This is a genomic window from Candidatus Limnocylindrales bacterium (assembly GCA_035626395.1).
Lineage (GTDB): Bacteria > Desulfobacterota > Binatia > UBA1149 > CAITLU01 > DASPNH01.
This window is the reverse complement of sequence record DASPNR010000032.1, coordinates 1-50603: the sequence shown is the minus strand read 5'-3', so window position 1 is coordinate 50603 and position 50603 is coordinate 1. Positions and strand designations below refer to the sequence as shown.

Below are 50603 nucleotides of genomic sequence, written 5' to 3'. Positions count from 1 at the left end.
AATCAACCAGATTTGCCATTCTTCCCCACGCGATCGCGGGCGTCACCGGCCGCCGCCCGCTAACCTGCAATGCAGGCGGCAAATGCAGCAGCAAGATCCGCGAGCCACGATGCACCGGTTTTGCTCCCGCCGCGCCCGGTCATGCTGCCGCCGGCGTCTTCACCCTCCCACGCACCCTTTGGCCGCGACGCATCCCGGCCCTGAAAGCAACTCATCATTCAAGCCATTGAAATCGGCAGGTTCCTTGTCTCTCCGTTGACTCGGCGCCTCGCGGACGACCGCTATTCCGCCTCGGTGTCCATTCGCAGCGGCCGCGGCAGCCAGACCCACGACCGCGTGCTGCGGCTGCTGCCCCTGTTCAACGATCACCAATCCGCCGCCAGCTACGCCGTGGCGCAGGGTCTCGCCTGGGTCCACGGCCGCGGAGCCTAGCTCCAGAAGTGAGCGTTAAAACCGTGGCCGCACCGCTCGACGAAACAGCGCTGGAGCGCGAAGGCGCGCGCGCCGCCAACCAGGGCGCCAGCTGGCAGTCGAATCCGTACTTGCGGCGCGAGAACATGCCGGAGGCGACCGGCGAGAGCGTGCACGATTGGTCGCGCAAGCACGATGCCTGGCAACGGGGATTCGAAGGACATGGGACCGGCGCCGACGCGCCGCGCGACCGGTTCGATCAGGCCTGACGCCGGCAGGTCCCGCGCGACGCCGACGGGCGGAAAGCCGGTGTCTGCAAGGCGCCGCAGCGACATGGCCTGCCCGGAGGGACTCGAACCCCCGACCTGCTGCTTAGAAGGCAGGGCGCTTTACCCAGCGAATCAAGTACTTAGGTGGTATTTGTCTAACTCTGGCCGCTGATCCGGGCCCAGCATTTCCGCGGGTTTCCCGAGGGCAGTTAGACAGCTCAGCGGGTGGGTTTTACGCGCTTCACGCGCTTGCCTTCGACGTAGTGCTCGGTCGTCGAAAGCTGGTCGTGCCCGAGCAGATCCTTCGCGGATTCGATGCCCTGGGCCACGGTCTTGTCCACGCCGGCGCGGCCGCGAAGGTCGTGGATGTTGAGGTCTTCGATGCCGGCCGCCGCACAGGCTCGCACCCAGGCCGAGCGGATGCCGGCGTAGGTGTAGCCCGTGCCGCGCTCGTTCTTCAGGATGAAGCCGATGCGTGCGTCCCGCGGCGCGCACCGGTTGAGGGCTGCCCGCAGCGCCGGAGTCACCTCGATCAGCAGGCGCTTGCCGGGCTGGCCCTTGCGGCGCTTCCCCTGCTCGACGTACAGGCCCTCGGCCGTCACGTCCTGCCAGCGCATCTTGATGACGTCGCTGATGCGCTGGCCGGTGAGCAGCGCCAGGTCGATCATGTTGACCAGGCCCTTGCCGTTGCGCACGGCCTTGGCGTCGTCGCCTTCGCCGCGCACCAGCGCCGCTCGCTTCAGCGCCGCCAGCTCGGCGTCGGTGACGACCCGCTTGCGGCCCGGGGTGCTCATGCCCGGAATGTCATCGATGGGGTTCCAGCCCTCGCGCAGGCCCTTGCGCGCGGCGTAGGCCAGCACCTGGCGCAGCATGTCGCGGTACTGGTTGTGCGTGCGCGGCGTCGCCCGGAAGCTGCCCAGCACCTCGTCGCAGTCGGCCGTCGTGATGCTCGCCGGCGTGAACTCGGCCAGCTTGCGCGCCAGGACGATCTCCATGCGTTCCTTGTTCCGCACCGTCTCGGCTGACCAGGTGGGCCGCTTCTCGTCCATCCAGCGTCCGATGACGGCCGGCATGCGGTCAGACGTCGCCTCGCGCTCGGAAAGCGCCGCCAGGGCCCGATACATGGCCGGCAGCCCGTCCTTCTCGGCGCAGAGGCGGTGCCATTTCCTGGCCAGGTCGACGAACCAGTAGGCGCCGTGCTTCAGGTACACGCGCCGCGGCAGATCACGCTTCATGCTCTCACCCTCGGTCGGGCAGCTTTCAGGTCGTTGGCTGGCTTGGTGGCGCCGGCGCAGACGGCTTCGTAGTGTGCCCGCTCGAGGATCACGGCCCCGGTGACGGTGGACCGACGGGCACGGAAGAAGCCCTGCCGGTGGAGTTCCTGCAACTGCTTCGCCGGCTGGACGTAGCCGCCACACACCGCGGCGATCTCGTCGGGCGACAGCAGGAGGTCGGCCATGGATTCCGTCACGGTTCGCGGCGCTTGTTCCGCGCGTCCCAGGTCCACTGCCACACCGGTTCGCCCGGCGCGGCATCCGGGGGCAGCACCAGGCAGCGCAGCGTCTTTCCGCGGACGCCGATGACCTGGTAGCGGCGGCCGGTCGGCGTGACCAGCTCGGTGCCGGGCTCTGGAATGTCGCCGTGGCTGACGCGCAGCTTCACGTCGGCCCAGGGCGGGGCGGAGGGGCGCGGCACGGCCATCACGCCACCTTCCCCCGCCCCGTGAACCAGTCCAGCGCGGCCCAGATCTCCGGCACCTCGTACCAGGTCTCGATCTCGCGCCGGCACGCCCGGTCGCGGAAGAACGACGGCCCGAGGTGGCTGTGGAACTCCATGAAGACGCGGCCGCCGCTGGCCAGGGGCAGGCGCCAGACGCGTGGCAGGTAGCAGGCGCGGCACATCAGAACAGCTCCAGCGTCCCGGCGCGCGCCCGGCGCGTGGCCTGCGCGTTCGCTCGGTGGTGGTCGTGGTCGTAGGCCAGGTGATGCCGCTGACACGCCGCGAGTAGGTTGGACGGGTCGACGTGCTCTGGCGTGTGGTCCAGGTGCATCACGGTCAGCACGATCACCAGCGGCTTCGGCTCGTCCGGGTTCGCCTCGTAGCTCTCCGCGGCGAACTGGCGCGCCTCGGCGAAGGTCCAGCGGTCAGCGCTCGGCCACCGCAGACCCTGGCCGGCGAGATCGTGCATGGCGTTGCCGTGCGCTGGCACCCACACCCAGCGCGGCGCGGCCTCGATCGCCGTCAGGCCACGGCGGAATGCGCTGGCGACCTTGGCCCAGTGCCCGACCGCGTACTGGCAGGCGGTGCAGCGCTGGCCGCGCTCAACCCACTCGCAGCGCCAGCCGGCGCGCTCGCGGATCGCCGCGGCGATGGCCGGCCAGTCCTTCGGGTAGCGGGCGGCGTTCTCGGGGCGGATGGGCATCAGACCTCCTCCAGCGCTCGCTGCGCGCCTCGTGCATGCTCCGGCGCCGGCATGTCCTGCGGCTGCAGCTGCAGCACCACGAGGCCGCCCTTCGTGAGCCCGACGCGGCGGAAGCCTGCCCGCAGGTAGCACCTGCCGGGGTCGCGCTTGCGGCGCACCTTCGCCGGGTCGACGAACGTCACCAAGCCGTTGATCGGTGGCACTGGCCAGCGCGCCAGCGTGGCGGCCACCGCCTGGCGGATCAGCAACGACGACAGGGCCGCCCCCTCGTTTCGAAACAGGCAGTTCAGCCATGCATTCGGCCAGTCGTGGTCGACGAACTCGGCGCGCTGGTCCAGGGTCACCCAGACGGCGCGCCGGCAGGAAGTGCGCAGGACGATGCAAGCGCCCGGCGGCACGAACTGGGCCGCGCCCACGGCCTGCCGGTTGTAGTGACGGTCGGCAATCTCACGCGCGGCCGGCTCGGCGCGGAAGCTGGTGTGCCAGAGCATCAGCACTCCTCCCGCCCAATCCCGCCGCAGTGCGATCTGTCGCGCAGCAAGTAGCCCAGAAGGCATGGCACCTGGCCGATCGCCAAGGCCACCAGCGCAGCGCGGTACTTGCCGTCGAGGACCGCCTCGATACCCACGCAAGCGAACAGCGATGCCAGCGCGATGAGGCCCACGCGGACCACGATGCGCACAGGTTCGAACGACCACAGCCAGCGGGCCGGCGCGAAGTAGTCGCGGACGGCCTGCGCGAAGAACGCGGCGAGGGCGGACGCGTGGGCCTTGAGGCGGCGGGCCTGGCGCATGGCGGGCATCACCAGCCCTCCCGAAGTGCTGCGATCCAGCTTGCGTATTCGGCGTCTGCTGCGTCGAGCGCCCGCAGGTACTCAACCTCCATCGGATTGTCATCGACGGGGCAGAAAAGCCAGCGGTCGTCCGCCTCCTCAAGCGTCTTGCAGCCGGCGTAGCTGGCCTCGTTTGCCTCTTCGTAGCTGTCACACACCGCCACAAGCTCGCCGGCCTTCGTGGTCACGACGTGGCACCCGATGTAGCCGCGCGCCAGCAGGTCACGCTTGATCCTGAAGTAGTTGTCCGTGTCGGCCATCACCCCTCCTTCTCGCCTGGAGTGGGGCGAGGGCGCGCCTTGAACATCCTGCAATCGAACGGCACCGGAGCGCGGCAGAACGACGTGACGCCTTCGCCGCAGGCCATGCAGTAACGAAGCGCCGGCTCAGGTGCAGGTGCGGAAGGGGTGGCGCGAGCGGCTTGCCAGGCGTCCCGGGCGGCCACCATCGCATCCATTCCGCGCATCACCAGCCGCCAGCGCTGGCCGTACTCCCGAGCGCAGAACGCCTCGAAAGCCTCGCGCTCGCTAGCCGACTCAGCGCTCTGTGTGTCTCCTGCCGGGACGCACACATCCGGTGTTGGCACAGCCGGTGTGGCGCCAGGGGCGGGCGGGAGGGGCATCCAGTGCGTTGGCTGAACCCCGGCGCTGCGATAAGACGGCGCACCAAACGAGCGCGCGCAACGGAAGTAGCGGAACTCGTTGTCCATGAAGCCGGCGTCGTGTCCCATGTTGTCGGGGCCGTCGTGGTCCTCCTCGTGCCAGCAGCCTTCCGCGACATAGCCGGACTCTTCGTCCTCGCACGGCGCGCGGCCAAGGATGATGTTGGTTCCGTCGCGCGGCGCCGTCTCGATCGGCAACCACGCACCCATACCGCCTGCTGCGGATGTGTCGTTACTCACGGCTGTTCTCCTTCGGGGGCTGGGTGAGGGCTGCGCGGGCGGCTTCGATCGCAGCGCGCACAGCCGTGTATTCCACGGGCGCTGGCGCTACGCCGCGGCCGCGATAGGCGTCGTATGCCGCGATGATCTTTTGCAGCGCCTCCCGCTCCTCCACCCGCCCGCCTGCGGGCTCTGCGCGAGCTACCTTCAGCATCGCCAGCAGTCCGGCCTTCTCGGCGCTCATCTGCTCGCGCGGCGTGGGGTTCGGCTTGAACCGGGCTTTGTCGCGGATGCGTAGCTGCTCCTGAAAGCCGCGCTGGAAGGCGTCGAGCATTTCGGACGTCGGCTCGGCGGACGGCAGGGCTGCCGGCTCTGCGCGAGCTACCTGTGGGGCTGCGTAGAGGGGGAACTGGAACAGGCCCTCCGGCTTCACGCGGTACGGCATGTAGTAGGCCTTGCCCTCAAGGTGTGCCGGAATCTGCCGCTCCGAGATGTAGAACAGCGGCTCGGCCGGCTCTGCGCGAGTAGCGGCGAGGGCAGCGCGGATCAGGTTGCTGACTTCATGCTGGGCTTCCTCGGTCGTCAAGTCGCCGTCCAGCAGACTCACAAGCACATTGCGCAGCGTGAACCGAGACTCGTCCTTTCCGCACGCCCAGCCCGCGATGTCCTGATCGGTCAGCGGCACTACCCCTTTGCTCTCCTGTGGCACTTGCGGCGGCAGGGCATCGAAGTCACAGAACGCCATCTGGTCAGTGCCGATCAGATCGCACTTGCGCATCTTGACGATGCGGCCGTCTGGAAGCTGGACCGGAAGGAGGTGCCGGCCTGCGCTCTCCTGTGGAGCCTGTGGGGTGGCGTACAGCGGGCGGAATTGATAGGCCACGCGACCGTCGCTGACAAGCTCGCGCGGTTCATCGTCGGCCAGCGGTGCGCACTCCTTCCATTCGGTCCATCGGCCGCCCAGGTTCACCCGGCTCTGCCACGCTGCCGGCGTCTCGGCCTGTGGTGCCTCCTGGGGTGCTGGCGCGTATTTGGCGCGGACCATCAGGTGCCCCACGAGGCGATAGATGCCAGGCCTGATGTCGTACTCAGCGCCGGACGGCAGGGCGATCTTTGCGGGCAGGCCAGCCAGTTCGCGGCAAAGGTCAATCTCAGCTTCGGTTGGCTCGGGCGCCTCCTGTGCTGGCGGGGTGGCGTCCAGCAAGCGAAGGCACTCCTTCAGGATCGCTCGGCATCCGGTGTGGTCGTCATCCAGCGAGGCATCATGGGCTTCGGCGATCCGTTCGCGCATGTCGTGGCCGAGCGGTGCCTTGGGCGCCTCCTGTGCTGGTGCGGGGTGGGTGGCGAGCGCCTGGAGCCGTTGTTCGGCCGCTTTCGCCCGGCCGGCCCAGTCGTGGATCGCGTCCTTCCAGGCCTCGTGCAGCGTGCATTGCTGAACCAGCTTCTCGCCTCGCCAGCGGCAGTTGCACGTCGTCAGCACCTCAGCCGGCACCCCCTCCTGTGCCCCGCCCTCTGTTTTGGGCGCGTCCTGCGGACCAGGCTGTCGGTCCTGCGGACCCGAGCCGCAAGCGTCTCGGCCCTTCGGGCTTCCATCCTTCGCGCGGCGTGCAGCGTCCTGTGCGCTTGACCAGTCCCGTGCGAATGCACGAAGCCGGTCAGGGTGCCCCAAGAGGCTCAAGCCGTAGCTCTCTTGGAACTGGCGCAGGACCGAATCAATCCAGGCATCGGTGAGCGGCTCAGACATTGCCTTTCTCCTTCGCGCGTACAGCGGCAATGCCGCACATTCCGAATTCGTCGCAGTCATGCGGGCGCATGCACACGCCGCCTCGCGCAATGCACGGGTACTCTGAGGAAGCGATCGGGCCGTGGAAGTGCGCGTCAGGGATCGTCGGAGCTTGCGACAGAGAGCCCGGCGGCGACGAAGGAGCCGAGACGCCCAGGTCTTGGGCTGCGGTTGATGCTGCGGGGGATGCGATCACCAGCGGCTTCCACGCGCCTGACTTCTTGCGCACCTCCTCGATCATGTGGTCGAAGATGATTTCGCCAGACACGGTGCCGTCCTGGAGCACCAGCACCCAGGCGATGACTTTCTGCACACACATTGCTGTAGCAGCAGGAGGGGCGAGAGCGGCGCGGATGGCGGTTTCGAGGGCGGAACGGCGGCGGAGAAATTCCCCGTGTTCATCCATGAATGAGCCCGTGATGCGGTTGTACTCGTCTGCCAGCCGCATCAGCTCCTGCACTTGATCGATCGGCTCTACCGGCTCTACTACTGGAGGGGATGCGGAGAGGGCGGCGCGGGCCATTTCAAGCACTTCCAGCCGTTCGCGGTCAGTGGTTCGATCGAGCATTCCGTAGCCGTTGGCTGGTGGATTTGCCGCCATGTACTCCACGGCTGCCTCCAGCGCTTCACGAAGGCTCGGCACTGCTGGTGCTGGCTGTGCTTTGTCGGTGGTCATTGCTTGCTCCCGATGCGAGCGTCAGTCGGCCGTCGAGTGGGCTGCCGCATCGAGTGCGGCCGCAATCTGCCGATCGCACTCGGCCGCCTTCGCCTCGGCCGCCTCAGCCTCGCGGGCCGCAGCCGCAGCCGCACGCCACCGGCCCTCGCGGCGCCGCGCCTTCTCCTGCTGCCGCCAGAAGTGAGCGGCATTGCGCCACATGGCGCGGTCGGCGGCGGTCATCGCTGCGCCCTTGATGCAGCGAGCAGGTGCGGCGCCCATGTCAGTGCGCCCCGGCTGCCGCGGCCCGGTTGCGCTCCACCCACTCGTCCGTGGCGTCGGCGGTCTTCGCCTTGCGCCCGCGCCGCCCACGCGTGACCGGTGGCGTGTCGTCTTCGGCCACCGCGGACTCGCTGTCCGCGTCCTGGTCGAAGCCGTGGCCGGTGTCGTCGCCATCACCTGGGCCGTCGTCGTCTTCGCCGACCTGGTCGAACAGAGGGTGATCGCGCTCGAAGGCTTCGGTGGTGCCGTCGATGACTTCACCCGGCACCGGCCCGACCTGGCTGAACTCGATCTCGGTGCCTTCAAGGTCGCACAGCTCGCCGACCAGTTCCTTCGTGATCTCACGGTTCGAGCCGACCGACCACTCGATGACGCTGCCGCCGCCCTGCTTGGCCTCGGCCGTCACCTTGTCGATGTGGCAGGTGTAGAGCTCCAGGGCCGACGATTCGTCGATGCCGTGGTCGATGGTCAGCGTGTAGCCGGTTAGCTTCAGCTCCGGCAGCTTGCGCACCTGGTCAACACCCTGCACGCGCAGCATCGTCGGGATCTGCGGCACGCCTTCGATCATCTCCTGCGTGTCGTCGCGCGGCGGCACGCGCAGGGAGGCGTCGCGCAGACCCGGCGCCAGCATGTCGAGCAGTTCGCCCGGGCCTTCGAGGCGCAGGCGCAGCGACACGGCCTGCTTCAGGTCAGGGCCATGCTGTTCCTTGCGCGGCGTGACCTTGGTGAGCTTGGCCCGGGTGCCGGGCGGGAGGTCGAAGCGGATCATTGGATCTCCAGGTGGTGCGGCCGGGCCGCGGTGGATGAGGGTGGGGCGGCCCGGAAGCAATCCGGGCTATGGGCGTCCGTTGTGCTCAGGAGGTAGAGAGCCGCCTTCACCGCGCGCGCGGCCGCCCCGTGTTGATCAGTGCGCCCGCCCGGGCGCGGTGTTGGCGAGGTCCGCCGGGTCGGCGTCGGCGCGGACGCTGTCCATGACGGCCGCGAGAACGCCGCGCTTGAACGTGCAGGCAGCGCACTGGCGCTCCTGGCCGGCCGGGCGCCTGGCCAGGGCCTCGGCGCGGCGCTGGCGCATCACGTTGGGGCGGCGCAGCTGGAGGGCGTCGCGGAGGGCGGTGGTCATGCTGCTTTCCTTTCCAGGCGCGCGACGGCCTCGGCCACCTCGGCCTCGAAGGCCTGCAGCTCGGCGATCAAGCGCGCGATGTACGCGTCATCCCGGGGGATGCGCTGGACGTAGAGGCGCAGGTGTGGCGCCTGGCGTGGGTCGTAGCTGCTGAAGTACCAGTAGCTCCGGCCGGTGCAGGCCATGCCGCCCTGGACCTGGGGCATGTGCTCCAGCGGCATGCCTTCGAGCAGCGTCTGCACATGCACCGCCTCCGAGTGCGGCGATTTCATTTCCAGGCCGCCATCGGCGCCGATCAGGCCGTCCGGGCTCGCCGCGATGAACGGGTACCGCGGGTGCACGTGGAAGCCGCCGGGCATCACGACCAGGCCGGTCTCCAGCTCGAAGGCCTCCTTCTGGAACGGCTCGACCTCCTGACCCCACGTCAGCGACCGGCTGCTGATCTCGTGCCGGGCAGCCTGCGCCGTGCGCTCGAAGACCAGCTCGGCGAGATAGCGCTTGCGCTCCGACGTCGGCTGGCCGGTGCGCGTGCGCGAGATCACGTCGCCGAACCGGCTGGCCGTGATCCGGCCGGCCCTGGCGGCGAACCACTCGGCGGTCCGCTGCTCGATGGTCACGGCGCGACACCCTTGGCGACTCGCTCGTCCGTCTCGGCGCCGATGGCCTTGATGCGGTCGCGCTCTTCGATGCCGATGGCGGCCCGGTCGCCCTTCGACAGCGCCTCCCAGGCCACGCGGAAGCCCTCGGTGCCTTCCTTGAAGGCGGTGTGCTCCAGCGTCTCGATGATCTTGACGTGCGCGGGCGTGCGCTCCGGGCGGGTCTGTTCCGCGGCGGCCTTGGCCACGGTGGCAGGCGGCGCATTGCGCGGCAGCGCGTGCGGGCCGGCGGCGCTGGCCGGCACCATCTCCTCGATCTCGTCGGGCGTGTAGACGCCGAGGATCACGTCTGGCGCGTGCAGGCGGCCCCAGCGCTTCGCGGCCAGGTAGGCAATCTGCTGGCGCGGGTCGGCTACCCAGTTCGGCGAATTGCGCACCGGCCCGACCTGGGCCATGCTGACCTCCAGCACGCGCGGTTCGCGCTCGCCGCGAAGGGTGGCGAACACGCGCACGCCGCGATCGGCGCTGCGGTCTTCCTTCCCGTTGACGCTGGTCCAGTCGCCGAACCACTCGAAGTCCAGCCGGGTCGCCAGCAGCGGCGAGTTGTTCAGTGCCGCGATGATGAGTTGCGCCTCGTAGCCGAGCGCGCCGTTCACCAGGTGCGTCTTCTGCGCCACCGCGTTGTGGTCCATGCCCCAGCGCATGGCCTGGCCGATGATGGCAGCGCAGTCGCCGACGTTGCCCTGCAGGTGCTTCGGGACGGTGATGCGGCTGGAGGCCATCACCTCGGCAAGCCGCATCACCTTGTCGAGCGTGTCGTGGGTCAGCATGTCGCGCACGCTGAAGGGCTGTCGTTCCAGCAGGCGCTGCAGCTCAGCCTGGCCGTTGGGCAGTGCTTGTGCCTCGGCGTGCGTGGTGGTCGTGATCTCGCCCGTGGCGCGATCGACGGCTTCGGTGGCGGTGGTCATGGGGTGGTTCTCCTGGGATGCCGAGACAAGGCCGGCGTGGTGGGGAATCAGTAGGGGATGTCTTCGTCGGCGAACGGGCCGCCTTCGAGCGGCGCGCCGTCCTTCTCGGTCGCGACAGCGATGGCCATGCGGCCATTGACGATGGCCAGCGCCAGCAGCCTGTCCAGCGCGTCGCGCGTCGCCTCGGGCAGCGCGTCGAACGTGGCGACGATGGCCTGCATCGACTTCAGCAGCAGCGGCGCCGCGTCGCGCACCTGACGCTCGGCCGCCTCCGCGGCTTCCTGCTCGCGCCGGCGGGTCGCGGCAGCCTCAGCCTCGGCCCGCTCCGCTTCTGCGCGCTGGGCGGCTATCCGGGCGGCTTCCTCGGCCTGCTGGCGCTGCAGCTCGGCGCGCTCGGCGGCCAGGCGCTGTTCCTCGGCCTCGCGAGCCGCACGTGCCTGGCGATCGGCCTCAGCCCGGCGGGCAGCAGCCTCGTCGTCGAGACGCTTGCGCTCCGCAGCGGCGACAGCATCCAGTCGGGCCTGCTCCTCGCGCAAGGCGCGCTCGCGGGCCTCGATCTCAGCCCGGGCCTTGGCCAGCTTCTCGGCCTCGGCGCGCTGCTCAGCGGCGATGCGCTCGCGCTCGGCCTGCTCGCGGGCGGCGGCCTCGGCGCGCAGGCGCTCCAGTTCCGCGCGCTCGGCCGCGACGCGGGCCGCTTCGACCTCCTGCTCCTGGCGCTGCACGAGCACGCGGCGCATACCGGCCAGGGTCTGCTCCCACAAGGCGACAGCCTGGTCGTAGAACTCCTCGAACTGTTCGCGCTTCGGCTGGCCGAAGTTCTGGATGCGGTGGTCGATCTCACGCTGCACGTCGGCGGCGGTCTTCGCCATCATGGCGTCCTGCAGGCCCTCGCGGATGCCCTCCAGGCGGTCCTGGATGGCGGCAAGGCGGACCGCCTCGGCCTCGGCCTTCGCCTGGCGCTCGCGCTCGCGGCGCGCCTCGTCGGCCTTGATCTGCGCGTCGATCGGCAGTTCCAGCGCCTCGATCTCGGCCGTCAGCCGCTTGGCCTCGGAGTCGATCGCCTTGCCGAACGCCAGGGCAGGGGCCTTGAATTCCTGGCGCTTGCGGTCCAGGGATGTGCGCAATTGCACCAGCTCCTGCCGCGCGGCGCGAGCGGCCTTATCGCCTGCCGTGGTGGTGCAGTCGAACTTCGCGCCGGCGTAGCGGGCCTTCAGCTCGGCCAGCGCCGCCGCCGTGCGGTCGTAACGGACGATCGCCTTCCCGTCGCGGACTTCAGCGCGGTCGACGACTTCGGACGCGACCTCGGTGGGCCGCTCTTTCGTTTCGGTGGTCACTTCGATCCCTTCGTGAGTACCGCGCGAAGTGCGCGGGTGAGGATGGCCAGCAGGCCCGGCGCGTGGTGGTGCTCGACGGCGCGAAAGCGCTCGTCCGGGAACGCGTCCGCCATTGAGGCGTGGATCCGCGGCATGCCGTGCAGGGCGCCGATGACGATGCGGCGCGCGGCGGGGCTGGGATTGCGGCGGTTCACCACGGCTTCTCGACCTTGCCCTGGTCCGCCAGGCTCTTGACGTGGAAGAGGTTCGACAGCATCGACTCCATCTGCGCGGCGAGCTGCACTCGCAGGCCATCCTTGAGGGCGCCAGTCACGTTGGCGACGGACTGCTTCATGCCCTCGGTGAAGTCCTTGGCGCAGATCTGCGTCATCAGGTACTCGGCACGGGTCACCGAGTTGTAGTCGGATGTGGAGGCCGCGCCGGTCCGCTTGTCGACGCTCTGGCTCCAGTAGGCGCCGACGGTCTTTTCGAGCTCGGCGCGGATAGACGTCTTCGGTCCGCTGGGCTCGCCCCACGCCGTGACGCGCTGGTACTCGCGGTTGAAGCCGTCACGCACCGCCTCGTCGATGGCGTCGGCGATCTGCTTCTCGGCGCGCTCGACGAAGATCGCGTCGAGGCGACGCTTCACTTCCTTGGCCACCAAGCCGTCGAGGTCGTCGGCGCCTTGGATGAATTCGTCCGCAGCCTTCTGGACGACGGCGGCCTTCAGGTCTTCTTCGTTGAAGCTCAGCATGTGGGTTCCTTGGTTGAACGTCAGGGCAGCGCCTGGAATCCGTTGGGAAAGAGCGTCGACAGCAGGTAGCCCAGCACCGCGCCGACGATGGTCGCGACCAGCACCAGCGGGTCGGCCTCCATCTCGGCGATGCCGTCCTCGTAGCTGATCGGCTCGTGCGCGGCGCCCTCAGTGGCGCAGCTGTCGTCGAGCACCGAGACCGGGAAGCGGCTGTGCTCGACCAATGGCGCGAAATCGGAGCGGCCGGCGGCCGACTCGATGGGCTGCGGAGCGGGCCACGTGCTCACGACGGGCTCCAAACCGCGTCGTCGACCACGATGCCGACCGCGCCGTCGACCGTGATACCGATGCGCACGCCGTCGTCGAGATACTCCTGCGCCGCCTCGGCTGTGTGCTGCCACATCTCCGCGCTCTGCTCGGCCCAGCGCAGTTCGCGCTCCAGCTGCCCGATGCGCTCGGCCTGCTCGGCGACGTGCTCGCGAAGATGGTCCAACTCGCATCGCTCGAGCCGGCGGCGGATGCTGACGATGGCCGGGTTCAGCAGGAACCGCGGCGCTGTCGCCTGGTGGATCGTCGCGGCCAGGGCGACGGCGCTTTCGATGGTGCCGAACATCGTCAGAACTCCGTGGTCAGTTCGCCGCTGGGCGTGATGCGCATGACGTCGACCTGCAGGCCGTCGTCGCGGAGATCGGCAGCCCATTCGTAGGCACTCTTCGCGGTGCTGGCGTAGACGTCGACCCGCTCCATCAGCGTCCCGGGGTCGACGACGACAGCGAAGCGCGCGCAGCTGGGTGCGCCGACGACGCGGCCGGGTGTGGGCGTGCGCTGGCCAGCCATCACAGCGCCACCGCTTCCGGATCGCCGCCGGACTGCTCGACCAGCTGCCGGGCGCGCTGCAGGATCTGCTCACCGTGCGCCTCGCGGTACAGCTCCAGCAGCAGCTGACGCGCGCGCATCACGTGCTGCGCGCGGCCGGCGATCATCAGCGCGGCCAGCTCCCAGGGCTGCAGGTCGTCACCGGCGGCGAACCGGCGTTCGAGGCGCTGGATGTTCTGCGGCTCGTAGCCGGCGCGGCGCGGGAGGACGTCGGTGACCTTGGCCAGCCAGTCGGCGAACTGCGCAGGCGTGGCGTCGCATTCGTCGGTCGCCTGATCGAGGGCGCGGTCGCGGGTGTAGACCTCGTCGAAGTCGTCGGTGCGGGGGTCGAGGGGGTGGGCGAGGTAGGGGCCGAGGTCGCGGTCGAGGCGGGCGACTGGGGCTCGGGTGGCGAGGGCGGCCTGCATTCAGTCTCTCCGTGCGTCGTGTTGGAGAGAATGCTAGGGGTGCCTAGCGACACTGTCAATAGGTGTGCCTAGCAAAAGTGCGACACTTGCACTACGCGCCCATCCCGGGCACGAAAAAGCCGCCCCGGTGGGCGGCTGGAGGTCAGAGATGGATCAGGTTCTACAGCAGCTCACGCTGCCCGCTGGCACCGTGGTGGCGGTGCGCGGCATGCCATTCAGACTGCCGGCCGCCACGACGGTCGAAGGGCTCCCGGCGAATCTAGAGATTGCGCTGCAGCCAGGACTCGCAGTCTCCGCCGAAGCCGGCCCAAGCGCTCCCGTTCACGACCGGATTGACCAGTAGCTTGTCATTGGTGTCCATGTGGGCGCCGATGGCCTGTGCGATCTGGTAGGCCGACTTGTTGCTCACGACGAGCCAGGTTGACGTGAGGCAGTGCCACCAGTCGCTGCCAACGTTCTTGATGGCCTCAAACAGGTCGTTGTAGTTCTGACCCGGCCTGTTCAGGTCGTAAGAGATCACGTAGACGGCCATGTCGGCGCCTCCCTTGGTACTGCCCGGAAGCGCCGGGCGCGCTCATCGTGCGCGGCAGAGCTTGACCTCCGCGCGCGTCTTCTCTTTGTGCTGCTGGACAGGCAGCCACTGCAGGTTGCCCAACTCATCGCGGCCGCCGCACACCAGCGCCTCGATGTGATCGACCTGCCAGCCTGGACACGGGCCGCGCGTGGCACCGGTGCTGGGGCAGGGCTGCTGGCGCATGAACTCGGCGCGGATGGTTGGGGAGCGCGCGCTGGCGAGTGCGCTCAAGGCGAGCAGCAGTACCGCCGCAGCGACATCGAGGCGCATCGGTCAATCCATCTGCGACAGCACGCGATAGGTGATGCCCGTGTTGTCGGCCTTCAGCACCTCGAACCGGGCGCCCTTGTAGCCGATGACTGGATCCGTGCCCACGTCGTATTGCAGCTGCTGCGAGAACGCGGGCCGCGCCATGTCGTTCAGGAACTCGCGGTAGAGGATGCTGACCGCGTTGCCCGTACGCCCCGTGTAGATCAACTCGCGTTTGAACCCGGCAGTCGCCGACTCCTGCACCGGGGCGCGGACGATCCCATCCGCATGCAGTTCTACCCGGGTGACCTCTCCTGATCCCGGCACGGCCCATTCGAGGATCGGCCCTCCGCCCGACCGGTGAAACTTCAGGTTCGCGACCACCGCCTCGGAGTGCGACACCTTGCCGCCGGTCACCCATGCAACCGATTGGCGGCCGAAGTTGAAATAGGTCGCACCGAAGCGATCTCTCAAGTTGGCCTTGTAAGTGCCGGGCGGGATGTTGATCTCGTATCGCCAAACCGTTGGGTCTGGGACGTAGGTTTCGGCGATCCTGAGGCCGTTCGGCAACTGCACCGCGTCGATGACCGACAGGCGCGCGGAGCTGACCATGGACGAGCCGACGGTCGCTGTTCCGACCACCCCAACGGCCGGCAGCTTCGACTCCTCGAGCTGCGCCGTCACGGTCTGGAAGCCCATTTCGGCCGCCGGATTAACCCGCCGTGACGCGCAACCCATCAGGGAGCCGGTGGCCAGCGCAGCCAAGAACATCACGGTAATGGTCTTCATTCAGATTTCCCTACCTTGGTTGAATGGCGAGCGCTGCGCCCTGGCTCAACTCGTGAGCGACCCTACTGCAACCATGAGCCACATCCGCAACCAACGAAGGGGAGGGATCATGGAAATAGAACGCTGGGCTCTGGGCACAACCGCTGCCGCAACCGCGCGCCACGAACATGGCGTGGCCATCATCGAGGCGCGCGGCATGGTGTGCAACCACGTGCTCGCCGCGCTCAATGCACGCACGGCGGCCTGGGTCCAATTGCACCGACTCGCTGGCTTCGTTCAGGTGCTGGACTGGCCTGTGCTGCTCACCGCCAATGGCGCCGGCGAAGTCGCCGCCGGGCTGCGCGGTGCGTCCGCGCACGATGCCGGCCCCGTGCCAGGCGCGCTGCTGGTGCCAGGCGCCCGCATTCAGTGGGCCGCCAAGCACTGCCGCCAACTCAGCGAGCATGGGTTGCTCCGCGCCGCTTTCCAGGATCTCCCGTCGGCGCGGCGCTGGGTTCAGGTGCTGGCACCGGCGCTGCACTGGCCTGAAGGTGCGGACGCTCCTGGATCAGCCCCACCAGCCGAACGAAGAACTCGCGCTTCGTCGACCCGTCGAGAAACGTCTCCGGCAGCCCGTCGAAGAGCAGGGCCAGGCTCGTTGCCTCGCGCGTCAGCGCAGTGAGAGCCCCGGACGCTGCCGGCATCTCTGCAGGCGGAGCATTCTCGACCGCGTAGACCATGGTCTCTTCTGCGACCTGCTGAGCCTCGTCGCCTGGCTCTGGGTCGGTCCAGTTCGGTGCGCCGGTACCCGAGCCCAGCCAGTCGCGGTCGCAACCAAGGAATTCAGCGGCCAGGCGCGCGGTGTCGGCTTTGAGCGAATGAGTCTTGCCGTTGAACCAGTCGGCAACGGAAGCACTGCTTACCTTGGCCGCCCTCGCTAATGCGGCCTTCTTGGGGTTCCCCCGGCGCCTCATTGCGAGTTCGAGGCGTGATTTCAGACTCATGTTAGGTGAGCCTACAGGGATAAATACTAGGCACCCCTTGCGCCTATCGCTAGGCAGCCCTAGCATAGGCGCCTATGCAAGACGACCTCATCAAGCAGCTCGGCGGCCCGACGGCCGTGGCGCGCATGACCGGTGTGAAGGTTCCTACCGTCATCGGATGGAAGGGCCGAATCCCGGACAACCACTGCCCCGCCATCGAGTTGGCCGCAGGGTTCGCCGAGTGGCCGTGCGAACGCCTGCGGCCGGACGTCACCTGGGGTCGCACGCCTGATCCAGACTGGCCGCATCCCAACGGTCGGCCCTTCAACGACCACGCTCGCGCCGCGATGGCGCGACAGACGTCGCCGGTTGTGGCCGACCACCCAACGGCCGGCACGGGCCTGACCTTCAGCCGCTTCGACAAGCCGGACGGCCGTCAGGAGCGCGCGCGATCCGAGCGGGGCGCGAGCCGGGGAGGGCGCCGTGAGTAACGCCACCACGTCAACCCCCGAACCCACCCCCGCGAGGGCTGCGTAATGGCCGGCCGCATCGGGCCCGGCGTGGCCGCCGAATCGGCGCGCGAGGAGGTGAGCCATGTCGCATGACGTGGGTGCCGCCATCGCACGCGCCGAGGCCGACATCCAGGCGCGGCTGCAGGCGCTGGAGACCGAACTGGGCACCGAGGTGTCCGCCCTCTGTCTGTACGACCGGGACATCACCGCGATCGGTGATCGACGGAGGCAGCTGTTGCGCAGCGTGTCGATCGGGGTCGGGGCTGAGCAGCCGGTAGTCCGGTGTGCTACTTCCGCTGCGGCACAGGAGCCCGGCCATGGGTGACCGCATCGTGCACTGGACCGAGGTGCCCATCGAGCCCGGCTCGCCGCCGGTGCGCTACGTCGAACGCTCCACGGCGCCGGCCATGAGCTGGACCGTGATCGGCGCCGAGGGTGCCGGCTCAGTGCCTGGTGCCCCGGGAGCCGGCTGCGGCCACGATCGCAGCTTGCAGGTCGGCGACCAGCTTCTGTGCGCGCGGGATGTCGATGGCGGCCTGAGCCCAACCGAAGAACGGCAGGTGCACGCCGATGCCGACGATCGAGTCGCCGTGGCCGACCTGCAGCAGCGGACTGCCGCCCACCGAGTACAGCGGCTCGCCGTTCATCGCCTCGCCCGACGCCTGTGCATGCGCCTGGCTCAAGCGGCGGAACAGCTCGCGCAGTTCCTGCGGCGCATAGGTGCCTGAGATGGCCAACGTCACCTCGCCGTCCCTGCTCTCGATGTTTTCCATGGTCATGGGCGCCCTCTCGTGGGCTGGTGGTTGGGGAATCACCAGTGTGCATCCGCGGGCAGGGCGCCCGCCCGTTGTCTCCAGCCTCGCCCCGCGGGTGACGGAAACCCACCCGGCGCGCCATTCCTCCCTTGGCGCGCGCGAGGCTTTCAACCCGGCCAAGCCCAAGCGGCTTGGCCGGGCCTTTCTTCATCGGAACCGCAGCACGGAAGGACGTGCCGGCGCCAGCCGAGAGCAAGCCGTGTATGCGCAGGCAGCAGAGCGCGGCAAGGCCCATTCGGGCCGCACAGCCGGTGTCGAGTCCGGCCGGTTCCACCCCCTTCACTTCCGTGGCCTCACGCCCAGCCTGGCCAGTTGCGCCAGCAGCAGCGCCGCCACTGCGTCGCGCAGCAGCGCGCGCACCTTTGACTGGCTCCAGGCCAGGTCGCGATTCGTCGGGTCCATTCGTCCTCCTCGTGTCTTTGCCGGCGCGCCTGACCACCAGGCTGCCCGCGTAGCCGACTCCCTGCGATGCGCGGGTAGTACCGGTCGGACGCGCCGCCAAAAACATCTGTTCCTCAACCGCACGCACTTCGATGGGAGTCGGGATATGCATGCATCAACTTTCGAGGCCGTTCTACGTGTACGGCAACCTGGTCCGGCGATTGAATCTTTCGATTCCGCGCCCATTCAACGTGAAATGCCACTTCTGAAAGACCTCGGGCCGGCCCAATGGGTGCCGGAATCCGAAGTCGCGAAGTGGAGGAGCTATCGCGAGGCTGTGGTGTGGTGTTGGCTGAACCAGCGCCACTACGTCGGCATGAATGAGACCGCGCGCCGCACGCTGTTCGCGAACCACGCCGGCATGCACGCGCCGCACGCGTCCCGCTGCTTCAAGCCGGACAGCAAGTCCCCGATGGACCTACCTCAGCGCTGCATTCGTTCCTTCGAGACCTTCACCGGCTGGCGCGGCGTGCGGCAGTGGCAGCTGAAGGACGCGGAGTTGACCGCGATGGAGCAAGTGATCGAGCAGCGGAGGGCGGCGGCGTGAAGCAGAAGACGCTTTCGCAGGTCCTCTCCGAGGCCGCGCGTGACAGTGGATTGGACGATCGTGAGATCGCCGAATTCGTCCAGGTCTCGCAGGGCTACTTCTCGCGCTTCATGCGGCGCCTGACCGAGCAGTGGGCCATCCGCATGGTGCTGTTCATGATGGCAACCAGAAGCGTAGAGCCGTTGCGATGGATGGCGCACCGGCTCGGCTACGACTTGGCGCGGGCTCGAATGCCTGCGGCCGAGGTGGCGCAGCTGCAGGCACGGCTTGCGGAGCTTCAGCGCGAGGGAAGGGCGGCAGCGTGAAGCTCCTGTTCCTGCCCCCGAAGCCGTTGCTGACGAAGAAGGGCACGCCACGCAAGCGTGGACCGCGCAGGTCGCCTGGTCGCGTGTTCCTCGAGGACGGCAGCGAGCTGGAAGGGCTTGCCACCGTCAGCATCGCCAGCGAGCCGCTGGCGTTCGACGTCACCACCATCAATGACCTCAGGGCAGGCCGGCGGGCGGAAAAGCCGGCCGGTCACGCGGTCACACACCTGACGCTGGAGTTCGTCAATCCGCAGGTCGAGATCGTCGACCAGGTTCCAGCGCCGCAGAAGGCCGCCAAGCGCCGCTGAATCGCGGCCCGGACAAACCACCATGCCCACACCCACATCACCGGCAATGCCTGCTGCAAACGCCCATGCAGCGGCCCAGCTTGTGCCCGAGCCGACCCCGGCGAGCAACCAGCGCGCCCGACAGGTTGCGGCGTGCTACGGCGAGTGCTGCCCGAAGCGCGGCCGGTGCGTGGTGTATCGGGGCGTCGAACTGCCAGGGGCCGACTGGTTCGTCCTGACATGCCGCACGCCCGAGGGCGCGTTCCCGCTGTTCGAGGACGTCGCGCAGCCCTTGCCGCGCGCTTTGGATGCCGACAGTGAGGGTGGGGAGATCTGACCATGGCGACTGCAGCCCTTCACGTGCTCCACACCGCTGCGCTGCGCCTGCGAGAGGCGGCCGACCGGTTCATCGTCGCGTTCGAGCAAGCGGCGCACGAGGCTGCTGCGGCGCCCGAACCGCCCAGCACGCCCAGGCCATCCCTGCCGCGCGGGCGGGGACGTGAAGCGGGCGTCGTGACCCTGGAGGTGCTGCAGCTGGCCAGCCGATCAGGCGGCATCACCGCCGCCGATGTCGTGGCCGTGGCCGCATCCCACGGACTCAAGGCCAACACCTCGACCGCTGCCGCCCGGCTCAACCGCCTGGCGCAGACCGGCAAGCTCGTCGCGGTGCGCTCGCAGTACAGCAAGTACGGCTCGCTGCGGTACTTCGCGACGGCTGAGCGGGCCGAAAGCTGGGCCGCAGAACAAGGACCGGCGGCGGACGCTGCGGATCCTGTCGCACTGCCGGCGCTCGCCGCCATGGTCGAAGCCGACGCACCCGCCGTCGCCGCAGCCCTGGCCGTCATCGCGCCACCGCCGCCACCGGCAGAACGCAAGCCCGCAAAGCCGCCGCGCAAGCTCACCGGCTGGCAGGAGAACACCAAGCTGATCACCGTGGCCGCGCCTGCGCCTGTGGTGAAGGCAACAGGAGAAGTGATCGTGCCGCCTGACGTGAAGATCACCCGGGCGCCGACGCCTGTGGATACGCGGTTCCATGTCGATCCGAAGAGCCTGGCCGAGGATGGAGAGAGCTTTTCGGCGCAGTGGCGGCGACTGCGTGGGGAGGGCTCGGCGGCATGAGCGTGCGCATCCTTCACGGCGACTGCCGCCAGGTGCTCGACACGCTGCCCGAAGGCTCGGTGCAGTGCTGCGTCACCAGCCCGCCCTATTGGGGGCTGCGGTCCTACCTGCCCGATGACGACCCGCTGAAGGCGCTGGAGATCGGCAGCGAGCCCACGGTGGACGAGTGGGTGGCCACCATGGTCGACGTCTTCCGCCGCGTGCGCCGCGTGCTGCGCGATGACGGCACGCTGTTCCTGAACCTCGGCGACAGCTACGCCGGCTCGTGGGGCGCGCAGTCGCGCGAGCACGCGGGGAAGCACGCGCCCAACGTGTCCGCCATCAGCGCCAACCAGGTGAAGGCAGCGCAGATCCGGGACAGCGGCACGGGCAATCTCGGTCGCACCCCAGGGCTGAAGCCGAAAGACCTGATCGGCCAGCCCTGGCGCGTCGCGTTCGCGCTTCAGGCCGATGGCTGGTGGCTGCGCCAGGAAATCATCTGGTCGAAGGCCAATCCGATGCCCGAGAGCGCGCGCGATCGGTGCACCAAGAGCCACGAGCACATCTTCCTGCTGTCGAAGTCGGAGCAGTACTTCTGGGCCTTCGACGACATGCAGGAGCCAGTCAGCGGTGGAGCCCACGCGCGCCGGCCGATGGAGTACTCCGGCGCGAAGCGGCCGGGCTTCGGCCACGGCTATGACGCCGCGCCAAAGCCGCGTTATCGCACGCCGGACGGCTGGGCCACCGAGCGCGGCACCGAGCACATTGCGGTGGCGCACGCGAATGTGGGCCGCCGGCAGGGCCCGCCCGGCAATCCAGCCGAGGGCCGGGTCTGCAAGTACGGCACGCTCACGGGCGACTCGGCGACCGACGGTGCGCATCGAACGAAGGCTAACCTCAACCGCAAGGGCGTGAAGAACAACGCCAGCATGGGCGAGGCGCTGGCCGACGTCCGGTCGACGCGCAACCCGCGCAGCGTCTGGCACTTCCCCACGGAGCCCTTCAAAGGCGCGCACTTCGCGACCTTCCCGCGCGAGCTGGCACAGCGCTGCATTACCGCCGGCACGCGCGAAGGTGACGCCGTGCTCGACCCGTTCGGCGGCAGCGGCACCGTCGGCCTGGTGGCCGATGCGATGCACCGCAGCGCTGTGCTGATCGATCTGGACCGGCGCAACCTGCCGATGGCGCAGGACCGGATTGCTGGCGACGCACCACTCTTCGCCGAGGTCAGCGCAGCATGAGCGACCAGCAGTTGCCTGACCCTCTGGTGCCGGCCGAGGTCGACCTCAACGGCTACGGCTTCATGCCGATGCTGCACCACCGCGTGCTGCAGTCGACGCTGTTCGTGAAGTCCACCGGCGACGAATTCAAAGCCGCCTTCGCGCTCTGGTGCGCGGCCTGGTCGGAGAAACCGGCCGGCACGCTGCCTGAAGACGAGGAAATGCTCGAGCACTTGTCGCGCGCGAAGGCCTGGAAGAAGGTGCGCGCCCGCGCGATGCATGGATGGATCCTCTGCAGCGACGGCCGCTATCACCACCCTGTGCTGGCCACGCTGGCCATCGAGGCCTGGGAGCGCCGCGAGGAATTTCGCGAGAAGAAGGACAACCAAGAGACCAGGCAGGAGCGCTGGCGCAAGAGGGTAAAGGAGCTGTCTGAGCAGCTACGCGCGCTCGGCGTCACTCCACCGCGCAATGCGAGCCTCGAGAAGCTGGAGACGCTGCTGCGAGACGCTGGCGCGTCTCAGCGCGAGACGCATGCAGAGACGCGTGTAGACGGCGCTGTGACGTCACGTGTAGACGGTGCTGAGATGGCTTTGACAGGGACAGGAGAGACAGGAAGGACAGGAAGGACAGAAAAACAAGAGCGCGCAGCTACTGCCACCACCGTTGCGCGCGCGCCGACGCCAGCACCAGCCCAGGAGCCCGACCCCCCGGAGGCCAACGGCCACGCCCCGACGCCTGCCGGCTCCGCCTGCCGCGTCATGCGCCAGGCCGGGCTGCAGGGCACGAACCCCGGCGACCCCCGCTTGCTGGCGCTGCTGGAGCAGGGCGCCACACCGGCCGAGTTCGCTGGCATCGCAGCCGAGGCCGTGGCCAAGGGCAAGGGCTGGGCGTGGGTGCTCACGGTGCTGCCGGCGCGGCGCGCCGAGGCCGCGTCGATTGCGCTCGCACCGCCTGCACCAGCCGCTCCACCGGCTCCGTCCAACCCTGCTGCCGCATGGCTGGCCGAGCAGGCCGAGCGAGCCCGCGAGGTCGAGCAGCAGCGCGCCGCGCGCCTTGCCCGCAAGGGAGCCGCATCGTGACCGTCGCCGACATCCGCCGCCGCACCGCCGAGGCCATGAGTGACGCCGGCGACGACCCGAAGGAGCACGCCTGCATGCGCTGCCAGGGTCCGGCATCGCACAGCGAGATGAGCGCGTTCGGCGCTCGCTGCCGGCGCTGCTACGAGGCCTACAAGCGCGAGCCCCAACCCTCACGCCGGTACGCCCAGGGCGGCAAGCAACCGGTGGCGCGCGAGGTCGTACAGCGCCTGCTCGATCGCCAGACGAGCGGCGAGGCAATGAGCAAGGCGCAACTCGACTTCATCACCATCGCCGGCCGCAGGACCTACCCGGAACTGCGCCAGCACGGAGACCCGGAATGACGACGCCTACCACCGCACCCGCCCCGCGCAACACCACCCACGCCATCCGCCTGCTGCAGATCGGCGAGTCCATCACCATCGCCGGCCGTGGCAAGTCGCTGGCCAGCATCGCCTCGAAGCTGGTGCACGCGAGGTTCACGCGCACCGGCGACACGCTGCGGAGAGTCGCATGAACCGCCGCAACATCCACATCGACCCAGCCTGCGCCGTCTACGTCTTCATCGCGCTGCCGCTGTCGGCGGTCGTCATGGTCGGCCTACTGGTGGCGCTGGCGAAGGCGCTGGGGTGGCTGGCGTGAGCGCCATCCTCGCGATCGACCCCGGCACCACGCAGTCCGGCTTCGTGCGATTCGACGGCGCGCGCGTCCTCGAATCCGGCGTGCTACCGAACGACGACATGCTGCGCAAGGTGCAATGCGCAGTCGGATGCCTCGAAGCTCAGGTGCTCGCCATCGAGATGATCGCCAGCTACGGCATGGCCGTCGGCCGCGAGGTGTTCGAGACCTGCGTGTGGATCGGCCGCTTCCAGCAGGCCTGGAACACACCCGAGGCCGTGCGCCTGGTCTACCGCCGCACCGTGAAGCTGCACGTGTGCAAGTCGGCCAAGGCCAACGACAGCGAGATCCGCCGCGGGCTGCTGGACCTGTTCCCAGCCACCGGCGGAGGCGCGACACCGCAGGTGGGCACGAAGGCCAAGCCGGGGCCGCTGTACGGCGTAAGCAGCCACGCATGGCCGGCGCTGGGTGTTGCGGTCACGGTGCTCGGGATCGAGCGGGATGAGCAGTCGCAGCGGGATCTGATGGGGGAGGCAGCATGCGCATGACCGTCTCCGTTACCGGCTTGAAGGAGGCGCAGGAGAAGATGCGCGGCAAGTTCAGCGCACGCGCGGTCGCATCCGTTGCCGCAGCCACGCTGAACCGGACTGTGGCCGACCTGGCCAAGGGCTGGGGCGAGCAGCTGAAGACGCGACTCGATCGCCCGACCTCAGCGACACGCAATGCACCGCGCTTCAAGCGTGCCCAGGTCAACGACCTGACCGCCGAGGTCTACATCCGCGACCAGGGCGGCGGCACACCGCCTGCCGTGTGGCTGGCTCCCGAGGAGTTCGGCGGTGCGCGCCGGCTGAAGAAGTTCGAGCAGGCCCTGCAGAACCAGGGCGCATTGCCGCCAGGCCACTACGTGGTGCCAGGCCCGGCCGCCAAGCTGGACGCCTTCGGCAACGTGGCGCGCAGCCAGATCGTGCAGGTGATCGCGCAGCTTGGTGCGAAGCTCAGCCCGGGCTACCAGCGCGTGATCTCGCCCAGTGCTGCGAAGCGTGCGGCTCGTGCCACCTCGCTCGGGCGCGCCTACTTCGCCATGCCGCCCAGCGTCAAAGGGCTGCCCGGCGGCATCTACGAGCGCAGGCAGAAGAAGCCCGTGGCGGTCTTCTACTTCGTGCGCTCGGTGTCGTATCGGCCGCGCACCGAACTGCTCGGGTATGCCAAGCGCCATGCTGCCGCGTCCTTCGCCCGCGGGTTCGAGAAGTCGTGGGCCGAGCATTGGGGGTCGCGGTAATGCTGCGGCGCAATGAATCCTGTATGGGCGTCGTCCATACATATTGGTATTGCTCCAATTTCGAAAAGCACGGCAATGGCTCTGAAAAAATTTTGGGTCCTTCCGGAGTCGAATTGAGTGCGCCTCTGTTGCGGCGCGATCTGTGTCCAGTTCCGCCGGGTCCCCGGGGGTAAGTAAGGATGCGCGTGGTCGGCCAGGAACGCATCGCGGAGGCTTTCGGCGTCGCGCCCAAGACCATCGTCGAGTGGCAGGAGGCCGGCTTTCCGATCGCCGTGCGCGGCTCCCGCGGCATCCCAAGCGAATACGACCTCCCGGCCTGCATCGACTGGCTCGTGAAGCGCGAGGTCGGCAAGGTCCAGGGCGAGTCCCAGCGCGACCGCGTGTTCCGCCTGCAGGGCGACGAGATCGCGATGCGCCTGGCCGAGAAGCAGAAGCTTCTGATCCCGGCCGCCGAGGTCGAGCCGATGTGGACGGCGGCCTGCGTCGCCGCGCGCGAGCAGCTGCAGCGCTCGCGCCGCGCGCTGGCTCGGAAGCTGGCGAAGGCGACCGACGTCAAGGCCCGCGAGACCCTGATCGGCGAAGTGCACGACGAGTTCCTGCGCACGATGGCTGACTGGGCCCAGGCCGACGAGGCCGCGCCGTGAACGCCCGCGTGCCGCAGGGCATCCTCAGCACCACCGAAGCCCAGGCGTCGATACGGGCCGCCCGCGGCCGCGCGTTGGCGGCCCTGGCGCCGCGGCGAGAGCTGTCGATCGTCGAATGGGCGGAGACGCGGCGGAAGATGTCGGAGGAGGAGACCGCGCGCCCGGGCGACTACAGCCTCGAGGAGACCCCGGCCCTGCGCGGCATTCTCATGGCCGCCAGCGACCCGGACGTGCGCCGCATCATCGTGCAGAAGAGCGCGCAGGTCGGCTACACCGCCGGCGTCGCGTGCAACGTCATCGGGTACCACATCCACTGGCGGCCGAGCACCATCGTCGCCATGTTCCCTCGCGAGAAGTCGGCGAAGGACTTCGCGGCCGAGAAGCTGGAGCCGATGATCCGCGCCACGCCGGCGCTGGCCGAGCGCGTGAACCTCAAGACCCGGGCGCCCGGCACCGGCACGACGCGGCGGAAGTTCCCGGGCGGCTTGCTGAAGCTGGTGGCCTCGAACAGCCCCAGCGACGTGAAGTCGACCTCGGGCCGCGTCGGCATCGTCGAGGAACCCGACGACACCAGCCGCAACGTGAAGGGGCAGGGCAACGCGATTGCGCTGCTGGGCGAGCGCACGAAGACCTACGCGCCTGATGACCTGCAGCTGATCGGCGGCACGCCGACGGCGAGAGAGACGTCGCTCATCGTCGCGGAGATGCGGTCGACAGACCGCCGCGTGTTCAAGGCGGCCTGCCAGGACTGCGGCGGCCTGCACACGCCGGATTGGGATCACGTCACCATCCCGGGATTCCGCCTCAGCGAGGACGACCTCGCGCTGCCGCGCGCCGAGCTCGATGCGAAGTGGCCCGAGCGCGAGGTCTACGGACGCGCCAGGTGGGAGGACGCCTTCTACGCCTGCCCGCACTGCGGCTCGGTCTGGAGCGACGACGATCGCATCGAGAACATCCGCCGCGCCGCCCGGGTGCCGCCGCTCTACGGCTGGGAGCCGACGGCCGAGAGCAGCACGCCGGGCTTCTTCCTGTCGGAGCTCCTGAGCACCTTCGACGGCAGCCGCGTGCCCGAGCTCGCCCGCAAGTTCCTGGTGGCCCACCACGCGCTGGAGCAGGGGGACGCGACGCTGATGGTCGCGTTCTGGAACAGCACGCGCGGCCTCCCGTGGGAGTTCCGCGGCGACCTGCCGCAGGAGGACGAACTCCGCGAGCGCGCCGAGCCCTATGCCGAATGGACCTGCCCGGCCGCCGCCCTGGTGCCGGTGATGTTCGTCGACGTCCAGCACGACCGTCTCGCCGTGACGGTCTGGGTGATCGGCCGCGGCGAGGAGATGTGGCTGGCGTTCTGGGGCGAGGTCTACGGCAAGACCGTGGTCGAGCATGCCGGCGCCTGGCTCGAGCTGGAGCAGCTGATGGAGCGCACCGTGCTGCACGCCAGCGGCGAGCCGCTTTCCATCGCCGCCATCGGCATCGACTCCGGCGACGGCCAGACCTCGGATGCCGTCTACGCCTTCGTGCGGAAGCACAACCGCGACGGCCGGCCGGTCCGCGCCACGAAAGGTGCATCCGACAGCGTCGGCCGGATCGAGATCTGGACCCCGGCGCGCACATCGATCGACCCCGGGAAGAAGCCGACGAAGGCTGCGAAGTACGGCGTCCGCGTCCGCACCATCGGCGCCGCGAAGGCGAAGGACCTGATCCTCGGCTGGGCGCAGCACGGCGGCCGGGTGCGGCTGACCGGTACCGGCCCGGGCCGCATGCACTGGTATGAGGGTGTCCGCGACGACTTCTTCGAGCAACTGCTCGGCGAGATGAAGGTGCCCAGCAAGAAGAACCCGCGGGTCCGCGAATGGCAGGAGCGCACCGACCGGCGGAACGAGGCGTTGGATTGCACCGTCGGCTGCCTGTGGCTGAGCCGCGAGCTGAAGCTGCATCTTCGCACCGCCCGGCAGTGGGAAGCCATCGAGAGCCGGATCCTGCAGCGCGCCGCGCTGCGCATGGCCGCCGCGAACGCGACGGAAGCCGTCATCGTGGCGACGAAACGCGCCCCGTCGGCGCCGAAGCGCGCCACCGCCGCGCCGCCAGCCGCCCCAGCAGCGCCGGCCCCCGCGAAACCCGCGCAGGAGCCCCCGAAACCGGCAGGCCCAGCCGCCTGCACTGACGCGCCCGAGAAAACGCAGCCTGCGCCCGATGCGCCGGCCCCGCGGCCCGTTGCCGCACGCAAGGGCCGCCGAGTGCGCGGCCGATTTGGAGGATGGATGCCATGACGACTTGGCAGAGCACGTACCCGACGATGGAGGCTGTGAACCTGGCGGCGGTATCAACGCTGCACGCCTGGGATGAGAACCTTCCATCGCCGCAGACCGATGTCGAGCGCACGGTGCGCCGACGGATTCGGGTTCGTTTCGAGACGCTAGCTCGGGAGGAGATCCGCCAGAAGCACCCCGATATCGCGGCCAAGATGAACGACTTGATCGACAAGTTCGAGCGGCTCACCAAGCAGAAGGCGCCGGTCGATCGGTACTGAAGTCAGAGGAAACCACCCGAGGTGCAAATGGCAACCCTGAAGCGCGATTCGATCATCCGTCGCCTGGCCGAGCGCGCGTCCAGCCACGAAGGGCTGCAGACCGCGGTCTGGTCCGTCGTCCGCCAAGAGCTGCCCGGCATCCTCGAGGAGGTCCTGTCGGACATGGCGGACGCCGGCGAGTACCGGTTCCGGATCTATCCGAGGAAGCGGCCTGTTCGGCAGCGCAGGCAGCGCGACGAGCTGGTGCGCAAGCTGCTGGGCGATGGGGTCGCGCCGGCTGAAGTGGCCGACCGGGCGAAGTGCTCGCTGTCGCACGTCTACTCGATTCGGGCGCGTGACCAGGCCGCGGCAGCCCAGCCGGATGTCGCGGTGGCGGCAGAAACAGGGGCCTGATCTCCAAATTTCGGGGCCCTAGTTTTGGAATGATCCCGCGCCGAAAGTGGCCGCCGTCATGCGATGACGCGGCTGGGCTCCTTCGTGGTCCTGCGCGCCCGAAGGAGCCCTCGAAATGGCGAATGCAGTCCTCCCGGCCACCAAGAAGGCCGCGCTCGACGCCATCCTGGCGACGGGCACGGCCAAGGCCTACCTGATCGACACCGCGGTCTACACCTACAGTTCCGCGCACGACTTCCTTGCTGACATCCCGAGCGGCGCCCGCATCGGCTCCGCGGTCACGCTGCAGAACGTCACGACCACCGACGGCGTTCTCGACGCCGACGATGTCAGCTTCACCGGCCTGGTGGCCGCCCCCACGATCGAGGCAGTCGCCATCTGCGTTGACACCGGCGTGGAGGCGACTTCGCGCTTCCTCTGCTACATCGACACCGCTACGGGCTTGCCAGTGAGCGCAGGCGCCACGCAGGTTGACGTGGCCTGGAGCAACGGCGCCAACAAGATCTTCAAGCTCTAACGCCGGGGTTCCTCGTGCGAGCAATCCCGCAGCGCGCCAGGGCATACGGCTTCAGCAAGCCGGCGGTGGTCAATCCGCTCGCGCCCTTCCAGGTCATCGCAGACGGGAATGGAACGATCGGCTCCGGGCCCAGTGTGGTGTACAGGAACGGTGCCACGTACTTCGGCTGGGTGAATTCCAGCGGCGATGTCGGCATCACCAAGTACGTCCACGCCACGCAGGCGCTGACCAGCTTCACGCTGGCGGCAGCTTTCGAGGTCAACGGGCACGACAACGCAACCATCAGCATCCTGCCCGATGGCCGAATCATGTGCCTGTACTGCAAGCACAACGACACAGGCGAGATGCGCATGAGGATCAGCACCTCCGCCTACGACATCAGTGCATGGAGTCCGCAGACGACCGTCGATGTCTTGAACTCGGGCGGCGGGATGGCCTACAACCTGACGTTCCAGTTGAGCGTCACCGGCAAGACCTACATGCTCTATCGCGCTGGCAGCTGGGCGCAGCGCATGCGTGCCACCGTGGATGGCTCAACCTGGGACACGGACAGGGTGGTGATCAGCAATGGCTCGCAGCGCCCGTACCCACAGGTGTATTCGGACGGGGTGTCACGTGTCGACTTCGTTTTCTCGACTGGAAATCCCGCCCAGGTCGCGAACTCCCTGTACCACGGGTACATGATTTCAGACGCGGGCGGCACGGAAACCTACTACAAGTCAGACGGCACGCTGATTGGTGCCGCTCCGCTGACGCCAGCGAATGCCACGCTCGTCTATGACGGCACGTCGCAGGACGGCTGGGCCTGGGACATTGCGACCGGTCCGGATGGCCATCCTTGGGTGCTGTGGGTCAAGTACGTGACGCCTGGGACCGACCATAGGCATATGTTCAGCCGTTGGACTGGTTTAGCGTGGGTGCACACCGAGATCACACCCTCTGGCGGCAGCATCGACACGCAGACGTACAGCGATGGCCAGGCCTGCTTCGACGGCAACGACCCGACGAAGGCCTACCTCTCAAAGCGCGTTGGCTCATGGAATGAGATTCAGCTTTGGGAGACCAGCGACAGTGGCGCGACCTGGAGCAAGACGGCTGACATCACGAGCGGTAGCAGCGTTCATGCATTCACGCCGCGCAGTCCCGAGGGGCATGCTGGTGATCTTACGGTGAGCTGGTACTCCGGCACGCAAGTGGACTACCTCGATTACGACACGGCTATTCGCGCTGCAGGTGCCTGAGATGGCGGAATTCGTCAACGAGCAGTTCGGCGGCACCTCCGGAACGGAGCTGTCGGCTTACAACGCCGCATGGTCAACGATCGGCGGGTTTGCGGCGGCCGGCCGCATCAGCAATGCGGGCAGACTGAGGCACAGCAGCACTGGGACTTTTGCCTACAAGAACTCAGGCGCGCCTACGTCAGCGGACTATCACGTAGCAGCTGATGTCCACTATGTAGGCGCTGGCTCGACGGAGGCCGGCATTGCGGTGCGGATCAGCGGACCAGACGCGACCGCCTCATATTACTTCGTGCGATACGAGGCGACAGGGCAGGAGTTCGAGCTATACAAGGTAGTAAGCGGCACCCCGACGCTCTTGACGAACGCCGCGTATTCGCTATCGGTCGGTGGCAGCTTCCGCATGGCGCTACAGGCGATAGGGTCCACCATCAAGGTCTATGCGGCCGGCGCAGAGGTCATCAGCATCACCAACGCCGACATCACCGCAGCCGGGGTTGCGGGCGTGCGGTTCAGCGGCTCCGCGGCCGGTAGTGACACGGTTGGACTACATCTCGACAACCTGGTCGCGGCCGACGGCGCCTTTCTCGATGCCACGGCGCCAATCCTCACGAGTGCAACGTCCAATGTGACGGGGCAGACCACGGCCGCTCTTGGCGCAACCACCGACGAGGCCAACGGCACCATGTATGCGGTGGTCACGACCAGCGCAACCCAGCCGAGCGTGGCGCAGATCGTGGCCGGCCAGGACCACACCGGAAGCGCGGCGGTCTTCGCCGGCAACCAGGCCATCAGCAGCACCGGGGCCAAGACGTTCAACGCCACAGGTCTGACGGCGGCGACCGCGTACTACGGGCATATGGTGCACCGCGATGCCGCGAACAACGACAGCAACCGGCTCAGCACCAGCCAATTCACTACGCTGCCCAACGCGCCGACGGCTCCAACGATTGGCGCAACGACCGGCATCACTAGCAGCGGCGCGACCATCAACTGGACGGACAACAGTTCGGACGAAACCGGTTTCCAGATCCAGGTCGAGACGCCGAGCGGCGCCGGCAACTGGACGAACGCCAACACCAGCCCCGCAGCGGCCAACGCGACGAGCCTTGCCATCGGCGGCCTGTCCAGCAGCACCGAGTACCGGCCGCGGGTGCGCGCCTCGAATGCAGGCGGTGACTCCGCGTGGTCTACGGGGACCGCTTTCAACACGGCCGCCGGTGGCGGTGGCTCCACCTTGCTGCCGAAGCTCATGCAGCTCATGAACTGAAGGACCGACCATGCTCCACCCCGCGATCAAGAAGGGCTCTACCGACCGCAGTGTGTATCTGCGCATCGTGGACTCGACCGACGGCACACCGGAGACTGGTGTGGTGTTCAACACGTCGGGGGTTGACCTTTGGTATCGCCGGGATGGAGCGGCCAAGGTCAGTATCACGGAGGCCACGCTTTCCGCGTTGACCGATGCGCACAGCGACGGCGGCTTCCTGCACGTCGGCGACGGCTACTACCGCCTGGACTTGCCCGACGCCGCTTTCGCCACGGGCTCCAACAGCGTGCTCGTCGGCGGGACTGTGACCGGGATGGTTGTGCTCGGCGCCCTTGTGCCGCTGGTCGACTACGACCCGCAGGACACGGTGCGGCTCGGCCTCACGGCGCTGCCAAACGCAGCGGCGGCAGCCAGCGGCGGCCTGCCCACTGTCGACTCCGCCAACGACGTCGGCATCCAGACCGGCCTCAAGAAGAACCAGGCCTGGAACAACTTCACGTTCCTGATGGTCGACAACACGACCGAGGTGCCCGCGACGGGCCTCACGGTCACCGCCACGCGCTCGATCGATGGCGGTGCGTTCGGCGCCGGCACGCTGGGCGCGGTGAGCGAGATCGGCAGCGGCTACTACAAGCTGAACATTCCGCAGGCCGACCTGAACGGCGACACGGTGACGCTGGTCTTCAGTGCCACCGGCGCGAAGACCCACGGCGTCACGCTGCGGCTTGAGCCCTGATCGTCGGCGGCGATGCACATCTACCGCGCACGCGGCGCGATCATCGAATGGGAGCGGGCGTCCTCGTCGGCCCCGTTGGTGGCGGCCGCGCTGTGGGAGCTGCTGTCTCGCCATGGCGGCCGCGTGCGTCATTGGTGGGCAGATGCAGCTGCCGGTGGCACGGCCACGGTGACGGATGCCGGCGGCATCGCGAGCGGTGAAGCATTCGGGACGGCCACCGTCTCGTCGAGCACCCTGGCCAGCGTGACGGGTGCGGGCGGCATCGCCTCCGAAGAGGCATTCGGCACCGCCGCGGTCAGCTCGAACCTCACGAGCAGCGTCAGCGGCGCAGGAGGCATTGCCAGCAGCGAGGCGTTCGGCTCGCCAGCCTTCTCACCGACGTTCGAACTGGTCGGCGACCTGACCCGATCGCGGTGGCGCATAGGCCGAAAGATCATCCCGACCAGCGGGGTTTGAAGCGCTCCGAGTTCCAAAACTCGGGGCTCTAGTTTTGGAACGCCGCGGCGCTGACAGTGCGCCGCCATGCGCAGCGTGCCGCGCCTCATTGCAGGCGACTCCCTCAGCTTCGAGACCACGGTCTCAGCCTATCCGGCCGATCAGGGCTGGACGCTGAAATACCGGCTCGTGCCGCGCTTCACGTCGCCGGTGCAGGCGCCGATCACGCTAACCGCCACGACCTACCAGACCAGCGGTTATCAGGTCATGGTGGCGCCTGGCACGACGGCACTGTGGACGGCCGGCATCTACGGCTGGTCCAGCTGGGTCGAGAAGACCGGCGAGCGGATCACGCTGGAGAGCGGCGAGATCACGGTCGCGCCTGACCCGGCCACCAGCGCGCAGGGCCTGGACACGCGCACCGATGCGGCGATCGCGCTGGCCAACGTGCGAGCAGTCATCCAGGGCGTCGCGAGCAAGAACGTCCTGAAGTACGAGATCAACGGCCGGTCGCTGGAGCACTACTCCATCCCGGACCTGATCACGCTGGAGCAGAAGCTGTCGCGCGACGTTGCCCGCGAAGAGAACGCGGCCGGCATGGCCATGGGGCTGAAGAACCGGCGCCAGATCATGGTGAGGTGCCGGTGATGGCTGGGCCGCGCCTCTCGCTGCTGGGCCGCATCGTCGACGCGTTCCGCGCGCCGGCGGAAGTGCGTCGACCGGACCCTGCACGCCGGGTCGGTGCCCGCATGTACGCCGCCGCCCGCGGCAGCCGGATGTCCGGCAGCTTCGGCAACGGGGGCGACTCCAGTGCCGACGCCGAACTGTCGATGAGTCTGTCGCGCCTGCGCGCCGGCTCGCGGCAGATGGTGCGCGACAGCTCGTACGCGAAGCGCGCAAAGGTCATCGTCAAGAACAACGTCATCGGCTCCGGCGTCGGCATGCAGGCCCAGGTCGGAACGAACCGCGCCGGTGCAAACAGCCGCATCAACGCCGACATCGAAGCGGTGTTCGGTGCTTGGTGCAAGGCCGACACCTGCCACACCGGCGGCGCCGTGCACTTCCATGACCTTGAGCGCATGGCCCTAGGCCAGGTGTTCGAGGCGGGCGAGGTCTTCATTCGCAAGCACCGGCGCGCCTTCGGCGCCAGCGCTGTGCCTCTGGCGCTGGAGGTGATCGAGTCGGAGCGGGTTCCGCTCGACATCGCGCTACCCAGCGCAGACGGCAAGACGACCGAGACCCGCATGGGGATTGAGCAGGACGAGTACGGCCGCGCCATCGCCTACTGGATCCGCAAGAAGCACCCCGGCGATCTGCGCTCGCCCGGCACGACCGCTGACCTCTACGAGCGCGTCGAGGCGGAATACATCCTGCACCTGCGCATCATCGATCGATGGCCGCAGGCCCGCGGCGAGCCCTGGCTGCACACCGCGGTCCGCAAGCTCAACGACATGGACCAGTACAGCGGCTCGGAGGTCCAGGCCGCTCGCGCATCCGCTCGGGTCTTCGGGACCATCGAGACCCCCGAGGGCGATGCTCCGCTCGCAACCGATGAAGAGGATGACGGCACGCCGGTCTTCGACATCGAGGACGGCACGATTCAGCAGCTGAATCCCGGCGAGAAGCTGGAATGGCACGCGCCGAACCGGCCGAACACCGCGCTCGACCCATTCATGCGCTACATGCTGCGCGAAGTCGCGGCCGGCGTGGGCGTCAGCTACGAGAGCCTGTCGCGCGACTACAGCCAGTCGAACTACAGCAGCTCGCGCCTTGCGCTGCTCGATGACCGCGACCTCTGGCGCACGCTGCAGCAGTGGTGGATCCGGGCATTCCGCGATCCGCTGCATGCCGAATGGCTGCGCCAGGCCGTCTACGCGCGGGCCATCACCAGCATCTCGGTCGAGCAGTACGCGCTGAACCCGGCGAAGTTCGAAGCCGTCGTGTGGAAGCCGCGCGGCTGGTCGTGGGTGGACCCGACCAAGGAAGTCAAGGCTTACAAGGAAGCGATCCGCGCTGGCCTGACATCGGCAACGGACGTTATCGCTGCCACCGCCGACGGCCGCGACATCGAAGACGTCATCGGCGCACTGCAGCGCGAGCGCGAGCTTTTCGCGCAGGCCGGCATCACGGTCGACACCGACGTGGCCGCCGAGCAGGCCGCCGCCCAACCGAAGGCCGCGGCGGATCTTGAGGCAGGTGACGACGAGGGCGCCCCTGCGCAGCCGGCGCGCCGCAGCGTGCCGCCGCTTCGCCCGGTTCCCGCAACAGGACTCATGCAATGACGACACGTTCATTCAAGCTGGACCGCGCCAAGGCGCGCCGCGAGAAGGATGGCGGCGACCTGGTGGTCGATATGGCATTCGCCAGCGAGGTGCCGTATGAGCGCTGGTGGGGGATCGAGATCCTCCGCTGCAACGAGAAGGCCGTCCGACTGGGCCGCCTGAACGACGGCGCGCCGCTGCTCTTCAATCACAACTGGCGCGACCTGCGCGGCACGCACGTGCCCGGCAGCGTGCGCTGCGATGACGACGGCGTGCTGCGCGGCAAGGTGCGCATCACCAGCGCCACGCAGGAAGGCCGAGACGCGATCGGCCTGGTCGAGGGCGACATCCTCACGAAGGCAAGCGTCGGCTACGAGATCCACAAGGTCATCGAGCGCACCACCAGCAAGAGTGGCGGGCCGATCGAGCGAACCATCGACGGAGCCACGTTCCGCCGCGCACTCGAATCTCGTGGCGTCACCCGGGTTGGCGATCGAGGCGACGGCGACGTCCAGGCCTTCCGCCGCGACCTCGATGCCGCGGCCGGCCCGCTGGACCGCGCCGCCGACGACGTGCCCGTCTACGAGGTCGTCGACTGGGAGCCCTTCGAAGACTCCCTTGTGACCGTGCCTGCCGACAACACCGTCGGCGTCGGCCGCTCGCACGCGGCAGCCCCCGTCACAACCACCGTGCAGACGCCAGGCGGCTCCACGGTGCAGATCACCGAAGGCGGCGCACAGCCGCCGGCGGCGACCGAGCAGGAGCGCGCAGCCAGCGCGCCGCCCGCCACAGCCGCAAGCGTCACCAAGGTCACCACCCCCGCCGTCCCGGCGACCCATCAGGAGAAAGCCACCATGGCAGAAGCCCAAGCCGCCGCGGGTGCCGCGGAAACCCGTCACGACCCGCTGGAGGTCGAGAAGAACCGCAAGGCGGCGATCGGCAACATGTGCCGCGCCAGCAAGATCGACCCGCGCGTCGAGGACCAGTGGGTGCGCGATGGCGCCACGCTGGAAGAGGTCGCCGAGAAGATCCTGAAGGTGATGGAAGAGCGCGGCAAAGAGCGCCCCACCGCCGCTTCGGACCTCGGCCTGACGCGGGCCGAGACGCAGCGCTTCAGCCTGTTCCGCGCCATCCGCGCAATGCGCACGCCGACGCAGGAAAACATCAACCTCGCAGCCTACGAACTGGAGTGCTCCCGCACGCTGGCTAAGCGGCTGCAGCGCGAAGACAGCAACAGCATCTTCATTCCCGGAGAAGTGCTGCAGCGCCCGCTGGGCGAGGCCGCGCAGCGCGCGATGTCGACCACGCCCGGCAGCAAGGGCGGCTTCATGGTCAACGTCGAGAACATGGGCTTCATCGACATCCTGCGCAACCGCAGCGTGACGATGCGCATGGGCGCCCGTCGCCTGCCGGGCCTGGTGGGCAACGTCACCATTCCCCGCCAGACCGGCAAGGGCACGGTGACCTGGCAGGGTGGCGAGGGCACCAGCGTCACGGCCACCGACCAGGCCCTGGGCCAGCTGTCGATGACGCCGAAGACCGCCATTGCGATCACGGACGCGTCGGAGCAGCTGCTGCGCCAAGCCACCCCGAGCGCCGAGGCCTTCATCATGGCTGACCTCGCCGCCGACATCGCGATCGATGGCGTCGATTACGTCGCCATCAACGGCACCGGCGGCGCGCAGCCGCTCGGCATCAAGAACACGACCGGCATCACGTCCGGCCAGGACGCCGCGTCCGCGACCTACGCGAAGCTGCTGGCCTTCGTCTCGACGGCCGGCGCATCGAACGCCATCCGCGGCAACCCCGGCTTCGTGACCAACACGGCCGGCGCGGCGAAGCTGATGACCGTGCAGCGCTTCTCGGGCACCGACACCCCGGTGTGGGAAGGGAACATGCTCGACGGCACGCTGTGCGGCTTCAACGCCATGTCGTCCGAACAGCTGGCCTCCGGCAACCTGATTTTCGGCTCGTGGGACGAGGTCGTGATCGGCGAGTGGGGCGTGCTGGAGCTGGCCATGGACAACGGCGGCACGCGCTTCAACCAGGCGCAGGTCGGCATCCGCGCGATGTGGATGGTCGACGTGCTGGTGCGCTACCCGCAGGCCTTCGTCGTCTCGACGAACCTGTCGTAAGGCGCGCCGCCATGAGCAGCCTCTACCGCGCCCTGCGCGGGGTCTGCATCGGCCCCGAGCGCCACGTGACGCCGGACAGCGAGCCGTTCGCCCTGGACAAGGGCACGGCCACCTTCCTGACGTCCATCGGCGCCGTCGAGGAGGTACCGGCCACGCCGGCGCCCGCCGACCCCGCGCCCAGCCCTTCGCCTGCACCGGAGCCGCCGGCCGAAAAGCTCGCCCCCGCGCCGGCGCCCGCCGACCCCGCACACGCGCCGGTGAAGGCCGGCAAGAAGGAGAAGTGACATGCTGAACAGCCAAGCCTCCGCAGCGACCTCGACTGCGCTGCTCCACGCGGTGGACGCCGCCAACACCGCCGCCGCCACCAGCGGCACCGGCATGTGGCTCGACGTGCGCCCGTACGACGGCGAGATCCTCGTGACCATGAACGTCGGCGTCGTCACCGCAGGCACGATCACCGGCAAGCTGCAGTCGGCCACCGATGCCAACGGCACCGGCGCCGCCGACATCAGCGGCTACACGTTCACGCAGGTCACGACCTCCACCGACCTCAGCACGCAGACGGTCGTGGTCGATCCGAAGAAGGTGACCGGGGGCTTCCTCGGCTTCGTCGGCACGATCGCCACCGGCCCGGCTGCCGTGAGCGTCGTGGCTTCGGGCAAGAAGAAGTACGTCTGACGCTGGCGCGAAAGACGAGCGGCCATGCCCATGACCGAGGACTTCACCGCGTTCTTCGACGCGGACGAGTTCGCCACCGAGGCGACGCTTGACGGCGTCTCGGTCGTGGGCAACTACGACGCGCCGTTCGTGGACCTCTCCGGCATCGCCTCACGCGACCCGCAGTTCACGCTGCCGCACAGCGCGGCGCCCAGCGTGGCGCGCAACAGCGTGCTCGTGATCGCGGCAGGCCCTGGCGCCGGCACCTGGCGCGTCCGCACGCCGGAGCCCGACGGCACTGGCCTGGTCGTGCTGCCGCTGGAGAAGCAGCCGTGAACCATCAGCGCCACGTCATCCGCGAGGCAGTGGTCGCAGCGCTGATCGCGGCGAACACGTCTGCCGGCAGCCGCGTGGACGAGGAGCCCTACGACCTCGTCGAGGCCGCCGACTGCCCGCACCTCTCGGTCGACGACGACAGCGAGGCGCAGGAGCCGCTGACCGTGCACGGCGACCCGCTGCTGCAGCGCTCCTACCGCTTCATCGTCACGGCGCAGATCGTGCAGAACACCAACGCTTCGCGCGCCCGGGACCAGCTCCTGGCCGACGTCGAGGCCTGCCTCGCAGCCACTTCGCTGCCGGGCGTGCAGTCCATCCGTCCGCTCTCCTACCAGCCCGCGCAGCGGGACGAGGGACAGCAACGAATCCGAATCGGGCACCAGCTCTTCGAGGTGATCTACGTCACCTCGCAGGGCGATCCATCCACCGCGCTCTGACGCGCCACTCAGGAGCAGTCCATGGCAATTTTCTGGAAAAACGTGGGCGTCGACGTGCAAACGGCGCTCGCCTCGGCAATCACCATCAACGCCATTTCGAAGGCCAACCCCGGCGTGGTCACCTACACCGGCACGGATCCCTCGAACGGCGATTACGTGCTGGTGGCCGCCACGGGCATGACGGAGCTGAACGACCGCGTGTTCCGCGTCGCCAACGTCAACGGCGCGGCGAACACCTTCGAGCTGGAAGGCGAGAACACCACGGACTACGGCACCTTCGTGTCCGGCTCGTTCCAGGTCATCACGTTCGGCGCGTCGTTCAACATCCTGCAAACGTTCGATGTGAGCGGCGGCGATCCCGAGTACGCGGACACGACGACCATCCACGACTCGATCCGCAAGCGCGCCCCGACGGTGGTGTCGCCGATGTCGATCACCTCGAACGCCATCTTCGATCCGTCGGATGCCGGCTACATCGAGGCCAACCGCGCGTACAAGGCGCAGACCAAGCGCGCCTTCAAGCTGCGCTTCGGCACCACGGCCAAGATGTGCTTCAACGGCTTCGTGTCCGCTCCGGGCACGCCGCGCGGCCAGGCGCAGGGCGTCGTGCAGACCGCGCTGGCCATCGAGGTGCAGAACTACCCCAGCTTCTGGTCGACCTGACCGGCCGTTTGCGCGCGGCCGTGGCGGCGGAAACGCCGCGCGGTCTTCGCCCGAGCCAACGCGGCCGCGCGCTCCTTCTCTATCGGGCCAAATGATCGGGCACCGTCATGGCATTCAAGGTTGTTGTTTCCCCCACCCTGCGCTTCCGCGTCGAAGGCACGACCACGCTGGAGAACGGCGAGCGCGAGGACTTCGATTTCTGGCTGGTCGCAGAACGCCTCGCGACTTCGAGCGACACGCGCGCCCTCGAAGAGAGCGTCGCAGCAATCGAGAAGGCCGGCAGCCGCACACCCATCACCGACACCCTCGTGCCGAAGATGAGGGCATGGGCTGGACCGGTCGGCGAGGCTGGCGAGGACGTGCCGTTCAGCCCGGAGGCGTTGCGCAATGTGCTCAACATGCCCGGAATCGCTGCGCTCGCCTTCAACGCCTATGTCGCCGCCTGCGGGGCAAAGGCAAAAAACTCGCTGCGGTAGCCGAGCGGTGGGCCCGTGACGGTCTGCGCGATGACGACGAGCAGCCGCAACCTGATCCCGATGCGGTGCAGCAGGCTCGTCCTGTCGCGCCCGTCGATTCCATGGCCCTGCTCATCTCCCGAGCTGCCGCAGCATCCGGGGCAAACGTCGAGACGGTCGAACAGCCGGACTGGCCGGTGTACCTCTGGCCGGAGTGCGTGCCGGCATGGCGCGCCTTCTTGGACTTGCAAGACCAATGGGGCGACCACGGCATGGCCCGCTCCGAAATCCTCGCGCACCTCCGCGAGACCGTACACGACGCCGACGAGCGGCGCGACGTCTACGACGGCGTCGTCGCCTGCGCTAGGGCGGCGCGTGCGGTGGTGCTCGCCGCGCGTGTCGAGCGCATGCGTAAGCGCGCCGAGGAAGCAGAAGCCGCCCGTCGGCGCAGGTAGGCCATGACCCAGGACATCCGCTTCCGCGTCGCACTCGATGGCGTTCAGCAGGTCCAGCAGGGCGCCACGCAGACGGCGGCCAGCCTGGAGCGTATCGGCCACGCCGGCGCCAATGCGGCCACGCAGACCTCCGGAGCGTTCGCGAGCATCGGCGGCGCCGTCAAGGCCGTGGCAGGTCTCGCCATCGCGAACGAACTTGCGCAGGCCGCCCGCGCTGCCGTGCAGACCGCGGATGCCGTCACCTCGCTGAACAACAGCCTGACGCTGGCCACCGGCTCGGCCAAGGCGGCCGGAGTGGTCTACGACGAGCTCTACGGCATCGCGCAGCGGTCGCGCACCGGGTTCCTGGAGCTGGGCGGCACCTATGCGTCGATCGCCCGGGCCACGGACGGCCTCGGCGTCAGCCAGACGCGTCTGCTGAAGATCACCGAGGCCATCGGCAACGCGATGGCGATCAGCGGCGGCAGCGCCGCCGGCATGCAGGCCGCCCTGACGCAGCTGGGGCAGGGCTTGGCCAGCGGCGCGCTGCGCGGCGACGAACTGAACAGCGTGCTCGAGCAGACGCCGCGCCTCGCCCGCGCCATCGCCGACGGCCTCGGCGTCACCGTCGGCAAGTTGCGCGAGATGGGCAAGGAGGGTCAGCTCACCGCCGAGGCCGTCCTGCAGGCGCTGGAGTCCCAGGCCGCAAAGCTGGCCACCGAAGTGCAGGGCAGCGTCGTGACCGTCAGCCAAGCGCTGACGCAGGTCAGCAACGCAGCCACGAAGGCCATCGGCGAAATCGACCGATCGGCCGGCGTAACGTCGAGCCTGAGCGGCGCCCTACAGACGCTGGCGAGCTCCGTCGACGACGTGTCGGACCGGTTTCAGCGGGCGCGCGAATCGGGCCTCGGGTTCTTCGGCGCACTCGCAGCCGCCCAGGTCATGGGCGTTGCCGAAGCGTTGGGTCACGTCGACGAGCGCGCCGCGAACATCGGTCGCCGGCTAGGCGAGGCGGAGAAGGAGCTGGCCGCCCTGCAGCTGCGTTTCGCCGCCAACGGCGGGCAGTACCTGGCTTTCGAGGTCGAGAAGGCGCGCGAGCTGGTCGAGCAGCTGAAGCAGGCCAAGCAGGCGCAGGACGAACTCAGGGCCCAGCGCGGCACCAGCCAGTCGCAGCAGTTCGGCGAGGCCAGCGCCGGCATCGACGCGGTCGCGAAGAAGGGCCTCGAGGAGCAGGCCGCGGCCGCCAAGCTCCTCGCCGACATCCGCAACAAGGCGCTGGGCGTCGACACGGCCTACCTGAAGCAGGTCAACGAACTGAACGCGGCGCGGCAGAAGGGCCACATCACCGAGAAGCAGTACGTCGAGACCGTCCAGCAGCTCACCGCGGCCACGTTCAAGAAGACGGCGGCCACGAAGAAGGACAAGGAGGAGATGGACGATGCCGTCAAGGTCTTCGAGGACCTGACGAAGGCCGGTCGCGACTGGGCGCGCGGACTGGAGGGCACCAACGCCGGCATGGAGAAGGAACTGGCGCTGGGCCGCCAGCTGACCGAAGGCGAGCGGCAGCACCTTGAGCTGACGACGAAGCTTGCCGCCGGGCAACTCGTGATGAGCGAGGCCACCGAGCGGGCCGCGCGCGCCAGCATCGACCGCGGCCAGGCGCTGCGCGAAGAGGTGTCGTGGATGCGTCAGGCGTCGGCCGAGAACGACGCGTCCATGGCGCGCCTGGCCGGCCAGACCGCTGACCTCGAAGGCCGCGCCGTCGCGCTGCGCAAGGTCAACGACCAGGCGCTGCTGACTCCGGCCGCGCTGCGCCAGATTGAGCAGGCCGAGCATCTGGCGAATGCCGCGGCGAAGGAGCGGCTGGCTACGGTATTTGAGTCCGTCGATCCAGCCATCGCCGGCGAGTACCGCAAGCAGGCCGCGGCCCTGCGCGAGATCGCTGCGCAGTCCGGCCGCGCCGCCGGCATCGAGGCCACCAAGGAGGCGCGCGATGCATGGCAGCGCATGGCCGACGACGCCGGCCAGGCCCTGACCGATGCGCTGATGAGCGGTGGCCGCGATGCCGGGGAGCTACTGGAGGACTACTTCAAGACTTTGGTCCTGCGCCCGATCATCCAGGCCGTGGTGTCGCCCGTCACCGGTGCGATTGCGGCGTTCCTGACCGGCGGTGCTGGCGGTGCTGGCGGAGGCGGCGCAGGGGCGGTCGGTGCAGGCCTGAACAACGCCTCCACGCTCTACAGCCTCTATCAAGGCGCCACCGGCTACAGCAGCAGCGTGAATGCCCTGGCTGGGTACTTCGGCGCCGGCACGACGGCCGGCGCGTCGTCGACGTCGCTGGCGTACGCGAACCTGGTCGGATCGGCTGGCGGCGACAGCATGGGGGCCCTGATCGCGGCGAACAACGGATGGGCCGGCGTCGGCGCTTCCGCGTCGTCGCTGGCCGCCAGCGAGTCGGCCACGCTGTTTGCCTCACAGGCCGCTGGCGAGGGCATCACAGTGGCTGGCACCAGCGCCGCCGGCGCGGGCGGCAGCAGCAGCGCCGCAGCCGGCATGGGTCCGTGGGCCGCCTACGCCGCCGCGATCATCGCGGCCTACATGGGCAGCCGCAGCGCCTGGGAGAAGGGCTACAACAACGAGAACCTGAGCGGTGCGTTTCGGTACTCGCCGGAGTCCACGTTTACCGACCTGCTGAAGATCGGCGGCATGAGCGACCGCTCGGCCAACATCTGGGGCGGCGGCGCCGTCTACACACAGCTCTTCGGCCGCGCATCGCCGCGCGTGGTGGACCAGGGCGTCGCCGGCACCATCACCGGCGGCGACTTCGCCGGCGAGATGTTCGCCGACATCCTGGAGAAGGGCGGCATCTTCCGCAGTGACAAGCGCCGCACCGAGACGAAGGCCGCGACCGAGTCGATCGACATGTTCTTCGACGACGCGTCGAAGGAAGTGCTCGCGCAGGCCAAGCGCTACGCCGAGGCTCTGGGCCTGCCGGCGGAGGAAATGGCGCGCATCACGACCGAGATCCGCGTCAGCCTCGGCGACGACGTCGAGAAGAACAAGACCGCGATCATTCAGGCGCTGGCCAAGTACGGCGAGGCGCTGACTGCCGGACTCGCCGATGAGGTCGCGCCACTCGCCAAATACGGCGAGACCGTGACGCAGACCATCGAGCGCGTCGGCGGCGCCATCCTGGGCGTGAACGCGGTCCTCGAAGACCTCGGCATCACCGCGCTGCAGGCTTCGCTCGACGGCGGCAGTGCAGCGATCGACCTAACTGCCATGTTTGGCGGCATCCAGGGCCTGAGCCAGGCGGCCGGGCAGTACTTCAGCAACTTCTACACCGAGGCCGAGCAGATCGAACTGGCCTCGGGCAAGGTGTCCGATGCGCTGGCGAGCGTGGGCCTCGCGATGCCTGACACCGTCGATGCCTACAAGGATCTGGTCTCGGCGCAGGACCTGAGCACAGAGGCCGGCCGCGAGGCGTTCACAGCGCTGCTGCAGGTGTCTGGCGCGTTCCATCAGGTCGAGTCGGCATCGGAGGCTGCGGCGAAGAAGCTGACCGAGGAGGCTGCAGCCCGGGCGAAGCAGGGACAGCAGGCGCTGGACCAGCTGGCCGGCAAGTTCCTCGAAGGGCCCGACCTGGACCGCTACCGCTACAACCGCGTGGCTGGCGACCTGACGCAAGCCGGGCTCGCGGTCACCGGCGAACGCCTTGCCGGCATGTCGAAGGAGCAGATCGAGGCCTTCGTTCGGCAGTTCGTGGACTTCGCCGACGGCGTCAGCGAGATGGAACTCGCAGTGCTCAGCGCCGCCGGCTCGCTCGGCGACCTGAAGAACGGCGCCCGGGATGCAGCCGACGCTCTGCAGTCCACGATCGAGAGCAACCGCTCGAAGCTGCTGCCGGCGGATCAGCGCATCGGTGCCGCGTACCAGGGCATCGCCGACGACCTAGCCGATGCCGGCTTCGACATCACCGTCAGCCAGCTGTTCAAGGCCTCGAAGCAGGAGATCCTGGAGACCGCCGACGCCATCACGGCGATGGCCGACGTCAGCGACGAGGCAAAGGCCGCGATCTGGCAGGCCGCCGGCGCGCTGGGCGACCTGAAGAGCGAAGCCAGCGAATTCGGCGGCATGCGCATTCGCAGCATGGGCCAGGCATCGGCAGCCGATCAGGCCTATCGCGAGTGGATGGGCATAGAAAGCAAGATCGCCGGCTTCGCGCAGGACTGGGCGAACAACACGCTGCCGGCCAACCTGCAGCAGTACGTCGATCAGCACTGGGGCGGTAAAGACAACGTCCCCGGTCCGACGCGCGACGGCATCTTCAACATGTACGTGATGCAGTCGAACGGTCCGGCAAATACCGATGTGGTGTCGCCGGACAGGCTGCGACGCGAGCAGGCGGAAGCGGCGGCCGCATCCGGCGGTTCAACCGCAATCAGCGAGTCCGATCGCCAGGCGCAGGAACTGGCTCGTGATGAACTGCGCGCACTCGATGAGTTGAACTCGACGCTCCAGCGGTTGGACGCCAGTTTCACCAGCTTCATGGACTCGCTGACGACTGGATCGCTGTCGGCCCTGTCGCCGGAGGATCGTCTGGCCGAGGCCCGCTCGCAGTTCTTCGACAACGCCGAAGCGGCGCGTGGCGGCGACCTGGCGGCGTTCGAGCGCGCCGACGATCTGGCCAGCACGTTCCTGCAGCTGCAGCAGCAGCTCAGCGGCGCACCGAACTACGCGCCGGTGTTCGACGAGGTTCTGGCCGAGCTGAAACGCCTGCAGGCCGAGCTGGCCGCCATCAAGGGCAACACGAAGACCGCGGCCGAGGTCACGGCCGCGTCCGGTGTTGCACTCAGCGACGCGCTGGACACGAGCAACCGGATGACGGCTCAGCAGCTGGCATACGACGCAGCACGGAGGGGGCGGTATGTCGCTTCTCTCTAACCCGCACCTGCTGCTTGAAATCGACGGCTACACCGACGCCGCAGCCTATGAGACCAAGCGCTACAGCATGAAGGGACGGCAGGGCTATCGCTCGAAGAGCACGGACACACCGCCCAATGCGCTGTACCTCGACCGCATCATCAGCGCTGGCGTCATCAGCCGGTCCATGTTCCGCGATGGTGCGTCGTTGGTTAGTGCCAATCCGCAGGCCGATGTCGGCGCGGCGATCGTGGAGTTGGCCAACTTCGGGGACCTAGACAGCGTGTTCAGCGACCCGGCAACCATCAATTTCCAAAGCCGCCCGATGCGGCTTTTGATGGTCGAGCCGGACGCCGCGCTGTCGACCGCGGAGACGGTCATCCGAGCCGTCACGAGCATCGTGGAGCCGAAGACGGACCGTGTCGTCATCAATGGCACCGACCGTCTGTACGAGCTGCGCACACCGCACTTGTCCGCGACCTACGGCGGCACGAACGCGCTTCCTGCGGGGGTCGACGGCGGCCCGGAGTTGACCGGGAAGCCGATCCCCCGCCTGTGGGGCAAGGCCTTCCACATCCCCGCACCGTGCGTGAATACGACTCGCGGCATCTACCAGGTGAGTGGCGCGGCCATCCTCACCGTGGATGCAGCGTACGACAAGGGCGCTCCGTACACCCAAGGCGCTGACTACACGTCGCAGGCCGACATGGAGACCAATGCACCCAGCTCCGGCCAGTACCGGGCCTGGCCGGCCGGCGGCATGCTGCGTGTTGGGGGCTCGCTGCCCACGGCTTTCACGTGCGACGCCACTGCAGACAGCACGGCCAACAGCAAGGCCGGCACGCTGCTGAAGCGCCTGGCCATGGAGCGCGGGATCGACGCGTCGGACGTCAGCGCCAGCCAGGTCACGGCGCTCGATACCGCCAACGGCGCCGTACTCGGCATCTGGGTCAACGACCTGCGCTCTACGCTGGACATCATGGATGCGGTGGCACGCACTGTCGGTGCGGCCTACGGCTTCGACCGTCTCGGCGTGCTCGGCATGAAGCGCATTGAGGAACCGGCCGGCGACCCGGTGGTAGTGATCGCACCATGGAACGAATCGGTGCTGGAGAGCGACCCCAGCAGCGACGAAGCGCCTACGACGAAGGTGCTGATTCGGTACGCGCGCTACTACCGCCCGCTGGCCGGGCCAGAGGTCGACGTGACCGTCTCGGCCGCCGATCGCGCGGATCTCGGGGAGGAGTGGCGCGTCGCCGAGGATGGCTCGACACCTTCGCCGAACCCTTACGCGCGCACGGCCACGCTGGAACTGGACACCCTCTTCGCCCACGAGGCCGACGCTGCTGCCGAGGCTGCGCGCCGCGCCGCGCTGTTGGGCGTGCCGCACCGCATGCACTGGGCCCGCGGCGTGCAACTCGATGACGCCACCCTCCTGGACGTCGACATCGGCAGCGTGGTCGAACTGCGCTGGGACCGCTACGGATTCAGCCGCGAGGCCGGCACGCTGCGCCGCGTGTTCGCCTACACGAAGAACTTGGCCGCCGGCACGGCGGACCTTCTGCTCTGGGGCCAGTGATGGGAAAGCTGCTTCTTGCCTACGACAACACCATCGACGAGTGCACGCTCAGCGGCGGCAGCTGGACGACAGGCCTGCCGCTGTCCTACCTCCAGACGCGCCAGATCGACCAAAAAGCCCGCAGCAGTAGCGCGAGCACGCGCGACACCTGGTGCTACATCGCGGCGCCCTCGGCCATCACAGTCGCCGCGCTTGCGGTGATCGGCGGCAACTTCACCACCGGTGCGACCCTGCGGCTGCGAGGCTTCTCCGCGGATCCGCGCGGCCTGACGTGGGCCGAGTTCAATCGATCGGCCGCGCTGCCAGGGGGGTTCACGTTCTCGCGCGGCTCGGTCGGCTGGTACATGGGTGCTTCTGGCGTGCTGGTCTCGGCGGCCAACAACATCCCGCGGTTCGAATATTCAAACGGCGTACTGCAAGGCCTGTTGCTCGAACCGACTACCACGAACAGCTTCAGCAATGCCCGGGACTTCGGCACCATCAATTGGACACGCTCCAACTGCACATCAACGAAGAACCAAACCGGCTTGGACGGGTCGGCGAACGGCGCCTGCTCTCTTGCTTTCACTGGGTCACCAGGCACGTTGCTGGCCGGCATCGGCGGCCTGACCGGCCAAACGGTCACCGTCTCCATCTGGGCGAAGACGTCGGCCGGCACGGCGGCGCTTGGCATCTCGCCGGACAACACCAACTGGACGACGGTGACCGTCACGACGACGTGGCAGCGGTTCCAGGCCACCGGTGTGGCCGGTGCAAACTGCGGCTTTCGCGGTACCGGCATCAACGTCATTGCCGACTTTGCGCAGGTCGAGATAGGCGCGGCGGCCACGTCCAACATCGAGACGACCGGGGCGGCAGCAACCCGGCAGCCGGACATCCTGACCGGCGCCGTCGCCTCGTTCGCCGCGGGCGGCTTGCTCCTCGAGGGCAAGCTCATCGCGCGCCCGGCCAGCTCCACTCAGCCGTTTGCCTTCGTAGCCACCACGAACACTGGCGATACGGGCATAGGCCTGGACATGACGACTGGCGGCGTGATGCGGGGGTTCAACCACAATGCCGGTATCAATAGCGCAACCGGCGTCAACAGTGCAGCCTACGCCAACGGCGCGACCTTCGCAGCGGCAATCGGCTGGGACGGCACCACACTCCGCGCTAGCTATGAAGGTGCGGCCGCGGTGGTTGACGCTGCCGTTACCACGCTGGCCGGCACCGCCAACACCTACGTGCGAGGCGGCCCGGCTTTCCATCTCACCGGCCTGCGCATCTACAGCTACGCCCCCACGACCGCCGACCTGGTGTCATTGAGCGGCGCCGAGCGCGAGATCGTCGCGCAGTACGACAGCGGCACCTACGACGCCTGGCCAGCCGCCTATGTCGCCGCGACCACCGAGCGCATGCGGCGTGGCGAGCAGACCCCTGCGCTGCATCGCCCCGCCACGCCGCAGTCCTACCGCTACTGGCGCCTCGACGTCGACGACACCACGAACCCGGACGGGTGGGTCGAGTTCGGCCGCCCAGTGCTGGCGTGGAATGCCTTCCAAAGTGAGCATGACGTCGCGTGCGGACTCGGCATCTACTTCAAGCCGCGATCGACGACCGTCACGACGGCCAGCGGCGCGCGCTACTTCGACGAGCTGCCGGCGCCGAAGTGTCTCGACTTCACCTTCCACTACCTCGCCGATGCCGAGGCCTGGGACACCATCTACGAGCTGATGCGCACGCAGGGGGCGACCGGCGAAGTTCTCGTGTCGCTCGACCCTGACGACGCGCGCAACCTGCCGCGGCACACGTTCCTTGCCACGGTGGCCGACATGGAGAAGCTGCGCGCCATGGCCAAGGGCTACTGGACCAAGGCATTCACCGCGGAGCAGCTGCTGTGACGGCTTTCGCTTACGACGCGCAGCGCTGGTTCGACGGCGAGGTCGAAGACGACACGCCGCGCTCGACGCCGATCGCGCCGCCGGCGCACGCCGAGGAGCGCGTCGACGGCGAGCCGTGGCCACGCTGGCAGCGCACCGCGTGGGTGCTGGAGCCGTGGACTGCTCAGCCGCCGCCGGTCGTGCCGGACGAGGTCGAGATGTGGCGCGCGCGGTGCGTGCTGATTGCGGCCGGCAAGCTGCAGGCGGTGCTCGATGCCATCGCCGCGATCGAGGACCCGGTTCAGCGCGCCATGACCGCGGCGCAGTTTGAGTTTCGACCGACGGTGCGGCGGATCAGCCCGCTCACCACCTACCTGCAGCAGGCCGCGGGCATCAGCGACGAAGAGCGCGATGCGATGTTCGTGCAGGCGGCCGCACTGTGACAGCAGCCAGGGAGACGCGCTGATGGACATCGACCCCGACCGCATCCTGCGCAGCCCCTGGGTGGCCGGCGCCTTCGGCGCGCTGGTGGGCCTGCGGTTCGCGCCAGGCCTCACCTGGTGGGAGCGGGCTTTCAACGTCCTCGCCGGCTGCCTCTGCGCCGGCTACATCTCGCCCGCGCTGATGGAGTGGCTGCACATCGAGCCTGCTGGCATCCGGGCGTGCGCAGCCTTCTGCGTCGGCATGTTCGGTCTCAACGTCGCAGCCGAGGTCATGAAGTTCGTTCGCGACGGCGGCCTGCGCCAGCTTGTCGCGGTCTGGTGGAGCAAGAAGGGTTGACGCAATGGACTCGGTTGTCACGCTCATCAACACCGCCGTCTGCTGTGTGCTGGCCATGGCCGCGACGTGGGCCTGCCTGTCGCCGCGAGTGCACGACGGCATCGTGATCAAGCTCGGGCTCATCGGCCTCGCGCTCGGCTTCGCGAGCCACGCCTGGATCGTGCACGACGGCATCGATTACTTCGACGCGGTGGCGCTGGCGCGTGCGCAGCTGCTGATCAACGCCGGCATGGTCGTTGTGATCGTCGGCTGGTTGCGCCGCGGCCGGCCAGGCCGCCCGCATGGACCTGAGCGTCGAGCCAGCGACTTCGTGGAGCTTGATAGCGACCGAAGCGAGCGGCAGTCATGAACAGCGTCGCCGCCAAATACCGCCAGCTGGCCGATGCGGTCGAGGTGCAGATTGCGGCACTAACCAGGCAGCGCGACATCTACCGCTCGCTGGCCAACTTCTTCGACCCGCCGCCGTTCCATCCGCCGCTGCCACCGATCGTGCCGCCGCCGGCCGGGCCAGACCCGGACTTCGACGACGTCCCGCCATATCCACTCGACGACGCGGAGCCCGCACCATGAACTTCCTCGACTCGTTCGCGCGGCTGATCGGAAATGAAGGCGAGTTCGACGACGACTCGACCGATCGCGGCAACTGGACCGGCGGCCGCATCGGCGTTGGCACGCTGAAGGGCACGAAGTACGGCATCAGCGCCGCCGCGTTTCCAGACCTCGACATCAAGTCTGTCACGCTTGACCAGGCGCGCGCCATCTACATGCGGCGTTACTGGGGGCCCGCCGGCTGCGACCTGGTGCCCGAGGCGTTGAAGTTTCCGCTGTTCGATTTCGCCGTCAACAGCGGGCCCGGCAAGGCGGCGCGGATGCTGCAGCGCGCGGTGGGCGCGATCGAGGACGGAAGCATCGGCCCGAAGACGCTGATGTCGATCCAGAGCATGCCGATCGACAAGGTGCTGCGCCGCTTCGACGCGCATCGAAACCTGCACTTCACCGATGACCCGGCCTGGCCAACCTATGGCCGAGGCTGGATCCGCCGTGTGGCGCTCAATGCGCTGGAGGCCTCATGAAGCCACTGGTGCGCTACCGCGCCGGCTACCGCTTCCAGCTCGCCGAGCCCTTCCAGTGCGCCACGCCCGTGGTCGAGGCTTGCCCTGGCAACCACTTCGTCGGCTTGGCCGCCGACGGCACGCTGACGATCGCCGCCGGTTACGCGTGGGACGGCGCATCCGGTCCGATCGCGCAGGGCCCGGACATCGTGCGCGGCTCGCTGGTGCATGACGCGCTCTACCAGCTGATGCGCGAGTGCGGGCTGTCGACGACCTGGCGGGGGGCGGCCGATGACCTCCTGCGCGTGGTGTTCGTCGAGGACGGCATGCACCCGCTCATGGCCGGCATCGCGCACGGCGCTGTCCGGGCGTTCGGCGAGAGGTTCGTCAACCCCATCCACGCACGGCCGGTGCTCGTTGCGCCGGCGCCGGTCACCTATCCCTCCACCGCTGAATGGATCGCGCCATGAAGACCATTTTTGCCCTGGCCGCCTGCGCGGCGCTCACCGCCTGCGGTACCAGCCCAGGCCAATTCGACAACCTGCTGACGCTCAGCCTGAGCGGCGACCGCGCATTCGTCACCAGCCTGTACGGACCCATCGGCGTCACCGCCGAGCTGCGGACTGAGGACGCGCGCGAGCTGATGGCGATGCGCGAGAAAGCGCGGTTCGCCGAGCAGGTGCTGAGTGCGACGGCTCGCACGCCGGTCGGCCTGGAGCGGGTCAAGCCTTGATCGCCACCCGGCCGCCCGCGACGGCCGCAACCCTGAAAGGACCATCACCATGAGCGCCTTCCTGCGCAAGACCTTTGCGGCCCTCGCGGCTGTTCTGTCCGCGGCCGTCGTGAGCGCCGCCCCGCCGCCATCCGTCTGCAGCCCGCCCGCCGGCACGATCGGCATGTGGCAGGGCGAGGCGGTGACGTGCGTGGCC

At 68.5% G+C, this 50603-nt stretch carries 77 protein-coding genes; 46 read left to right on the top strand and 31 right to left on the bottom strand.

What is annotated here, in order from left to right:
- From VEC57_14835 to VEC57_14825, 3 genes are all read left to right on the top strand, one after another.
- Positions 1 to 230: hypothetical protein (locus tag VEC57_14835; GenBank protein HYC00411.1), on the top strand; the 230-nt coding region annotated here is incomplete at its 5' end.
- A gap of 64 nt (positions 231 to 294) precedes the next feature.
- Complete coding sequence (locus VEC57_14830) at positions 295 to 432, top strand: hypothetical protein (protein ID HYC00410.1); 138 nt, start codon at positions 295 to 297, stop codon at positions 430 to 432.
- 8 nt (positions 433 to 440) lie between these two features.
- Positions 441 to 680 (top strand): CrpP-related protein, encoded by a 240-nt coding sequence (locus VEC57_14825; GenBank protein HYC00409.1) that lies wholly within the window; start codon positions 441 to 443, stop codon positions 678 to 680.
- 218 nt (positions 681 to 898) lie between these two features.
- On the opposite strand, the gene VEC57_14820 is transcribed toward VEC57_14825, so the two are convergent.
- The 28 genes from VEC57_14820 to VEC57_14685 form a co-directional block, all read right to left on the bottom strand.
- Complete coding sequence (locus VEC57_14820) at positions 899 to 1915, bottom strand: tyrosine-type recombinase/integrase (protein ID HYC00408.1); 1017 nt, start codon at positions 1913 to 1915, stop codon at positions 899 to 901.
- Positions 1912 to 2139 carry a hypothetical protein gene (locus VEC57_14815; protein HYC00407.1) on the bottom strand — a complete coding sequence of 76 codons (228 nt, stop codon included), beginning with the start codon at positions 2137 to 2139 and terminating at the stop codon, positions 1912 to 1914. Before VEC57_14815 ends, VEC57_14820 begins: the two co-directional genes overlap by 4 nt.
- Positions 2140 to 2147: 8 nt before the next feature.
- Positions 2148 to 2381, bottom strand: a complete 234-nt coding sequence (locus VEC57_14810; GenBank protein HYC00406.1) for a hypothetical protein — start codon at positions 2379 to 2381, stop codon at positions 2148 to 2150.
- On the bottom strand, positions 2381 to 2581 hold the full coding sequence (locus VEC57_14805) for a hypothetical protein (protein ID HYC00405.1): 201 nt from the start codon (positions 2579 to 2581) through the stop codon (positions 2381 to 2383). Before VEC57_14805 ends, VEC57_14810 begins: the two co-directional genes overlap by 1 nt.
- Positions 2581 to 3102 carry a hypothetical protein gene (locus tag VEC57_14800; GenBank protein ID HYC00404.1) on the bottom strand — a complete coding sequence of 174 codons (522 nt, stop codon included), beginning with the start codon at positions 3100 to 3102 and terminating at the stop codon, positions 2581 to 2583. The genes VEC57_14805 and VEC57_14800 overlap by 1 nt, the downstream gene beginning before the upstream one ends.
- Positions 3102 to 3593, bottom strand: coding sequence for a hypothetical protein (locus VEC57_14795; GenBank protein HYC00403.1), 492 nt, complete (start codon positions 3591 to 3593; stop codon positions 3102 to 3104). The genes VEC57_14800 and VEC57_14795 overlap by 1 nt, the downstream gene beginning before the upstream one ends.
- Entirely contained in the window at positions 3593 to 3904 is a 312-nt protein-coding gene (locus tag VEC57_14790) for a hypothetical protein (GenBank protein HYC00402.1), read from the bottom strand. The genes VEC57_14795 and VEC57_14790 overlap by 1 nt, the downstream gene beginning before the upstream one ends.
- Positions 3904 to 4194, bottom strand: a complete 291-nt coding sequence (locus VEC57_14785) for a hypothetical protein (GenBank protein HYC00401.1) — start codon at positions 4192 to 4194, stop codon at positions 3904 to 3906. Before VEC57_14785 ends, VEC57_14790 begins: the two co-directional genes overlap by 1 nt.
- Positions 4194 to 4835 carry a hypothetical protein gene (locus VEC57_14780; GenBank protein HYC00400.1) on the bottom strand — a complete coding sequence of 214 codons (642 nt, stop codon included), beginning with the start codon at positions 4833 to 4835 and terminating at the stop codon, positions 4194 to 4196. The genes VEC57_14785 and VEC57_14780 overlap by 1 nt, the downstream gene beginning before the upstream one ends.
- A complete protein-coding gene (locus VEC57_14775; protein ID HYC00399.1) occupies positions 4828 to 6558 on the bottom strand; it encodes a hypothetical protein in 1731 nt (576 codons plus the stop codon). Before VEC57_14775 ends, VEC57_14780 begins: the two co-directional genes overlap by 8 nt.
- The gene (locus VEC57_14770; GenBank protein ID HYC00398.1) at positions 6551 to 7273 is read right to left on the bottom strand and encodes a hypothetical protein; all 723 of its coding nucleotides are present in this window, start codon (positions 7271 to 7273) and stop codon (positions 6551 to 6553) included. Before VEC57_14770 ends, VEC57_14775 begins: the two co-directional genes overlap by 8 nt.
- Positions 7274 to 7294: 21 nt before the next feature.
- A complete protein-coding gene (locus VEC57_14765) occupies positions 7295 to 7495 on the bottom strand; it encodes a hypothetical protein (protein HYC00397.1) in 201 nt (66 codons plus the stop codon).
- 40 nt (positions 7496 to 7535) lie between these two features.
- Entirely contained in the window at positions 7536 to 8303 is a 768-nt protein-coding gene (locus tag VEC57_14760) for a hypothetical protein (GenBank protein HYC00396.1), read from the bottom strand.
- A 135-nt stretch (positions 8304 to 8438) separates the two neighbouring features.
- Positions 8439 to 8654 (bottom strand): hypothetical protein, encoded by a 216-nt coding sequence (locus tag VEC57_14755; GenBank protein HYC00395.1) that lies wholly within the window; start codon positions 8652 to 8654, stop codon positions 8439 to 8441.
- Positions 8651 to 9271 (bottom strand): YqaJ viral recombinase family protein, encoded by a 621-nt coding sequence (locus tag VEC57_14750; protein HYC00394.1) that lies wholly within the window; start codon positions 9269 to 9271, stop codon positions 8651 to 8653. The genes VEC57_14755 and VEC57_14750 overlap by 4 nt, the downstream gene beginning before the upstream one ends.
- Positions 9268 to 10218: a RecT family recombinase gene (locus VEC57_14745; protein HYC00393.1), complete on the bottom strand. Its 951-nt coding sequence runs from the start codon at positions 10216 to 10218 to the stop codon at positions 9268 to 9270. The genes VEC57_14750 and VEC57_14745 overlap by 4 nt, the downstream gene beginning before the upstream one ends.
- 47 nt (positions 10219 to 10265) lie before the next feature.
- Positions 10266 to 11552 carry a hypothetical protein gene (locus VEC57_14740; protein ID HYC00392.1) on the bottom strand — a complete coding sequence of 429 codons (1287 nt, stop codon included), beginning with the start codon at positions 11550 to 11552 and terminating at the stop codon, positions 10266 to 10268.
- Complete coding sequence (locus VEC57_14735) at positions 11549 to 11746, bottom strand: hypothetical protein (GenBank protein HYC00391.1); 198 nt, start codon at positions 11744 to 11746, stop codon at positions 11549 to 11551. Before VEC57_14735 ends, VEC57_14740 begins: the two co-directional genes overlap by 4 nt.
- Entirely contained in the window at positions 11743 to 12285 is a 543-nt protein-coding gene (locus tag VEC57_14730; protein HYC00390.1) for a hypothetical protein, read from the bottom strand. Before VEC57_14730 ends, VEC57_14735 begins: the two co-directional genes overlap by 4 nt.
- A gap of 20 nt (positions 12286 to 12305) precedes the next feature.
- Positions 12306 to 12572, bottom strand: coding sequence for a hypothetical protein (locus VEC57_14725; GenBank protein ID HYC00389.1), 267 nt, complete (start codon positions 12570 to 12572; stop codon positions 12306 to 12308).
- Positions 12569 to 12898 carry a hypothetical protein gene (locus tag VEC57_14720; GenBank protein ID HYC00388.1) on the bottom strand — a complete coding sequence of 110 codons (330 nt, stop codon included), beginning with the start codon at positions 12896 to 12898 and terminating at the stop codon, positions 12569 to 12571. The genes VEC57_14725 and VEC57_14720 overlap by 4 nt, the downstream gene beginning before the upstream one ends.
- Positions 12899 to 12900: 2 nt before the next feature.
- Positions 12901 to 13122, bottom strand: a complete 222-nt coding sequence (locus tag VEC57_14715; protein HYC00387.1) for a hypothetical protein — start codon at positions 13120 to 13122, stop codon at positions 12901 to 12903.
- Positions 13122 to 13568: a hypothetical protein gene (locus VEC57_14710; GenBank protein HYC00386.1), complete on the bottom strand. Its 447-nt coding sequence runs from the start codon at positions 13566 to 13568 to the stop codon at positions 13122 to 13124. The genes VEC57_14715 and VEC57_14710 overlap by 1 nt, the downstream gene beginning before the upstream one ends.
- Positions 13569 to 13827: 259 nt before the next feature.
- The gene (locus VEC57_14705; GenBank protein HYC00385.1) at positions 13828 to 14100 is read right to left on the bottom strand and encodes a hypothetical protein; all 273 of its coding nucleotides are present in this window, start codon (positions 14098 to 14100) and stop codon (positions 13828 to 13830) included.
- A 42-nt stretch (positions 14101 to 14142) separates the two neighbouring features.
- Positions 14143 to 14412, bottom strand: a complete 270-nt coding sequence (locus VEC57_14700; GenBank protein HYC00384.1) for an HNH endonuclease signature motif containing protein — start codon at positions 14410 to 14412, stop codon at positions 14143 to 14145.
- A gap of 3 nt (positions 14413 to 14415) precedes the next feature.
- Positions 14416 to 15180, bottom strand: a complete 765-nt coding sequence (locus tag VEC57_14695) for a hypothetical protein (protein HYC00383.1) — start codon at positions 15178 to 15180, stop codon at positions 14416 to 14418.
- Positions 15181 to 15190: 10 nt separating this feature from the next.
- Complete coding sequence (locus VEC57_14690) at positions 15191 to 15625, bottom strand: hypothetical protein (protein HYC00382.1); 435 nt, start codon at positions 15623 to 15625, stop codon at positions 15191 to 15193.
- A complete protein-coding gene (locus VEC57_14685; protein HYC00381.1) occupies positions 15615 to 16163 on the bottom strand; it encodes a helix-turn-helix domain-containing protein in 549 nt (182 codons plus the stop codon). Before VEC57_14685 ends, VEC57_14690 begins: the two co-directional genes overlap by 11 nt.
- Positions 16164 to 16237: 74 nt before the next feature.
- Here VEC57_14685 and VEC57_14680 point away from each other — a divergent pair, with 74 nt between their 5' ends.
- Both VEC57_14680 and VEC57_14675 read left to right on the top strand, forming a co-directional pair.
- Entirely contained in the window at positions 16238 to 16633 is a 396-nt protein-coding gene (locus VEC57_14680; protein HYC00380.1) for a YdaS family helix-turn-helix protein, read from the top strand.
- Between the two features lie 103 nt (positions 16634 to 16736).
- Entirely contained in the window at positions 16737 to 16979 is a 243-nt protein-coding gene (locus tag VEC57_14675) for a hypothetical protein (GenBank protein ID HYC00379.1), read from the top strand.
- 118 nt (positions 16980 to 17097) lie between these two features.
- Here VEC57_14675 and VEC57_14670 read toward each other — a convergent pair whose 3' ends face one another.
- Both VEC57_14670 and VEC57_14665 read right to left on the bottom strand, forming a co-directional pair.
- Positions 17098 to 17433, bottom strand: a complete 336-nt coding sequence (locus VEC57_14670) for a hypothetical protein (GenBank protein HYC00378.1) — start codon at positions 17431 to 17433, stop codon at positions 17098 to 17100.
- 315 nt (positions 17434 to 17748) lie between these two features.
- Entirely contained in the window at positions 17749 to 17871 is a 123-nt protein-coding gene (locus VEC57_14665; GenBank protein ID HYC00377.1) for a hypothetical protein, read from the bottom strand.
- A 235-nt stretch (positions 17872 to 18106) separates the two neighbouring features.
- Here VEC57_14665 and VEC57_14660 point away from each other — a divergent pair, with 235 nt between their 5' ends.
- The 23 genes from VEC57_14660 to VEC57_14550 all read left to right on the top strand — a co-directional run bounded on the left by VEC57_14660 (position 18107) and on the right by VEC57_14550 (position 34385).
- Positions 18107 to 18457, top strand: a complete 351-nt coding sequence (locus VEC57_14660) for a hypothetical protein (GenBank protein HYC00376.1) — start codon at positions 18107 to 18109, stop codon at positions 18455 to 18457.
- Positions 18454 to 18762, top strand: coding sequence for a hypothetical protein (locus tag VEC57_14655; protein HYC00375.1), 309 nt, complete (start codon positions 18454 to 18456; stop codon positions 18760 to 18762). The genes VEC57_14660 and VEC57_14655 overlap by 4 nt, the downstream gene beginning before the upstream one ends.
- Entirely contained in the window at positions 18759 to 19070 is a 312-nt protein-coding gene (locus tag VEC57_14650) for a hypothetical protein (protein HYC00374.1), read from the top strand. The genes VEC57_14655 and VEC57_14650 overlap by 4 nt, the downstream gene beginning before the upstream one ends.
- Before the next feature lie 46 nt (positions 19071 to 19116).
- Complete coding sequence (locus VEC57_14645; protein ID HYC00373.1) at positions 19117 to 19386, top strand: hypothetical protein; 270 nt, start codon at positions 19117 to 19119, stop codon at positions 19384 to 19386.
- 2 nt (positions 19387 to 19388) lie between these two features.
- Positions 19389 to 20168, top strand: coding sequence for a hypothetical protein (locus VEC57_14640; protein ID HYC00372.1), 780 nt, complete (start codon positions 19389 to 19391; stop codon positions 20166 to 20168).
- Positions 20169 to 20200: 32 nt separating this feature from the next.
- Entirely contained in the window at positions 20201 to 21388 is a 1188-nt protein-coding gene (locus VEC57_14635) for a site-specific DNA-methyltransferase (GenBank protein ID HYC00371.1), read from the top strand.
- Positions 21385 to 22449 (top strand): hypothetical protein, encoded by a 1065-nt coding sequence (locus VEC57_14630; GenBank protein HYC00370.1) that lies wholly within the window; start codon positions 21385 to 21387, stop codon positions 22447 to 22449. The genes VEC57_14635 and VEC57_14630 overlap by 4 nt, the downstream gene beginning before the upstream one ends.
- On the top strand, positions 22446 to 22790 hold the full coding sequence (locus VEC57_14625; GenBank protein ID HYC00369.1) for a hypothetical protein: 345 nt from the start codon (positions 22446 to 22448) through the stop codon (positions 22788 to 22790). The genes VEC57_14630 and VEC57_14625 overlap by 4 nt, the downstream gene beginning before the upstream one ends.
- Positions 22787 to 22963 carry a hypothetical protein gene (locus VEC57_14620; GenBank protein HYC00368.1) on the top strand — a complete coding sequence of 59 codons (177 nt, stop codon included), beginning with the start codon at positions 22787 to 22789 and terminating at the stop codon, positions 22961 to 22963. The genes VEC57_14625 and VEC57_14620 overlap by 4 nt, the downstream gene beginning before the upstream one ends.
- Positions 22960 to 23088, top strand: a complete 129-nt coding sequence (locus tag VEC57_14615; protein HYC00367.1) for a hypothetical protein — start codon at positions 22960 to 22962, stop codon at positions 23086 to 23088. The genes VEC57_14620 and VEC57_14615 overlap by 4 nt, the downstream gene beginning before the upstream one ends.
- Complete coding sequence (locus tag VEC57_14610) at positions 23085 to 23612, top strand: hypothetical protein (protein ID HYC00366.1); 528 nt, start codon at positions 23085 to 23087, stop codon at positions 23610 to 23612. The genes VEC57_14615 and VEC57_14610 overlap by 4 nt, the downstream gene beginning before the upstream one ends.
- Positions 23603 to 24343, top strand: coding sequence for a hypothetical protein (locus tag VEC57_14605; protein ID HYC00365.1), 741 nt, complete (start codon positions 23603 to 23605; stop codon positions 24341 to 24343). Before VEC57_14610 ends, VEC57_14605 begins: the two co-directional genes overlap by 10 nt.
- A 185-nt stretch (positions 24344 to 24528) precedes the next feature.
- Positions 24529 to 24987, top strand: a complete 459-nt coding sequence (locus VEC57_14600) for a terminase small subunit (GenBank protein HYC00364.1) — start codon at positions 24529 to 24531, stop codon at positions 24985 to 24987.
- Complete coding sequence (locus VEC57_14595) at positions 24984 to 27254, top strand: terminase gpA endonuclease subunit (GenBank protein HYC00363.1); 2271 nt, start codon at positions 24984 to 24986, stop codon at positions 27252 to 27254. Before VEC57_14600 ends, VEC57_14595 begins: the two co-directional genes overlap by 4 nt.
- 26 nt (positions 27255 to 27280) lie before the next feature.
- On the top strand, positions 27281 to 27514 hold the full coding sequence (locus VEC57_14590) for a hypothetical protein (protein ID HYC00362.1): 234 nt from the start codon (positions 27281 to 27283) through the stop codon (positions 27512 to 27514).
- A 27-nt stretch (positions 27515 to 27541) separates the two neighbouring features.
- Positions 27542 to 27907: a hypothetical protein gene (locus tag VEC57_14585; GenBank protein ID HYC00361.1), complete on the top strand. Its 366-nt coding sequence runs from the start codon at positions 27542 to 27544 to the stop codon at positions 27905 to 27907.
- A 115-nt stretch (positions 27908 to 28022) separates the two neighbouring features.
- Complete coding sequence (locus VEC57_14580) at positions 28023 to 28424, top strand: hypothetical protein (GenBank protein ID HYC00360.1); 402 nt, start codon at positions 28023 to 28025, stop codon at positions 28422 to 28424.
- 14 nt (positions 28425 to 28438) lie between these two features.
- A complete protein-coding gene (locus tag VEC57_14575) occupies positions 28439 to 29665 on the top strand; it encodes a BNR-4 repeat-containing protein (GenBank protein HYC00359.1) in 1227 nt (408 codons plus the stop codon).
- Between the two features lies 1 nt (position 29666).
- Positions 29667 to 30932, top strand: coding sequence for a fibronectin type III domain-containing protein (locus tag VEC57_14570; protein HYC00358.1), 1266 nt, complete (start codon positions 29667 to 29669; stop codon positions 30930 to 30932).
- Between the two features lie 10 nt (positions 30933 to 30942).
- The gene (locus VEC57_14565; protein ID HYC00357.1) at positions 30943 to 31668 is read left to right on the top strand and encodes a hypothetical protein; all 726 of its coding nucleotides are present in this window, start codon (positions 30943 to 30945) and stop codon (positions 31666 to 31668) included.
- 12 nt (positions 31669 to 31680) lie between these two features.
- A complete protein-coding gene (locus tag VEC57_14560) occupies positions 31681 to 32124 on the top strand; it encodes a hypothetical protein (protein HYC00356.1) in 444 nt (147 codons plus the stop codon).
- Positions 32125 to 32199: 75 nt separating this feature from the next.
- Positions 32200 to 32751, top strand: a complete 552-nt coding sequence (locus tag VEC57_14555) for a hypothetical protein (GenBank protein HYC00355.1) — start codon at positions 32200 to 32202, stop codon at positions 32749 to 32751.
- Positions 32751 to 34385 (top strand): phage portal protein, encoded by a 1635-nt coding sequence (locus VEC57_14550; protein HYC00354.1) that lies wholly within the window; start codon positions 32751 to 32753, stop codon positions 34383 to 34385. The genes VEC57_14555 and VEC57_14550 overlap by 1 nt, the downstream gene beginning before the upstream one ends.
- An 8-nt stretch (positions 34386 to 34393) precedes the next feature.
- Here VEC57_14550 and VEC57_14545 read toward each other — a convergent pair whose 3' ends face one another.
- Complete coding sequence (locus VEC57_14545) at positions 34394 to 34603, bottom strand: hypothetical protein (protein HYC00353.1); 210 nt, start codon at positions 34601 to 34603, stop codon at positions 34394 to 34396.
- A gap of 33 nt (positions 34604 to 34636) precedes the next feature.
- On the opposite strand from VEC57_14545, the gene VEC57_14540 reads away from it, so the two are divergent.
- From VEC57_14540 to VEC57_14455, 18 genes are all read left to right on the top strand, one after another.
- Positions 34637 to 36499 carry a phage major capsid protein gene (locus VEC57_14540; protein HYC00352.1) on the top strand — a complete coding sequence of 621 codons (1863 nt, stop codon included), beginning with the start codon at positions 34637 to 34639 and terminating at the stop codon, positions 36497 to 36499.
- Between the two features lie 11 nt (positions 36500 to 36510).
- Complete coding sequence (locus VEC57_14535; GenBank protein HYC00351.1) at positions 36511 to 36783, top strand: hypothetical protein; 273 nt, start codon at positions 36511 to 36513, stop codon at positions 36781 to 36783.
- A gap of 1 nt (position 36784) precedes the next feature.
- Positions 36785 to 37177 carry a hypothetical protein gene (locus VEC57_14530; GenBank protein HYC00350.1) on the top strand — a complete coding sequence of 131 codons (393 nt, stop codon included), beginning with the start codon at positions 36785 to 36787 and terminating at the stop codon, positions 37175 to 37177.
- Positions 37178 to 37201: 24 nt separating this feature from the next.
- On the top strand, positions 37202 to 37492 hold the full coding sequence (locus VEC57_14525) for a hypothetical protein (protein ID HYC00349.1): 291 nt from the start codon (positions 37202 to 37204) through the stop codon (positions 37490 to 37492).
- Positions 37489 to 37929, top strand: a complete 441-nt coding sequence (locus VEC57_14520; GenBank protein HYC00348.1) for a hypothetical protein — start codon at positions 37489 to 37491, stop codon at positions 37927 to 37929. Before VEC57_14525 ends, VEC57_14520 begins: the two co-directional genes overlap by 4 nt.
- Before the next feature lie 21 nt (positions 37930 to 37950).
- Positions 37951 to 38592: a phage tail tube protein gene (locus VEC57_14515; protein ID HYC00347.1), complete on the top strand. Its 642-nt coding sequence runs from the start codon at positions 37951 to 37953 to the stop codon at positions 38590 to 38592.
- Between the two features lie 107 nt (positions 38593 to 38699).
- Positions 38700 to 39068, top strand: coding sequence for a hypothetical protein (locus tag VEC57_14510; GenBank protein ID HYC00346.1), 369 nt, complete (start codon positions 38700 to 38702; stop codon positions 39066 to 39068).
- A gap of 101 nt (positions 39069 to 39169) precedes the next feature.
- Positions 39170 to 39502 carry a hypothetical protein gene (locus VEC57_14505; protein HYC00345.1) on the top strand — a complete coding sequence of 111 codons (333 nt, stop codon included), beginning with the start codon at positions 39170 to 39172 and terminating at the stop codon, positions 39500 to 39502.
- A 3-nt stretch (positions 39503 to 39505) separates the two neighbouring features.
- A complete protein-coding gene (locus tag VEC57_14500) occupies positions 39506 to 44425 on the top strand; it encodes a tape measure protein (GenBank protein ID HYC00344.1) in 4920 nt (1639 codons plus the stop codon).
- On the top strand, positions 44409 to 45983 hold the full coding sequence (locus VEC57_14495; protein ID HYC00343.1) for a hypothetical protein: 1575 nt from the start codon (positions 44409 to 44411) through the stop codon (positions 45981 to 45983). The genes VEC57_14500 and VEC57_14495 overlap by 17 nt, the downstream gene beginning before the upstream one ends.
- Positions 45983 to 47863 carry a hypothetical protein gene (locus VEC57_14490; protein HYC00342.1) on the top strand — a complete coding sequence of 627 codons (1881 nt, stop codon included), beginning with the start codon at positions 45983 to 45985 and terminating at the stop codon, positions 47861 to 47863. Before VEC57_14495 ends, VEC57_14490 begins: the two co-directional genes overlap by 1 nt.
- Complete coding sequence (locus tag VEC57_14485) at positions 47860 to 48285, top strand: hypothetical protein (protein ID HYC00341.1); 426 nt, start codon at positions 47860 to 47862, stop codon at positions 48283 to 48285. Before VEC57_14490 ends, VEC57_14485 begins: the two co-directional genes overlap by 4 nt.
- 22 nt (positions 48286 to 48307) lie before the next feature.
- Positions 48308 to 48622: a hypothetical protein gene (locus VEC57_14480; protein HYC00340.1), complete on the top strand. Its 315-nt coding sequence runs from the start codon at positions 48308 to 48310 to the stop codon at positions 48620 to 48622.
- Between the two features lie 46 nt (positions 48623 to 48668).
- A complete protein-coding gene (locus tag VEC57_14475; protein HYC00339.1) occupies positions 48669 to 48971 on the top strand; it encodes a hypothetical protein in 303 nt (100 codons plus the stop codon).
- On the top strand, positions 48968 to 49192 hold the full coding sequence (locus VEC57_14470) for a hypothetical protein (GenBank protein ID HYC00338.1): 225 nt from the start codon (positions 48968 to 48970) through the stop codon (positions 49190 to 49192). The genes VEC57_14475 and VEC57_14470 overlap by 4 nt, the downstream gene beginning before the upstream one ends.
- Positions 49189 to 49695, top strand: a complete 507-nt coding sequence (locus VEC57_14465) for a glycosyl hydrolase 108 family protein (protein HYC00337.1) — start codon at positions 49189 to 49191, stop codon at positions 49693 to 49695. Before VEC57_14470 ends, VEC57_14465 begins: the two co-directional genes overlap by 4 nt.
- On the top strand, positions 49692 to 50144 hold the full coding sequence (locus VEC57_14460) for a hypothetical protein (GenBank protein HYC00336.1): 453 nt from the start codon (positions 49692 to 49694) through the stop codon (positions 50142 to 50144). The genes VEC57_14465 and VEC57_14460 overlap by 4 nt, the downstream gene beginning before the upstream one ends.
- Positions 50129 to 50407 carry a hypothetical protein gene (locus VEC57_14455; protein HYC00335.1) on the top strand — a complete coding sequence of 93 codons (279 nt, stop codon included), beginning with the start codon at positions 50129 to 50131 and terminating at the stop codon, positions 50405 to 50407. The genes VEC57_14460 and VEC57_14455 overlap by 16 nt, the downstream gene beginning before the upstream one ends.
- Positions 50408 to 50603 lie beyond the last annotated feature (196 nt).

What these genes read in the sequence shown, in the direction of transcription:
- VEC57_14820 (HYC00408.1), bottom strand. Translation starts at nt 1,915, where the DNA reads ATGAAGCGTGATCTGCCGCGGCGCGTGTACCTGAAGCACGGCGCCTAC.
- VEC57_14815 (HYC00407.1), bottom strand. Translation starts at nt 2,139, where the DNA reads ATGGCCGACCTCCTGCTGTCGCCCGACGAGATCGCCGCGGTGTGTGGC.
- VEC57_14810 (HYC00406.1), bottom strand. Translation starts at nt 2,381, where the DNA reads ATGGCCGTGCCGCGCCCCTCCGCCCCGCCCTGGGCCGACGTGAAGCTG.
- VEC57_14805 (HYC00405.1), bottom strand. Translation starts at nt 2,581, where the DNA reads ATGTGCCGCGCCTGCTACCTGCCACGCGTCTGGCGCCTGCCCCTGGCC.
- VEC57_14800 (HYC00404.1), bottom strand. Translation starts at nt 3,102, where the DNA reads ATGCCCATCCGCCCCGAGAACGCCGCCCGCTACCCGAAGGACTGGCCG.
- VEC57_14795 (HYC00403.1), bottom strand. Translation starts at nt 3,593, where the DNA reads ATGCTCTGGCACACCAGCTTCCGCGCCGAGCCGGCCGCGCGTGAGATT.
- VEC57_14790 (HYC00402.1), bottom strand. Translation starts at nt 3,904, where the DNA reads ATGCCCGCCATGCGCCAGGCCCGCCGCCTCAAGGCCCACGCGTCCGCC.
- VEC57_14785 (HYC00401.1), bottom strand. Translation starts at nt 4,194, where the DNA reads ATGGCCGACACGGACAACTACTTCAGGATCAAGCGTGACCTGCTGGCG.
- VEC57_14775 (HYC00399.1), bottom strand. Translation starts at nt 6,558, where the DNA reads ATGTCTGAGCCGCTCACCGATGCCTGGATTGATTCGGTCCTGCGCCAG.
- VEC57_14770 (HYC00398.1), bottom strand. Translation starts at nt 7,273, where the DNA reads ATGACCACCGACAAAGCACAGCCAGCACCAGCAGTGCCGAGCCTTCGT.
- VEC57_14765 (HYC00397.1), bottom strand. Translation starts at nt 7,495, where the DNA reads ATGACCGCCGCCGACCGCGCCATGTGGCGCAATGCCGCTCACTTCTGG.
- VEC57_14760 (HYC00396.1), bottom strand. Translation starts at nt 8,303, where the DNA reads ATGATCCGCTTCGACCTCCCGCCCGGCACCCGGGCCAAGCTCACCAAG.
- VEC57_14755 (HYC00395.1), bottom strand. Translation starts at nt 8,654, where the DNA reads ATGACCACCGCCCTCCGCGACGCCCTCCAGCTGCGCCGCCCCAACGTG.
- VEC57_14745 (HYC00393.1), bottom strand. Translation starts at nt 10,218, where the DNA reads ATGACCACCGCCACCGAAGCCGTCGATCGCGCCACGGGCGAGATCACG.
- VEC57_14730 (HYC00390.1), bottom strand. Translation starts at nt 12,285, where the DNA reads ATGCTGAGCTTCAACGAAGAAGACCTGAAGGCCGCCGTCGTCCAGAAG.
- VEC57_14720 (HYC00388.1), bottom strand. Translation starts at nt 12,898, where the DNA reads ATGTTCGGCACCATCGAAAGCGCCGTCGCCCTGGCCGCGACGATCCAC.
- VEC57_14715 (HYC00387.1), bottom strand. Translation starts at nt 13,122, where the DNA reads ATGGCTGGCCAGCGCACGCCCACACCCGGCCGCGTCGTCGGCGCACCC.
- VEC57_14710 (HYC00386.1), bottom strand. Translation starts at nt 13,568, where the DNA reads ATGCAGGCCGCCCTCGCCACCCGAGCCCCAGTCGCCCGCCTCGACCGC.
- VEC57_14705 (HYC00385.1), bottom strand. Translation starts at nt 14,100, where the DNA reads ATGGCCGTCTACGTGATCTCTTACGACCTGAACAGGCCGGGTCAGAAC.
- VEC57_14700 (HYC00384.1), bottom strand. Translation starts at nt 14,412, where the DNA reads ATGCGCCTCGATGTCGCTGCGGCGGTACTGCTGCTCGCCTTGAGCGCA.
- VEC57_14695 (HYC00383.1), bottom strand. Translation starts at nt 15,180, where the DNA reads ATGAAGACCATTACCGTGATGTTCTTGGCTGCGCTGGCCACCGGCTCC.
- VEC57_14690 (HYC00382.1), bottom strand. Translation starts at nt 15,625, where the DNA reads ATGCTCGCTGAGTTGGCGGCAGTGCTTGGCGGCCCACTGAATGCGGGC.
- VEC57_14685 (HYC00381.1), bottom strand. Translation starts at nt 16,163, where the DNA reads ATGAGTCTGAAATCACGCCTCGAACTCGCAATGAGGCGCCGGGGGAAC.
- VEC57_14680 (HYC00380.1), top strand. Translation starts at nt 16,238, where the DNA reads ATGCAAGACGACCTCATCAAGCAGCTCGGCGGCCCGACGGCCGTGGCG.
- VEC57_14675 (HYC00379.1), top strand. Translation starts at nt 16,737, where the DNA reads ATGTCGCATGACGTGGGTGCCGCCATCGCACGCGCCGAGGCCGACATC.
- VEC57_14670 (HYC00378.1), bottom strand. Translation starts at nt 17,433, where the DNA reads ATGACCATGGAAAACATCGAGAGCAGGGACGGCGAGGTGACGTTGGCC.
- VEC57_14665 (HYC00377.1), bottom strand. Translation starts at nt 17,871, where the DNA reads ATGGACCCGACGAATCGCGACCTGGCCTGGAGCCAGTCAAAGGTGCGC.
- VEC57_14660 (HYC00376.1), top strand. Translation starts at nt 18,107, where the DNA reads ATGCCACTTCTGAAAGACCTCGGGCCGGCCCAATGGGTGCCGGAATCC.
- VEC57_14645 (HYC00373.1), top strand. Translation starts at nt 19,117, where the DNA reads ATGCCTGCTGCAAACGCCCATGCAGCGGCCCAGCTTGTGCCCGAGCCG.
- VEC57_14640 (HYC00372.1), top strand. Translation starts at nt 19,389, where the DNA reads ATGGCGACTGCAGCCCTTCACGTGCTCCACACCGCTGCGCTGCGCCTG.
- VEC57_14630 (HYC00370.1), top strand. Translation starts at nt 21,385, where the DNA reads ATGAGCGACCAGCAGTTGCCTGACCCTCTGGTGCCGGCCGAGGTCGAC.
- VEC57_14620 (HYC00368.1), top strand. Translation starts at nt 22,787, where the DNA reads ATGACGACGCCTACCACCGCACCCGCCCCGCGCAACACCACCCACGCC.
- VEC57_14615 (HYC00367.1), top strand. Translation starts at nt 22,960, where the DNA reads ATGAACCGCCGCAACATCCACATCGACCCAGCCTGCGCCGTCTACGTC.
- VEC57_14605 (HYC00365.1), top strand. Translation starts at nt 23,603, where the DNA reads ATGCGCATGACCGTCTCCGTTACCGGCTTGAAGGAGGCGCAGGAGAAG.
- VEC57_14590 (HYC00362.1), top strand. Translation starts at nt 27,281, where the DNA reads ATGGAGGCTGTGAACCTGGCGGCGGTATCAACGCTGCACGCCTGGGAT.
- VEC57_14585 (HYC00361.1), top strand. Translation starts at nt 27,542, where the DNA reads ATGGCAACCCTGAAGCGCGATTCGATCATCCGTCGCCTGGCCGAGCGC.
- VEC57_14580 (HYC00360.1), top strand. Translation starts at nt 28,023, where the DNA reads ATGGCGAATGCAGTCCTCCCGGCCACCAAGAAGGCCGCGCTCGACGCC.
- VEC57_14570 (HYC00358.1), top strand. Translation starts at nt 29,667, where the DNA reads ATGGCGGAATTCGTCAACGAGCAGTTCGGCGGCACCTCCGGAACGGAG.
- VEC57_14565 (HYC00357.1), top strand. Translation starts at nt 30,943, where the DNA reads ATGCTCCACCCCGCGATCAAGAAGGGCTCTACCGACCGCAGTGTGTAT.
- VEC57_14560 (HYC00356.1), top strand. Translation starts at nt 31,681, where the DNA reads ATGCACATCTACCGCGCACGCGGCGCGATCATCGAATGGGAGCGGGCG.
- VEC57_14550 (HYC00354.1), top strand. Translation starts at nt 32,751, where the DNA reads ATGGCTGGGCCGCGCCTCTCGCTGCTGGGCCGCATCGTCGACGCGTTC.
- VEC57_14535 (HYC00351.1), top strand. Translation starts at nt 36,511, where the DNA reads ATGAGCAGCCTCTACCGCGCCCTGCGCGGGGTCTGCATCGGCCCCGAG.
- VEC57_14530 (HYC00350.1), top strand. Translation starts at nt 36,785, where the DNA reads ATGCTGAACAGCCAAGCCTCCGCAGCGACCTCGACTGCGCTGCTCCAC.
- VEC57_14525 (HYC00349.1), top strand. Translation starts at nt 37,202, where the DNA reads ATGCCCATGACCGAGGACTTCACCGCGTTCTTCGACGCGGACGAGTTC.
- VEC57_14515 (HYC00347.1), top strand. Translation starts at nt 37,951, where the DNA reads ATGGCAATTTTCTGGAAAAACGTGGGCGTCGACGTGCAAACGGCGCTC.
- VEC57_14510 (HYC00346.1), top strand. Translation starts at nt 38,700, where the DNA reads ATGGCATTCAAGGTTGTTGTTTCCCCCACCCTGCGCTTCCGCGTCGAA.
- VEC57_14505 (HYC00345.1), top strand. Translation starts at nt 39,170, where the DNA reads ATGGCCCTGCTCATCTCCCGAGCTGCCGCAGCATCCGGGGCAAACGTC.
- VEC57_14500 (HYC00344.1), top strand. Translation starts at nt 39,506, where the DNA reads ATGACCCAGGACATCCGCTTCCGCGTCGCACTCGATGGCGTTCAGCAG.
- VEC57_14495 (HYC00343.1), top strand. Translation starts at nt 44,409, where the DNA reads ATGTCGCTTCTCTCTAACCCGCACCTGCTGCTTGAAATCGACGGCTAC.
- VEC57_14490 (HYC00342.1), top strand. Translation starts at nt 45,983, where the DNA reads ATGGGAAAGCTGCTTCTTGCCTACGACAACACCATCGACGAGTGCACG.
- VEC57_14480 (HYC00340.1), top strand. Translation starts at nt 48,308, where the DNA reads ATGGACATCGACCCCGACCGCATCCTGCGCAGCCCCTGGGTGGCCGGC.
- VEC57_14470 (HYC00338.1), top strand. Translation starts at nt 48,968, where the DNA reads ATGAACAGCGTCGCCGCCAAATACCGCCAGCTGGCCGATGCGGTCGAG.
- VEC57_14465 (HYC00337.1), top strand. Translation starts at nt 49,189, where the DNA reads ATGAACTTCCTCGACTCGTTCGCGCGGCTGATCGGAAATGAAGGCGAG.
- VEC57_14460 (HYC00336.1), top strand. Translation starts at nt 49,692, where the DNA reads ATGAAGCCACTGGTGCGCTACCGCGCCGGCTACCGCTTCCAGCTCGCC.
- VEC57_14455 (HYC00335.1), top strand. Translation starts at nt 50,129, where the DNA reads ATGGATCGCGCCATGAAGACCATTTTTGCCCTGGCCGCCTGCGCGGCG.